The sequence below is a fragment of the Streptomyces sp. NPDC055400 genome, assembly GCF_053644375.1.
In genome coordinates this window covers 88,747-145,643 of sequence record NZ_JBSHLM010000016.1, presented here as the reverse complement: position 1 = coordinate 145,643, position 56,897 = coordinate 88,747, and the positions used below count along the sequence as shown (strand labels likewise).

48 protein-coding genes (1 of these 48 running past the window's edge) are annotated in these 56,897 nt (G+C 71.7%); 25 read left to right on the top strand and 23 right to left on the bottom strand.

What is annotated here, in order from left to right; all coding sequences use genetic code 11:
• Both ACWIGU_RS34730 and ACWIGU_RS34725 read right to left on the bottom strand, forming a co-directional pair.
• Positions 1-644, bottom strand: partial view of a hypothetical protein gene (locus ACWIGU_RS34730; RefSeq protein ID WP_454405651.1) — the 5' portion only. Its footprint begins 316 nt before the window's first position; only the first 644 of its 960 coding nucleotides appear in the window; it begins with the start codon at positions 642-644; its stop codon lies beyond the left edge, outside the window.
• Between the two features lie 235 nt (positions 645-879).
• Positions 880-2,547: an FAD-binding dehydrogenase gene (locus ACWIGU_RS34725; protein ID WP_454405650.1), complete on the bottom strand. Its 1,668-nt coding sequence runs from the start codon at positions 2,545-2,547 to the stop codon at positions 880-882.
• A 186-nt stretch (positions 2,548-2,733) separates the two neighbouring features.
• On the opposite strand from ACWIGU_RS34725, the gene ACWIGU_RS34720 reads away from it, so the two are divergent.
• From ACWIGU_RS34720 to ACWIGU_RS34705, 4 genes are all read left to right on the top strand, one after another.
• Positions 2,734-3,624: a DMT family transporter gene (locus ACWIGU_RS34720; RefSeq protein ID WP_356280332.1), complete on the top strand. Its 891-nt coding sequence runs from the start codon at positions 2,734-2,736 to the stop codon at positions 3,622-3,624.
• Positions 3,625-3,686: 62 nt separating this feature from the next.
• On the top strand, positions 3,687-4,274 hold the full coding sequence (locus ACWIGU_RS34715; RefSeq protein ID WP_454405649.1) for an NUDIX hydrolase: 588 nt from the start codon (positions 3,687-3,689) through the stop codon (positions 4,272-4,274).
• Positions 4,275-4,283: 9 nt separating this feature from the next.
• On the top strand, positions 4,284-4,676 hold the full coding sequence (locus ACWIGU_RS34710) for a YidH family protein (RefSeq protein WP_454405648.1): 393 nt from the start codon (positions 4,284-4,286) through the stop codon (positions 4,674-4,676).
• Positions 4,673-5,032: a DUF202 domain-containing protein gene (locus tag ACWIGU_RS34705; RefSeq protein WP_454405647.1), complete on the top strand. Its 360-nt coding sequence runs from the start codon at positions 4,673-4,675 to the stop codon at positions 5,030-5,032. Before ACWIGU_RS34710 ends, ACWIGU_RS34705 begins: the two co-directional genes overlap by 4 nt.
• Before the next feature lie 56 nt (positions 5,033-5,088).
• Here the strand turns inward: ACWIGU_RS34705 and ACWIGU_RS34700 are convergent, their stop codons facing one another.
• Positions 5,089-6,024: an NADP-dependent oxidoreductase gene (locus ACWIGU_RS34700; RefSeq protein WP_454405646.1), complete on the bottom strand. Its 936-nt coding sequence runs from the start codon at positions 6,022-6,024 to the stop codon at positions 5,089-5,091.
• An 85-nt stretch (positions 6,025-6,109) separates the two neighbouring features.
• Here ACWIGU_RS34700 and ACWIGU_RS34695 point away from each other — a divergent pair, with 85 nt between their 5' ends.
• The 3 genes from ACWIGU_RS34695 (at position 6,110) to ACWIGU_RS34685 (ending at position 8,843) form a co-directional block, all read left to right on the top strand.
• Positions 6,110-6,406 carry a hypothetical protein gene (locus ACWIGU_RS34695; RefSeq protein ID WP_454405645.1) on the top strand — a complete coding sequence of 99 codons (297 nt, stop codon included), beginning with the start codon at positions 6,110-6,112 and terminating at the stop codon, positions 6,404-6,406.
• A 175-nt stretch (positions 6,407-6,581) separates the two neighbouring features.
• Complete coding sequence (locus tag ACWIGU_RS34690) at positions 6,582-7,616, top strand: phosphotransferase family protein (protein ID WP_454405644.1); 1,035 nt, start codon at positions 6,582-6,584, stop codon at positions 7,614-7,616.
• Positions 7,617-7,622: 6 nt separating this feature from the next.
• On the top strand, positions 7,623-8,843 hold the full coding sequence (locus ACWIGU_RS34685) for an acyl-CoA dehydrogenase family protein (protein WP_454405643.1): 1,221 nt from the start codon (positions 7,623-7,625) through the stop codon (positions 8,841-8,843).
• A gap of 82 nt (positions 8,844-8,925) precedes the next feature.
• On the opposite strand, the gene ACWIGU_RS34680 is transcribed toward ACWIGU_RS34685, so the two are convergent.
• The 3 genes from ACWIGU_RS34680 to ACWIGU_RS34670 are packed head-to-tail and all read right to left on the bottom strand — an operon-like array spanning position 8,926 to position 11,977.
• Positions 8,926-9,519, bottom strand: coding sequence for a TetR/AcrR family transcriptional regulator (locus tag ACWIGU_RS34680; protein ID WP_356280404.1), 594 nt, complete (start codon positions 9,517-9,519; stop codon positions 8,926-8,928).
• 26 nt (positions 9,520-9,545) lie between these two features.
• Positions 9,546-11,213: a class I adenylate-forming enzyme family protein gene (locus tag ACWIGU_RS34675; RefSeq protein WP_454405642.1), complete on the bottom strand. Its 1,668-nt coding sequence runs from the start codon at positions 11,211-11,213 to the stop codon at positions 9,546-9,548.
• Complete coding sequence (locus tag ACWIGU_RS34670) at positions 11,210-11,977, bottom strand: SDR family oxidoreductase (protein ID WP_454405641.1); 768 nt, start codon at positions 11,975-11,977, stop codon at positions 11,210-11,212. Before ACWIGU_RS34670 ends, ACWIGU_RS34675 begins: the two co-directional genes overlap by 4 nt.
• A gap of 149 nt (positions 11,978-12,126) precedes the next feature.
• On the opposite strand from ACWIGU_RS34670, the gene ACWIGU_RS34665 reads away from it, so the two are divergent.
• On the top strand, positions 12,127-13,377 hold the full coding sequence (locus tag ACWIGU_RS34665; RefSeq protein WP_454405640.1) for an exo-beta-N-acetylmuramidase NamZ family protein: 1,251 nt from the start codon (positions 12,127-12,129) through the stop codon (positions 13,375-13,377).
• Positions 13,378-13,533: 156 nt separating this feature from the next.
• Positions 13,534-14,787, top strand: coding sequence for an MFS transporter (locus tag ACWIGU_RS34660; RefSeq protein WP_454405751.1), 1,254 nt, complete (start codon positions 13,534-13,536; stop codon positions 14,785-14,787).
• A gap of 44 nt (positions 14,788-14,831) precedes the next feature.
• Here the strand turns inward: ACWIGU_RS34660 and ACWIGU_RS34655 are convergent, their stop codons facing one another.
• Positions 14,832-17,687 carry a penicillin acylase family protein gene (locus ACWIGU_RS34655; protein ID WP_454405639.1) on the bottom strand — a complete coding sequence of 952 codons (2,856 nt, stop codon included), beginning with the start codon at positions 17,685-17,687 and terminating at the stop codon, positions 14,832-14,834.
• A gap of 256 nt (positions 17,688-17,943) precedes the next feature.
• On the opposite strand from ACWIGU_RS34655, the gene ACWIGU_RS34650 reads away from it, so the two are divergent.
• Positions 17,944-18,546, top strand: a complete 603-nt coding sequence (locus ACWIGU_RS34650) for a hypothetical protein (protein ID WP_454405638.1) — start codon at positions 17,944-17,946, stop codon at positions 18,544-18,546.
• An 84-nt stretch (positions 18,547-18,630) separates the two neighbouring features.
• Here ACWIGU_RS34650 and ACWIGU_RS34645 read toward each other — a convergent pair whose 3' ends face one another.
• Together ACWIGU_RS34645 and ACWIGU_RS34640 are read right to left on the bottom strand one after the other, a co-directional pair.
• Positions 18,631-19,485 carry an ABC transporter permease gene (locus ACWIGU_RS34645; protein WP_454405637.1) on the bottom strand — a complete coding sequence of 285 codons (855 nt, stop codon included), beginning with the start codon at positions 19,483-19,485 and terminating at the stop codon, positions 18,631-18,633.
• Positions 19,482-20,420 carry an ABC transporter ATP-binding protein gene (locus tag ACWIGU_RS34640; protein ID WP_454405636.1) on the bottom strand — a complete coding sequence of 313 codons (939 nt, stop codon included), beginning with the start codon at positions 20,418-20,420 and terminating at the stop codon, positions 19,482-19,484. Before ACWIGU_RS34640 ends, ACWIGU_RS34645 begins: the two co-directional genes overlap by 4 nt.
• A gap of 133 nt (positions 20,421-20,553) precedes the next feature.
• Between ACWIGU_RS34640 and ACWIGU_RS34635 the strand changes: the two genes are divergently transcribed.
• Positions 20,554-21,774 carry a sensor histidine kinase gene (locus ACWIGU_RS34635; RefSeq protein WP_454405635.1) on the top strand — a complete coding sequence of 407 codons (1,221 nt, stop codon included), beginning with the start codon at positions 20,554-20,556 and terminating at the stop codon, positions 21,772-21,774.
• Positions 21,771-22,433 (top strand): response regulator, encoded by a 663-nt coding sequence (locus tag ACWIGU_RS34630; RefSeq protein ID WP_454405634.1) that lies wholly within the window; start codon positions 21,771-21,773, stop codon positions 22,431-22,433. Before ACWIGU_RS34635 ends, ACWIGU_RS34630 begins: the two co-directional genes overlap by 4 nt.
• Before the next feature lie 11 nt (positions 22,434-22,444).
• Here the strand turns inward: ACWIGU_RS34630 and soxR are convergent, their stop codons facing one another.
• Positions 22,445-22,912: a redox-sensitive transcriptional activator SoxR gene (gene soxR, locus ACWIGU_RS34625; RefSeq protein WP_266566075.1), complete on the bottom strand. Its 468-nt coding sequence runs from the start codon at positions 22,910-22,912 to the stop codon at positions 22,445-22,447.
• Between the two features lie 124 nt (positions 22,913-23,036).
• On the opposite strand from soxR, the gene ACWIGU_RS34620 reads away from it, so the two are divergent.
• Positions 23,037-23,498, top strand: a complete 462-nt coding sequence (locus ACWIGU_RS34620) for a MaoC family dehydratase (RefSeq protein ID WP_454405633.1) — start codon at positions 23,037-23,039, stop codon at positions 23,496-23,498.
• A gap of 12 nt (positions 23,499-23,510) precedes the next feature.
• On the opposite strand, the gene ACWIGU_RS34615 is transcribed toward ACWIGU_RS34620, so the two are convergent.
• The 3 genes from ACWIGU_RS34615 to ACWIGU_RS34605 form a co-directional block, all read right to left on the bottom strand.
• Positions 23,511-24,149 (bottom strand): TetR/AcrR family transcriptional regulator, encoded by a 639-nt coding sequence (locus ACWIGU_RS34615; protein ID WP_266668800.1) that lies wholly within the window; start codon positions 24,147-24,149, stop codon positions 23,511-23,513.
• A gap of 74 nt (positions 24,150-24,223) precedes the next feature.
• The gene (locus ACWIGU_RS34610) at positions 24,224-24,514 is read right to left on the bottom strand and encodes a YiaA/YiaB family inner membrane protein (RefSeq protein ID WP_454405632.1); all 291 of its coding nucleotides are present in this window, start codon (positions 24,512-24,514) and stop codon (positions 24,224-24,226) included.
• Between the two features lie 61 nt (positions 24,515-24,575).
• Entirely contained in the window at positions 24,576-25,763 is a 1,188-nt protein-coding gene (locus tag ACWIGU_RS34605; protein ID WP_454405631.1) for an acyl-CoA dehydrogenase family protein, read from the bottom strand.
• Between the two features lie 79 nt (positions 25,764-25,842).
• Here ACWIGU_RS34605 and ACWIGU_RS34600 point away from each other — a divergent pair, with 79 nt between their 5' ends.
• From ACWIGU_RS34600 to ACWIGU_RS34590, 3 genes are all read left to right on the top strand, one after another.
• Positions 25,843-26,490: a TetR/AcrR family transcriptional regulator gene (locus tag ACWIGU_RS34600; RefSeq protein WP_356280268.1), complete on the top strand. Its 648-nt coding sequence runs from the start codon at positions 25,843-25,845 to the stop codon at positions 26,488-26,490.
• A gap of 43 nt (positions 26,491-26,533) precedes the next feature.
• On the top strand, positions 26,534-27,244 hold the full coding sequence (locus tag ACWIGU_RS34595; protein WP_454405630.1) for an ArsR/SmtB family transcription factor: 711 nt from the start codon (positions 26,534-26,536) through the stop codon (positions 27,242-27,244).
• Positions 27,245-27,355: 111 nt separating this feature from the next.
• Positions 27,356-28,411 carry an urea transporter gene (locus ACWIGU_RS34590; protein ID WP_454405629.1) on the top strand — a complete coding sequence of 352 codons (1,056 nt, stop codon included), beginning with the start codon at positions 27,356-27,358 and terminating at the stop codon, positions 28,409-28,411.
• Here the strand turns inward: ACWIGU_RS34590 and ACWIGU_RS34585 are convergent.
• The 3 genes from ACWIGU_RS34585 to ACWIGU_RS34575 form a co-directional block, all read right to left on the bottom strand.
• Complete coding sequence (locus tag ACWIGU_RS34585; protein WP_454405628.1) at positions 28,377-29,705, bottom strand: MFS transporter; 1,329 nt, start codon at positions 29,703-29,705, stop codon at positions 28,377-28,379. The genes ACWIGU_RS34590 and ACWIGU_RS34585 overlap by 35 nt on opposite strands.
• Before the next feature lie 197 nt (positions 29,706-29,902).
• On the bottom strand, positions 29,903-30,985 hold the full coding sequence (locus ACWIGU_RS34580) for a Zn-dependent alcohol dehydrogenase (protein WP_454405627.1): 1,083 nt from the start codon (positions 30,983-30,985) through the stop codon (positions 29,903-29,905).
• A gap of 26 nt (positions 30,986-31,011) precedes the next feature.
• Positions 31,012-32,400, bottom strand: coding sequence for an aldehyde dehydrogenase family protein (locus ACWIGU_RS34575; protein ID WP_454405626.1), 1,389 nt, complete (start codon positions 32,398-32,400; stop codon positions 31,012-31,014).
• A 268-nt stretch (positions 32,401-32,668) separates the two neighbouring features.
• Between ACWIGU_RS34575 and ACWIGU_RS34570 the strand changes: the two genes are divergently transcribed.
• The 3 genes from ACWIGU_RS34570 (at position 32,669) to ACWIGU_RS34560 (ending at position 41,545) form a co-directional block, all read left to right on the top strand.
• The gene (locus ACWIGU_RS34570; protein WP_454405625.1) at positions 32,669-35,257 is read left to right on the top strand and encodes a S8 family serine peptidase; all 2,589 of its coding nucleotides are present in this window, start codon (positions 32,669-32,671) and stop codon (positions 35,255-35,257) included.
• Positions 35,257-38,187, top strand: a complete 2,931-nt coding sequence (locus tag ACWIGU_RS34565) for an FG-GAP-like repeat-containing protein (protein ID WP_454405624.1) — start codon at positions 35,257-35,259, stop codon at positions 38,185-38,187. Before ACWIGU_RS34570 ends, ACWIGU_RS34565 begins: the two co-directional genes overlap by 1 nt.
• Before the next feature lie 88 nt (positions 38,188-38,275).
• Entirely contained in the window at positions 38,276-41,545 is a 3,270-nt protein-coding gene (locus tag ACWIGU_RS34560; protein ID WP_454405623.1) for an ATP-binding protein, read from the top strand.
• 177 nt (positions 41,546-41,722) lie between these two features.
• Here the strand turns inward: ACWIGU_RS34560 and ACWIGU_RS34555 are convergent, their stop codons facing one another.
• The 3 genes from ACWIGU_RS34555 to ACWIGU_RS34545 form a co-directional block, all read right to left on the bottom strand.
• Positions 41,723-42,991, bottom strand: a complete 1,269-nt coding sequence (locus ACWIGU_RS34555) for an MFS transporter (protein ID WP_454405622.1) — start codon at positions 42,989-42,991, stop codon at positions 41,723-41,725.
• A gap of 5 nt (positions 42,992-42,996) precedes the next feature.
• A complete protein-coding gene (locus tag ACWIGU_RS34550; RefSeq protein WP_454405620.1) occupies positions 42,997-44,427 on the bottom strand; it encodes a CitMHS family transporter in 1,431 nt (476 codons plus the stop codon).
• A gap of 207 nt (positions 44,428-44,634) precedes the next feature.
• Complete coding sequence (locus ACWIGU_RS34545) at positions 44,635-45,249, bottom strand: TetR family transcriptional regulator (RefSeq protein ID WP_454405619.1); 615 nt, start codon at positions 45,247-45,249, stop codon at positions 44,635-44,637.
• A 205-nt stretch (positions 45,250-45,454) separates the two neighbouring features.
• Between ACWIGU_RS34545 and hmgA the strand changes: the two genes are divergently transcribed.
• From hmgA to ACWIGU_RS34530, 3 genes are read left to right on the top strand one after another with little or no spacing between them, the layout of a single operon-like run.
• A complete protein-coding gene (gene hmgA / locus ACWIGU_RS34540; protein ID WP_454405618.1) occupies positions 45,455-46,780 on the top strand; it encodes a homogentisate 1,2-dioxygenase in 1,326 nt (441 codons plus the stop codon).
• Between the two features lie 41 nt (positions 46,781-46,821).
• Entirely contained in the window at positions 46,822-47,571 is a 750-nt protein-coding gene (locus ACWIGU_RS34535) for a GntR family transcriptional regulator (protein WP_454405617.1), read from the top strand.
• Between the two features lie 12 nt (positions 47,572-47,583).
• A complete protein-coding gene (locus tag ACWIGU_RS34530) occupies positions 47,584-48,843 on the top strand; it encodes a type ISP restriction/modification enzyme (protein WP_454405616.1) in 1,260 nt (419 codons plus the stop codon).
• 21 nt (positions 48,844-48,864) lie between these two features.
• Here ACWIGU_RS34530 and ACWIGU_RS34525 read toward each other — a convergent pair whose 3' ends face one another.
• On the bottom strand, positions 48,865-49,575 hold the full coding sequence (locus tag ACWIGU_RS34525) for a TetR/AcrR family transcriptional regulator (protein ID WP_454405615.1): 711 nt from the start codon (positions 49,573-49,575) through the stop codon (positions 48,865-48,867).
• A gap of 63 nt (positions 49,576-49,638) precedes the next feature.
• On the opposite strand from ACWIGU_RS34525, the gene ACWIGU_RS34520 reads away from it, so the two are divergent.
• Together ACWIGU_RS34520 and ACWIGU_RS34515 are read left to right on the top strand one after the other, a co-directional pair.
• A complete protein-coding gene (locus ACWIGU_RS34520) occupies positions 49,639-50,589 on the top strand; it encodes an ATP-binding cassette domain-containing protein (protein WP_454405614.1) in 951 nt (316 codons plus the stop codon).
• Between the two features lie 43 nt (positions 50,590-50,632).
• Positions 50,633-51,418, top strand: a complete 786-nt coding sequence (locus tag ACWIGU_RS34515; RefSeq protein ID WP_454405613.1) for an ABC transporter permease — start codon at positions 50,633-50,635, stop codon at positions 51,416-51,418.
• 17 nt (positions 51,419-51,435) lie between these two features.
• Here the strand turns inward: ACWIGU_RS34515 and ACWIGU_RS34510 are convergent, their stop codons facing one another.
• Positions 51,436-53,184 (bottom strand): amidohydrolase, encoded by a 1,749-nt coding sequence (locus ACWIGU_RS34510; protein ID WP_454405612.1) that lies wholly within the window; start codon positions 53,182-53,184, stop codon positions 51,436-51,438.
• Between the two features lie 510 nt (positions 53,185-53,694).
• Positions 53,695-53,967, bottom strand: a complete 273-nt coding sequence (locus tag ACWIGU_RS34505) for a hypothetical protein (RefSeq protein WP_356280207.1) — start codon at positions 53,965-53,967, stop codon at positions 53,695-53,697.
• A gap of 341 nt (positions 53,968-54,308) precedes the next feature.
• Between ACWIGU_RS34505 and ACWIGU_RS34500 the strand changes: the two genes are divergently transcribed.
• Complete coding sequence (locus ACWIGU_RS34500; RefSeq protein WP_454405750.1) at positions 54,309-55,856, top strand: protein kinase domain-containing protein; 1,548 nt, start codon at positions 54,309-54,311, stop codon at positions 55,854-55,856.
• A gap of 32 nt (positions 55,857-55,888) precedes the next feature.
• Here ACWIGU_RS34500 and ACWIGU_RS34495 read toward each other — a convergent pair whose 3' ends face one another.
• On the bottom strand, positions 55,889-56,686 hold the full coding sequence (locus tag ACWIGU_RS34495; RefSeq protein WP_454405611.1) for an SGNH/GDSL hydrolase family protein: 798 nt from the start codon (positions 56,684-56,686) through the stop codon (positions 55,889-55,891).
• Between the last annotated feature and the right edge of the window lie 211 nt (positions 56,687-56,897).

The window sequence follows — 56,897 nt, the reverse complement described above, 5'->3', positions numbered from 1 at the left end:
AGGACGCGGTAGCGCTCAGCGTGCGCGACGACGGGGAGGACGGCCAGCGGTGACCGGGGTCCGGCCTGTTCGGCGGCCCAGGACGCGAAGTCGTAGACCTCGTGGAGCGGGTCCTGGCCCGCGTCGGGGCGGCGTTCGGCGAGCCTGGCGACCATCAGGTGGTGGGCGTGGTGGTGCTCGGGGTGGCGGTGGCGGATCTCGTCGAAGATGCGGACCACGTCCTCCTCGCGGCCCATGTCCCGTTCCAGGAGCAGGAGTCCGAGCCAGGGAGTGGGGTCGGCGGGCGCGAGGGCTGCGGCGGCGCGGCAGGCGTCGCGGGCCTTTTCGGGTCGTGACTTGCCGGTACGGGCGCGCTGCACCGCGGCGAGGGCGAGCAGGACGGCGGCGTCGGCCGACTCGGGTTCGGCGAGCCGCCAGTCACTGACCCAGGCGGTGGTCGTGGGCTCCTCGGCGAGGACGACGACGCGATGGCCGCGGCGGTCCCAGTCGTCGCCGGTGGCCGAGATCAGTTCCCTGACCTCGGTCCAGCGCCCCTGAGCGAGGGCCGCGCGGGCGGCCACGAGGCCGCTGTCGTCGAGCGCGGAGTCGAACGGGGCAGCGGCACGCTTGCGGGCACGCCCGAGTGGTGGTGGGGGTGGGGGCACCGCGGGAAGTCCTCTACGACGCGGCTTGCTTGAGGTGATCACGCACAGCAAAGCGGTACGGGGTGCTCCGAGTCAAGAGCAGACCAAGGAGCGGTCTTCACCAACTCGTTTCACAATCCCCGGAGTTCGCCCTCGCGATCCGCTAATCCCCTTTCTCACCTGGGCTGTTGAGCTGGTGACACGAGACAGCACCCCGGACCGCAGAGAAGCGTCCAGGGTGCCGTCAAGGCGAGATTCAGCCGGTCGCTAGGGCCGCGGCGCGGCCCGCCGTGCGGCCCGAGAAGAGGCAGCCGCCGAGGAAGGTCCCTTCGAGGGAGCGGTAGCCGTGCACGCCCCCGCCGCCGAACCCGGCCGCCTCCCCCGCCGCGTACACACCCGGCAGGGGCTCACCGCCGTCGGTCAGGACGCGCGAGGACAGGTCGGTCTCCAGGCCGCCGAGCGACTTGCGGGTGAGGATGTTGAGGCGCACCGCGACCAGCGGGCCCGCCTTCGGGTCGAGGATGCGGTGCGGGGCCGCGGTGCGGATGAGGCGGTCGCCGAGGAACTTGCGGGTGCCGCGGATGGCGGTCACCTGGAGGTCCTTGGTGAAGGGGTTGACGATCTCGCGGTCGCGGGCGACGAGGGTGCGGCGCAGCGCGTCCTCGTCGATCAGCGGACCCGACGACTTCTCGGCAAGGGCGTTCATGCCGCGCACGAGGGCGGGGAGGTCCTTCTCGATGACGAAGTCGGCGCCGTGGTCCATGAAGGCCCTGACGGGCGCCGGTACGTCGGCGCGGGCCCGGTCGATGACGCCGCGCACGGACTTCCCGGTGAGGTCGGGGTTCTGCTCGGAGCCGCTGAGGGTGAACTCCTTGCCGATGATGCGCTGGTTGAGCACGAACCACGTGTAGCCGTACCCGGTCTTCATGATGTGGTCGAGGGTGCCGAGGGTGTCGAAGCCGGGGAAGAGCGGCACGGGCAGGCGCTCGCCGCGCGCGTCGAGCCAGAGCGAGGACGGGCCCGGCAGGATGCGGATGCCGTGCTTGTCCCAGATGGGGTTCCAGTTCTCGATGCCCTCGGTGTAGTGCCACATGCGGTCGCCGTTGATGAGGTGCGCGCCCGCGTCCTGCGTTATCCCGAGCATCAGGCCGTCGACGTGCGCGGGCACGCCGGAGAGCATCTTCTCGGGCGGGGTGCCGAGGCGCTCGGGCCAGTTGGCGCGGACCAGGTCGTGGTTCCCGCCGATGCCGCCGGAGGTGACGAGCACCGCCTGCGCCTTGAGCTCGAAGGAGCCCGTGACCGTACGGCTGCTGCCCTGGCCGCGCTCGATGGACGACGGTTCGAGGATCTCGCCGCTGACGGTGTCGACGGCGCCGGCGCTGCGGGACAGGCCGGTCACCCGGTGCCGGAACTTCAGCTGTACGAGACCGCGCGCCACGCCCTCCCTGACGCGGCGCTCGAAGGGGGCGACGAGGCCGGGGCCGGTCCCCCAGGTGATGTGGAAGCGGGGCACCGAGTTCCCGTGCCCGTTCGCGTCGTAGCCGCCTCGCTCCGCCCAGCCGACCACGGGGAAGAAGCGGACGCCCTGCCGGTGCAGCCAGGACCGCTTCTCGCCCGCGGCGAAGTCGACATACGCCTCGGCCCACTTGCGCGGCCAGTGGTCCTCGGCACGGTCGAAGCCGGCGGTGCCCATCCAGTCCTGGAGCGCGAGAGCGTGGCTGTCCTTGATCCGCAGGCGGCGCTGCTCGGGCGAGTCGACGAAGAAGAGACCGCCGAAGGACCAGTGCGCCTGACCACCGATGGACTGCTCCGGCTCCTGGTCCAGAAGGATCACCTTGCGGCCCGCGTCCACGAGTTCCGCCACCGCCGCGAGCCCGGCGAGGCCCGCCCCGATCACGATCACGTCCGCGTCGTACGTCGTCATTGGGGTCCGTCCCTCTCGAAAGTTACCGGTGGGTCAGATCTTGGGCACGGGGGTCGGCGGCGTCAACCTCGCCGACCGGGTCACTCGCGGGGCAGCCGGTGCCGCGGGGCGCTATCGTCGGCCATACACCCGTGCAACGACCCGCCCACGGCCGATCTTGATACCTGCATTCTCGAGGTGCGCAGCGTGTCGGTTCTCGTACTCGTCCTCGCCGTCTCCGCGGCCTTCTGTCTGGGCATCGGATTCGTGCTCCAGCAGAACGCGGCGCAGCACGCCCCGCTGAGCGACTTCCTGTCGCCGCGGCTGCTCCTCGACCTCGTCCGGGTGCCCCGCTGGCTGTTCGGCATAGGTTTCATGGTGTGCGGCATGGTGCTCGGCGCGATCGCGCTGGGCAACGGGGAGATCTCCCTCGTCGAGCCACTGCTCGCGACCAACCTCCTGTTCGCGCTCGCCCTCTCGCGCCACCAGACCCGCCAGCCGCTGGGCAAACAGGGCTGGGCGGGCCTGGCCCTGCTCGCGGGCGGGGTGACGGCCTTCATCGTGGCGGGCGAGCCACGCAGCGGGGACGCGGTCACCGACCCGCTGCGACGCTGGCTGATCATCGGCGTGATGGTGGGCGGCGCGCTGCTGCTCACGGCGTACGCGAAGAAGTCACGGATGAGCGCGGCCCCGGTCCTCCTCGGCGTGGCGGCCGGGCTCCTCTACGGGGTGCAGGACGCGCTGACGCGGATGAGCGGGCAGCTGTTCTCGTCGGGCGGCTGGGCCGGGTTGTTCACCAGCTGGCAGCCGTACGGGGTGCTGGTGCTGGGCGTCACGGGCCTGATCCTGGTGCAGAGCGCCTTCGAGATGGCGCCGCTGCGGATGTCGCTGCCCGCGCTGACGGCGGCGCAGCCGCTCGCGGGCATCGCGTGCGGGGTCGGCTTCATGGGCGACCAACTGCGCATGGATGCCGGGGCGCTCGCCTGGCAGGCGACCGGGCTCACGGCGATCGTTTCGGGGATCGTGCTGCTCGGGATGCATCCGGCGATGCCGACCGCGGGCCCTCGGGAGGGGGACCGGGCGGGGGTCGGGGTCTGAGCTGCCGGGCTCCGAGCTGCCGGGGTCTGCCGGGGTCTTCCGGGTTCTGATGTCATGGGCACATGACCCCTCCCACCGATCCCACGAACGCCGCTGATGCCGCTGCCGCCCCGGATCCGGCGGCGGAGGTGCTCGACATCGTCGACGAACACGACCGGGTGGTCGGACAGGCACCGCGCGGCGAGGCCTATGCACGCGGACTGCGCCACCGGTGCGTGTTCATCCAGGCCAGGGACGCCGCCGGCCGGATCTTCGTGCACCGCCGCACCCCGACGAAGCTGGTGTTCCCGTCCCTCTACGACATGTTCGTCGGCGGCGTCGTGGGCGCCGGCGAGTCCTACGACGACGCTGCCCTGCGCGAGGCGGAGGAGGAACTCGGCGTGTCCGGGCTGCCGCGCCCCGAGCCGCTGTTCAAGTTCCTGTACGACGGCGGGGCGGGCCGCACCTGGTGGTCGTACCTGTACGAAGTGCGCTGCGAGCTGCCGGTGGACCCGCAGGCCGAGGAGGTCGCCTGGCACGGCTTCCTCACCGACGAGGAGCTGGAGCGGCGGCTCCCCGAGTGGCCGTGGGTGCCGGACGGGCTCGACGCGTACGAGCGGCTGCGGGCCTACCGCACAGGGGTCGCGGGCCTGCCCGGACCGCCCGGATAAGGTCACCCCGTGATCGAATTTGTGCGCGGTGTCCGCCTCTGGTTCGCGCCCGAGCGGGTACGGGAGGACGGCGAGACACCCGACTACCGCTTCTCCCTGGCCAACGAGCGCACGTTCCTGGCCTGGCTGCGCACGGCGCTCGCGCTGATCGGCGGCGGGTTCGCCGTGGACCAGTTCCTGCCGGACCTGCGCTGGGCCTGGCGGGCCGGGCTCGCGCTCGCGCTGCTCGCGGCGGGCGCCCTGTGCTCCCTGCGCGCGGTCAGCCACTGGGTGCGCTGCGAGCGGGCGATGCGGCGGGGCGAGGACCTGCCCGTCTCGCGGTTCCCGGCGCTGTTGAGCGTGGTCGTGGCGCTGGTGGCCGTCGCGATGGTGGTGGTCGTGCTGGCCGGGTGGGCGGGGTGAGCGGCCCGTCCGAAGCGCCCTGCGACGGACCGGGCGACGGAGAAGCGGCCGGGCGCGATCCGGGGCTCCAGCCGGCGCGGACGCGGCTCGCCTGGCGGCGGACGACGCTGTCCTGCACCGTGGCCGCGATCCTCGCCGCCAGGACGACACTGAGCGGCGGCGCGGACACCCTCGGCGTGCTGGGCGCTGCCCTGTGCTTCCTGGCGTGGCTGGGGTTCCTGGCGGTGGCGCACCGCCGGATCCGCGAGCTGGCGCTGCACGAGGCAGGGCCGCCCGTACTGACCGGGCGCGCGGCCGTGGTGGCGGTGGCCTGCTCGGTGGCGCTGGCCGCGTTCGCGGCGGCGCTGGTGGTGTGACGGCGGCCTGCGCCGCTCCCTGCCCCCGCTGGTCAGCTGGTCAGTGGGTCAGTCGGTCAGTCGGTCCACGGCACGGTGACCACGATCTTGCCCCTGGTGCGGCCCTCGGCGCTCAGCCGCTGGGCGTCGGCGGCCCGCTCCAGCGGGAACGTCTCGTCGACGTGCACCGTGACCACGTCCTGTTCCGCGAGGTCCGCGAGGCGCGCGAGGTCGGCGGCGTCGGGGCGCACGAAGGCGTAGTGGCCGCCCAGGTCGACGACCGAGGCGTCGGCGATGGACGCGAGCCGGCCGCCCGGCGCGAGCAGGTCCGCGGACACCTTCAGGGCCTCCCCGCCCACCGTGTCGAACACGGCGTCCATGCCCTCCGGAGCGAGCGCCCGCACGCGCTCGGCGAGGCCGTCCCCGTACGTGATCGGTTCGGCGCCCAGCTCCCGCAGGAAGTCGTGGTTGCGTTCGCTCGCCGTGCCGATGACGCGGGCGCCGAGGTGGCGGCCCAGCTGGACCGCGATCGACCCGACGCCGCCGGCCGCCGCGTGGACGAGCACCACATCGCCCTCCTGCACGGCGAGGGCGCCGGTCAGGACCTGGTAGGCGGTGAGCCCGGCGAGCGGCAGCCCGGCCGCCTCCTCGTAGGTGAGGTTCCGGGGCTTGCGGGCCAGGGTGCGCACGGGCGCGGCGACGTACTCGGCGAAGGTCCCGCGGGAGAGGAAGTCCTCGCGTACGTACCCGATCACCTCGTCGCCGGTGACGAACTCGGTGACGGCGGAACCGGGCTGGACCACGACGCCGGACACGTCCCAGCCGGGGATCACGGGGAAGACGGCGTCGAGCACCGGGTCGAGGTAGCCCTCGCGGGCCTTCCAGTCGACGGGGTTCACCGCTGCCGCCCTGACCTTCACCAGGACGGCGTCGGGCCCGACCTTCGGGTCGCCCACCTCCCCGTATTCGAGTACCTCGGGACCGCCGTAGCCGCTGTAGCTGATCGCCTTCATCCGACGTACTCCTCGCGAAAGGCACAGGAACAGCACAAGGGTTCCATAGCTTAATGATCCGGGCATTTCCGACTAACCTGACTCCATGACCACTCTCCACCGGGAACACCCCGTCCACGAGCACACCCACGGCGAGGGCTGCGGCCACGCGGCGGTCCCGCACGGCGACCACATCGACTACGCACACGAGGGGCATCTGCACGCGGAGCACAACGGCCACTGGGACGAGTGCGAGCCCGGCGCTCACACCACGCACCAGGGGCACGAGCACCAGCACGGCCAGAACTGCGGACATCAGGCCGTCACGCACGGCGATCACGTCGACTACGTCCACGACGGGCACCGGCACGCACAGCACGACGGCCACTGGGACGACCACTGACGGTCCGCGGGCCGCACGGGGTGCGGACGACGTTCTCGCCGGACGCACCCGCACCGCCCGGCCGCGGGCAGTAGCGTACGAGATGGATCACATTCAGCCCCCGCCCTGGACGACATACCGACCGGTCGGCATCATGTGACGCGACACCGCTTCACTCTGCCTCCGGAGGACATCGATGAGCGCCGGCCACCCCCCAGGTCTTGACCTCGACCAGCTGCGCGGCCACCTCGACCGGGAGCGCCCGGGGCTCGTGGCCGGTCCGCTGTCCGGGCGTCTCGTCGAGGGCGGCCGGTCGAACCTCACGTACATCGTCGGCGACGGCTCGTCGACCTGGGTGGTCCGCCGCCCGCCACTGGGCCATGTACTCGCCACCGCGCACGACATGAAGCGCGAGCACCGGGTGATCAGCGCCCTGCACCCGACGTCCGTACCGGTGCCCGAGGCGCTGCTCATGTGCGAGGACGACAGCGTGCTCGGCGCGCCGTTCTACGTGATGGAGTACGTGGCGGGCACGCCGTACCGCACGGCCGGCCAGCTCGCACAGCTGGGCCCCGAGCGCACCCGCGCCGCCGTGCTCGCCCTCGTGGACACCCTCGTCGACCTGCACGCCGTGGACCCCGCCGCGGTCGGCCTCGCGGACTTCGGGCGTCCCGAGGGGTTCCTCGACCGGCAGCTGCGGCGCTGGGGCAAGCAGCTCGACGCGTCCAGGAACCGTGAACTGGCCGGCGTCGACGAGCTGCACGCGGCACTCGGCCGCTCGCTGCCCGCCTCGCCCGCGCCCACCGTCGTGCACGGCGACTACCGCCTCGACAACGTCCTGATCAACGAGGACGCCGACGGCGTCGACCGGATCAAGGCCGTCCTCGACTGGGAGATGTCCACGCTCGGCGACCCGCTCACCGACCTGGGCCTGCTGGTGATGTACAGCGCGAAGCTGGACATGCCCGACTCCCCCGTCTCCACGACCGCCGCGGCCGCCGGGCACCCCGACCCCGCCGAGATCGTCGAGCGGTACGCCGCGCGCTCGGGGCGCGACGTCTCCGCCGTCTCCTGGTACACGGCCTTCGCGTGGTTCAAGCTCGCCGTGATCCTCGAAGGCATCCACTACCGCTACACCCTCGGCCAGACCGTCGGGGCAGGCTTCGACCGCATCGGCGAACTCGTGCCCGTGTTCATCGACCACGGCCTGACGACCCTTCAGAAGGGCTGACCCGCAATGGACTTCGCATTCGACGCGCGCACCGAGGAACTGCGCGCGAAACTCCTCGCCTTCATGGACGAGCACGTGTACCCGGCCGAGGCCGTCGCGCACGAGCAGCGCGCACGGCTCGCCTCCCCGTGGGACACTCCGGCCGTCGTCGAGGAGCTGAAGGCCGAGGCAAGGCGGCAGGGCCTGTGGAACCTCTTCCTGCCTGACGCCGAGTACGGCGCCGGGCTGACCAACCTCCAGTACGCGCCGCTGGCCGAGATCACCGGCCGCAGCCCGCAGTTGGCGCCCACGGCCCTCAACTGCGCGGCCCCCGACACGGGCAACATGGAGGTGCTGAGCCAGTTCGGCGACGAGCGCCAGAAGAAGCAGTGGCTGGAGCCGCTGCTCGCCGGTGAGATCCGCTCGGCGTTCGCGATGACCGAGCCCGAGGTGGCCTCCTCGGACGCCACGAACATCACCACGCTCATCGAGCGCTCCGCCGACGGCTCCGAGTACGTCATCACCGGCCGCAAGTGGTACATCTCCGGGGCGATGAACCCGGACTGCAAGATCTTCATCGTGATGGGCAAGACGGACCCCGACGGCGCCGACATCCGCCGCCAGCAGTCCATGGTGCTCGTCCCCCGCGACACCCCCGGCCTCGAAATCCGGCGCGCCATGCAGGTGTACGGGTACGAGGACCACTACCACGGCGGTCACGCCGAGGTCGTCTTCGACCAGGTCCGCGTGCCCGCGAGCAACCTGATCGGCGAGGAGGGCGGCGGCTTCGCCATCGCCCAGGCGCGGCTCGGCCCGGGCCGTATCCACCACTGCATGCGGCTGATCGGCATGGCCGAGCGGGCCATCGAGCTGATGTGCAAGCGGGCCGTGGCCCGTACGGCGTTCGGCAAGCCGCTGGCCCAGCAGGGCGTCGTGCAGGAGTGGATCGCGGACGCGCGGGTCGCGGTGGAGCAGCTGCGTCTCCTCGTCCTGAAGACTGCCTGGCTGATGGACACCGTCGGCAACAAGGGCGCCCACACGGAGATCCAGTCCATCAAGATCGCGACGCCGCGCACGGTCGTCGGCATCATCGACCAGGCCGTCCAGCTGCACGGAGCGGGCGGCGTCAGCCAGGACTTCCCGCTGGCCGAGCTGTGGGCGGGAGCGCGCACCCTGCGCCTCGCGGACGGCCCCGACGAGGTCCACCAGCGCTCGCTGGCCCGGCGCGAGCTGAAGAAGTACCTGTGACGCGGTGACCCCGTGACGTCGAAGGGCCCCCGCACTCGGCTCGAGTGCGGGGGCCCTCGGCGTGTTTCCGTCGTGAGCGGCGTCAGGGGCGCAGTGCGCGCAGCAGCAGGTCCGCCAGGTGGTCCGCGACTTCCTGCGGGGCGAGCGGGCCGCCCGGGCGGTACCAGGTGGAGAGGTGGTGCACGGAGCCGAAGTGGTAGTCGACCACCAGGTCGGCGGGCGTGGCCGTGGAGAACACGCCGGCCTGCTGGCCCTCCTCGATGAGGGCCCTGAACCGCTCGTGGTAGCGCCGCCGCTCGGCCCGGACCTGCTTGTTCTTCTCCGGGCTGAGGTGGTGCATGGAGCGGAAGAAGATCGACGCGTCGTCGAGGTTCTCGATGGTCGTGACGACCACGTCGGCGGCGGCGTCCCGCACCCGCTGCTCCACGGGGGCGTCGGCGTCCGCGAACGCGTCGAGGCGCTCCTGCTGAACGCGGAGCACGCGCGCGTACACCTCGTGCAGCAGGTCGTCCTTCGAACCGAAGTAGTGGTACAGCGCGCCCTTGGTGACGCCGGCCGCCTCGACGATCTCCTGGACCGAGGTGCGGTCGTAACCGCGCTCGGCGAAGAGCCGGGTGGCGGCGGCGAGCAGCCTCTGAGGGACGGGCGTGCCGTCTCCGTCCGACGTCCTGGGCACTGCCGCCACCTGCCTTTCTCCTGCGATCAGCTGTTCTGTGTACGGGAACGCAGTTCCCGCCGGAGGATCTTCCCACTTGTCGTCTTCGGCAGCTCGGGCAGGATCTCCACTTCGCGCGGGTACTTGTACGCGGCGAGCCGCTCCTTGCAGTAGGCGGACAGGTCGTCGGGGCCCACCGAGGCGCCCGGGCGCAGGCTCACGTACGCCCTGACCGTCTCCCCGCGATAGGGGTCGGGGACGCCCACGACGGCGGCCTCGCGCACGGCCTCGTGGGTGTAGAGGACGTCCTCCACCTCGCGGGGCCAGACCTTGAAACCGGAGGCGTTGATCATGTCCTTCTTGCGGTCGACGACGTAGAGCCAGCCGTCGGCGTCCATGAAGCCGATGTCCCCGGTGCGCAGTTCGCCGTCCGGGAAGGACTCGGCGGTGGCGTCGGGGCGCTTCCAGTAGCCGGGCACGACCTGGGGGCCGCGGACGGCTATCTCGCCCTGCTCGCCGAAGGGCACCTCCTGGCCGAGGTCGTCCACGATCCGGACGACGCTCTCGGGTCCCGGGACGCCGACGGCGAGGGTGCCGGAGACGGGGTCGACGGGGGCTTCCTTGCCGGGCGGCACGGAGGCGCAGGGGGCGGTGCACTCGGTGAGGCCGTAGCCGTTGTGGATGTAGGGGCCGAAGCCGGCCCGGAACTTCTCCACGAGGGCGGGCGGCACCGGCGCGCCGCCGGACGAGATCGAGTGGAAGGACGCGAAGTGCTCACGGGTCGCGGCCGGGTGCGCGGCGAGCGCCATGAACGCGGTGGAGGGACCCACGGTGTATGCGGGCCGGTGCTCGGCGAACGCATCCAGGACGACCCCGGCCTCGAAGCGGTACGCGAGGACGAGGGTGCCCGAGTTCGCGAAGGAGGAGACCAGCTCGCAGACCATGCCGGTGATGTGGAAGAGCGGCGCGAGCCCGAAGTACGTGCCGCCTTCGGGGATGCCGAGTCCGGTCCGCTGGCGCTCGGCGTTGTACGTGATGTTGCGGTGCAGGTTCGTGGCGCCCTTGGGCGTGCCACTGGTGCCGGAGGTGTAGCTGATGAGCGCGATGTCGTCCGGGCGCGGGTCGCGGCCCTCAGGCGCCGCGTTGCCCTGGCGGGCGACTGTCAGGAGGTCGTCGGCGTCCTCGGCCTGCGGCTCGACGCGTTCGAACTTCAGGACGCGCTCGTCGCCCCGCGTCTGGAGGTCCAGCTCGCAGGCGGTGAGCACGATCCGTACCGGAGAGTCCGCGGCGGTCTCGCGCAGGTACGTCTTCCAGGCCCGGTCCGAGCAGATCAGGGCGGTGACGTCGGCGTCGTGCAGGACGTGGGTGACCTCGCCCGACTTGTACATCGGGTTGACCGGGACGACGGTGGCGCCCGCCTTGTAGGCGGCGAGGAGGCCGATCACGAAGTGCGGCGAGTTCTGCAGCATGAGGGCGGCGCGGTCGCCGCGTCCGAGACCGCGCGCGGCGAGGTGCCCGGCGACGGAGTCGCTGAGCTCGTCCAGCTCCCGGTAGCTGAGGCGGCCGTCGAAGTAGGCGACGGCGGTGCGGTCGGGAGCGGTGCGGACCGCGGCGCGGAAGGCGTGCAGCACGGAGTCGGCCGGGGTGACCGGGGCCCGCTGTGCCTCGGAGAGCCGGCCGAGCCATGGCTTGGCCGCGTAGATGGAGGAGTTCACTTCTGTGCGGCCTCCCACTTCTGCTGGATGTGGTTCATGTTCGACAGCCAGCGGTCGGGCGTCGCGGCCCTGGCCTCGTAGTAACCGGCGACCTCGGGGTGCGGGAGGATCAGGAAGCGGTCCTCCTCCATGCCCGCGAAGAGCGCGTCGGCGACGTCCTCGGGCTCGATCGCGGTCGGCGCGAGGACGAGCTCCCCGGCCGATCCGGAGGCGGTGAGCATGTCCGTACGCACGCCCTGCGGGCAGATCGCGTGGACCTTGAGCCCGCGATGGCGGTAGGTGAGGGAGAGCCACTCGGCGAAGGCGTACGCGCCGTGCTTGGTGACGCTGTAGGGCGCGGCGCCGACCATCGTGAGCAGTCCGGCCGCGGAGACGGTGGAGACGAAGCGGCCGCTGCCGCGCTCCAGCCAGCCGGGCAGCAGGGCCCGCGCGGCGCGGACGTGGGCCATCACGTTGACGTCCCAGGCGTCGGCCCAGATCTGCTCGCCGGCGTCCTCGGTGCCGCCGGAGGCGAGCCCCGCGTTGGCGCAGTAGACGTCCACGGTGCCGTCCAGGGCGTCCAGCGCCTCGGGCACGATCTCGGAGGCGTCGCCCGGCACCGCTGTGGCGCCGATCTCGTCCGCGACCGCCTTGGCCTTCCCCGCGTCCAGGTCGTTCACGACGACGCGCGCTCCGGAGGCGGCGAAGCGGCGGGCGATCGCCGCTCCGATGCCGCCCCCCGCGCCGGTGACGACGACCCCCGTGCCGTGCAGGCTGTCCACCATCGGTCTCCCTTGACTCGACTTTCCGTCACAGACTAAGCAGTCGGTCAGCTCAACGGAAGAGGTGTCGGCGGTCTGCTTCGTTCCGCGGGGGCGCGGCGCACGCTAGCGTGCGTGCACATGCCACCTTCCGCGATCACGGAGGTCACCACATGAACGTGTCCAGACGGAGCCTGCTCGCCGCCACCACCGCCTCCGCGGTGGCCGCCACGGCGGGCGCGGCGTCCCCCGCGCTCGCCGCGGCGAAGGACGGCGGCCGGCTCCGCACCGGTTTCGAGCGCCTCGCGGACGACGGATACCGGATCCTCGCCGGGCAGAAGGTCGGCTTCGTGACCAACCCGACCGGGGTCACGCGCGACGTCAAGCACATCGTCGACGTGATGCACGCCGACGAACGGGTGAAGCTGACCGCGGTGTTCGGGCCCGAGCACGGCTTCCGCGGCACGGCGCAGGCCGGCGGCTCGGAGGGGCGCTACGACGACCCGGCGACCGGACTGCCGGTCTACGACACCTACTTGAAGAGCGGGCAGACGCTGGCGGACATCTTCACCGCGTCCGGTGTCGACACGGTGGTCTTCGACATCCAGGACGCGGGCGCACGCTTCTACACGTACATCTGGACGCTCTACGACTGCATGGAGGCCGCGCAGCTCGCGGGCAAGAAGTTCGTGGTGCTCGACCGCCCGAACCCGGTGACCGGCCGGAACGCCTACGGGCCCGTCCTGCACAAGGAGTTCGCCACGTTCGTCGGCCGGCGCGAGATCTCCCAGGCCCACGGGATGACGGTCACGGAGCTGGCGCGCCTGTTCAACGGGGAGTACCTGGCGAAGCCCGTCGAGCTGGAGACGGTCCGGATGACGGGCTGGAAGCGGCGCGACTTCTACGACGGGTCGGGGCTGCCGTGGGTGCCGCCGAGCCCGAACATGCCGACGCCCGACACCGCGCTGGTCTACTCGGGCACCTGCCTGTTCGAGGGCACGAACCTCTCCGAGGGCCGCGGCACGACCCGCCCCTTCGAACTGCTCGGCGCCGAGGACGTCGACGGGCGCTGGGCGGCCGCCGCCAATGAACTCCGCCTGCCCGGCGTGGACTTCCGCGAGGCCTACTTCGCGCCGACGTTCTCCAAGTTCCAGGGCAAGACGATCGGCGGCGTGCAGATCCACGTCAGGGACCGGGCCGCGTACGACCCCGTACGCACCGGCATCGCGCTCCTGGTGACGGCGAAGAAGTCCTGGAGCGGCTTCGCGTGGCGCCCGGACAACTGGATCGACAAGCTCACCGGGTCCACCCAGGTGCGGACGATGATCGACGCCGGGGCGTCCACGGACGACGTGGTCGCGGCCTGGCAGGGCGAACTGGCGGCGTTCAGGGCGGTGCGCGGCCGGTACCTGGCGTACAAGTAGGGCGCGGCCCCTGACGTCTCGCGATACGGGACGACCCGTTTCGCTTATTGACTGCCATGTACACGTACAACCACAGTGCAGTACGTGCTCAAAGACGACTCCACCAGGCAGAACACGGTCACCGGCGCGGATTCTGACGGGGAAAGACCCGAGAGCCTGCGCCGCGTGGCCGTCGCCAGTTTCATCGGGACCGCGATCGAGTTCTACGACTTCTACGTCTACGGAACGGCCGCCGCCCTCGTCCTCAACGAGGCGTTCTTCCCGAATCTCTCCTCCCTCAACGCGACCCTCGCGTCCTTCTCGACGTACGCGGTGGCCTTCGCGGCCCGCCCCGTCGGCTCACTCCTGTTCGGCCACTTCGGCGACCGCGTCGGCCGCAAGTCCGTCCTCGTCGCCTCGCTGCTCCTGATGGGCCTGTCGACGGCGTGCGTCGGCCTGCTGCCCGGGTACGGCACCTTGGGCGTGTGGGCTCCGCTGCTGCTCGTGCTGCTGCGCTTCCTCCAGGGCGTGGGCCTCGGTGGCGAGTGGGGCGGGGCGGCGCGCCTCGCCGTGGAACACGCGCCGCGCGGCAAGCGCGGTCTCTTCGCCGCGTTCCCCCAGCTCGGCCCTTCCGTCGGCTTCTTCGCGGCGACCGGCATCTTCTGGATCCTGTCGGCCACACTCGACGACGAGGCGTTCCACTCCTGGGGCTGGCGCGTGCCGTTCCTGCTCTCCTTCCTGCTGGTCGCCGTCGGCCTCTTCGTGCGGCTGAAGATCAGCGAGACCCCGGTGTTCGCGAAGGTGATGAAGGAGCAGGAGGCGAGCAAGGCCCCCGCGCTGGAGGTCTTCAAGCGCCACCCCCGCGAGATCCTGCTCGGCGCGGGCGGCATGGTGGTCGCGTACGGGCTCTTCTACACGGCCACCACGTACTGCCTCGCCTACGGCACCACGACCCTCGGCGTCCCGCGCAACACGATGCTCGCGGTCTCGCTCGTCGCCTGCCTGTTCCTCGCGGCGGGCACCTGGCTGGCCGCGACCCGTTCCGACGCGGGCGGGCGCCGCAGGCTGGTGCTCGCCGGCGCCGCACTCGCGGTGGTCTGGGGTCTGGTCCTCTTCCCGCTCATGGACACCGAGCAGCCCGTGCTGATCGCGCTCGCCCTGGGCGGGGCGCTGTTCTGCATGGGTGTCGTGTACGGGCCGATGGGCGCGTATCTGCCGGAGCTGTTCGGGGTGCGCGTGCGCTACTCCGGGGCGTCGTTCGCGTACAACCTGGGCGGGGTGCTCGGCGGCGCGGTGGCGCCGCTCGTGGCGACGCGGCTCCAGGGCGAGTTCGGCTCGTCCTCGGTGGGCTGGTACGTCAGCGCGATGGCCGTCGTCTCCCTGCTCTGCGTCCTCGCCCTCCCGGAGACACGGGAGCGCGAACTCGGCTGACCTTCCATGGGGCACGCGCGCGCGTGCCCCATGGATGCGGTCGGCTACGGCCGGTGTGAGGGAAATTCGACGACCTGCTGGTACGTCGGGCGGTTCTGCCACTGGATCCCGCGGTGCGTGATGCCGCCGAGTGCCCGGTGGATGATCGTGTCCGAGCACCACTGGTCGCCGGCCTTGCACGCGTCGTCGCCGGGGTAGACCTCGGCGGCGGGCTTGGCAGCCGCCTGCGTGAGCGTGGTGAGCAGGACGTCGCGGCAGGCGTCGAGCTTGCCACCGCCGCAGTAGGCGGCGCCGAGCCTGCCCTTCACCGGCTGTCCGAGGACCGTGCGCAGGTCCTTGTCGACGTAGCCCCACCAGCCGTACTGGAACGCCGATCCCGCGTGCGCGCCGGTGGGGCCGTGGCCCGCGGACGGCGACTCGTCGACGGTCAGCCGGCCGGTGAGCGCCCCGTACAGGTCACCCCCGAGACCGGGTTCGAACTCGGCCTTCACCAGGAGCGGCCACCAGGCGTCCATGATGCGTACGGCATCCGGGTGCGCGTAGGTGTGCGAGCCGGCCGCGGTCTGGTTTCGCTGGGCTCCCGCCTTGCGCCAGGCCTCCAGCTGCTGCACGGCCTTGTTCAGGGCCGGGTCGTCGACGGGTTTGCTGCGGACGACCTCGAGGATCTCGGGCAGCACCTGCTCGCCCCGCAGATCCGTGAGGGCGGCCTCCTCCATGGCCTGGGTGAGCGAGGCCCTGGTGACCCCGCCGTCGGCGACGAGCCGCTTCACGCGCCCGTCGAGCAGATCGGCGCGGTGCACGGCGCCGAGGCTGAAGTTGGCGGCACCGAACCCCTTGGCCTGCTTGTTGTTCCAGGAGACGTAGTAGTCCTGGTCGACGGAGTTCGGGTGCTCGGACGGCGGCGCGTACGCGGCCGTGTTGTCCTTCGGGTCGAAGTCCCGCCACTCGTAGGCCTTTTCGGCCTTCACCGGGAAGGAGGCGTCGACGTCGTCGGCGCGCACCGGGTTGGCGCCGCTGTTGTAGTACGCGATGTCGCGCGAGTCGGCGTAGAACCAGTTGAAGGCGTAGCTGATGTGCTGCGCCGCCTTCTCGAAGGTCGCGGCGTCCTTCACGTACGACGGGTCGTTCAGCATCTGGAAGCCGATGATGGAGTCGGCCTCGTGCCGGTACGTCGAACGCAGTGAGGTGTACGCGACGGGCTTGCCGTCGACCGTCGCGCGGTGCGTGACGATGCCGTACTTCGTGCGCAGGACCTGCATCCGGTAGGAGCCGGCCGCCGTGGAGTCGGCGAGGGTCGGCTTCCAGGCGTTCTTCTTCTCCAGCTTCTCCATGGGCGTGCAGGTGCCGCGGTACAGGTAATCGGTGGACTGCTTGGTGGGGGTGCCGCCGCCCGGCTCGCACAGCTCCAGGGCGTACGTGTCCGTGATGTCCTGGCCCGCCGAGGTCGCCGACCAGGCGTAGTCCTGGCCGCGGCCGAGCTGGATGTACATGCCGACGCCCGCGAACGAGACGCCGCGCGCGCTGATGCCCGGACCCTGGAGCTCCTGCATCATCAGCAGTTGCGGGGCGAAGTACCCGGTCTGCGGGCCGAACACGGCGACCGGATGGCCGGACGCGGTGTGCTTGCCGGAGACGAGGAGGGCGTTGGACATGCCCTTCTTCGAGTCGGAGTTGCGGAACGTGTCTGCGGGCAGCACGCCCTTGTCGTACATGCCCTGGAGCGGCTTGAGCTTCGCCGGTGCCTTGACGGGGGTCCTGCGCCCCGCCTCGGCCGGCTTGGCCGAGCCCTCGCGGTCGTAGACGAGCGGTTCGCTCTCGACGGTGCCCTTGTCGGGCAGCGCCTGCCCCCGCGGGTTCTTCGGCTTGGCCCCGTACGGGAAGCTCGTGCCGTCGTGGATGGTCGTCACGGCCTCGGGGTCGTCGCGCCCGCGGAAGGACTCCCAGACCTCGGTGCCCCGCTCGACGCCGTACTTCTGCTGCGCCGACAGGAGCGAGAGGGCCTGGCCGACCTCTCCCCCGCCGCCGCCCCCGAAGAGGCCGCCGACGACCGAGGCCAGCGCGATCATGTCGGTCACCTTGAACGGCTGGATCTCGCCCACGTTCGTGATCGCGTCGATCTTGCCGGTCAGGACGTACTCGCCGGGGAAGTAGCGGCCGTTCTTCGACTTCTCGCGATAGGCGTTGAGCCCGTCGATATAGGCCTGCGCGTCGTCCATGGCCTGCTTGCCGCGCTCGCCCTGCGTGGTCCTGATGTACTCGACCTGCTTCTCCAGGTCCTGCTCGGTGTACGGGGCCTGCGGCCAGAACTCCTGCTCGAGTCCCTGGTTCGCGAGGGCGCCGCCCGCGAACGACGTGAGCTCCCCGCGGCCGATGTGCCGGAACAGGTCGATCAGCCAGAGCCGGTCCTGACCTGCGGCGTAGCCGGCGCCGAACTCTGTTCCGTAACGCGTGGAACCTTTGACGTGGGGTACACCGTTCTTCTTGTCACGGGTGATCGTCACATCGTCGCGGGGGCGCGTGACGGAACCGACCTGACCATCGGGGACCCCGAAGGAGGAGTCGTTGAAGAACTGGGTGAGGGTGTCGTCCGTCAGGGACGGATACCCGGCGGAGAGCGCGTCGTAGGGGCCGAGTTGATCGTCGGCGTGGGCGGGCTGGGTGCCGAAGACGCGGTGGCCGAGAATCTCGGCCAGCGTGGCGCTGCCGTTCGCACCGGGCGGCAGGATGTCCGCGCACCGGCCGGCGCAGTAGTCGGGCGCCGGTGGCGGCTCCGCGGCGGACGCCCCGCCGGCCGGGGACAGCAGTCCCGCCGTGAGGACGAACACCGCTGTGGCGGCCGTGCGCTTGAGAGTTCTGCGGAGGCTTCTGTGCTGGGTGGTTCGTGGGGTGCGCCGTCGCATGCCTGATCCTCCCGACGATGGTGCGCCGGAGGTTACCGGCGGTAGACGCCCGGCTGAAGATGAACATGCGTCACTTTTTCGGAATCGCCACACGAGACCCCCTGGGACGTACCGGCCCCAGGAGGTACCGCTGATGGAGCCCATCGGAAATCGGATGGAGCGACATGGATCCGAATCGAGTGTCGATACGTCTATTCGGCGACGTCCGTTCGACGACGACGCCGAAGTACATGTACGTGTGACGGAGGTGCAGGCGATGGCCGGATTCCGAAGTCTGGCGAGACAAACGCGCGACCCGCGCAACGATCTGGCACTGCGGCGGTACTCGCTGCGCAAGTGCCTGGAGCGGTTTGCCCCTTACGGGCACCGTGCGACCTGGGACCACCTGTGCTCGCGGGCCGGGTTCGACCCCGAGGACCGCTCCCCCGAGCCGGCGCGGCTGACGGCCGCGCTCGACGAGCTCGAGGAGGCGCGGGCTGTCTGGCTCGCGTACGAAACCAAGTTCGCGGAGCGCCGCCGCAAGGAGAAGCACGACGGGCTGCGCAGGCCGGGCACGGTCGACGACTGGCACCGGCTGACCTGGGGCGGCTTCGGCGTCGCTTGGTGCGACGACCCGATGGTCCACCCCCGCGAACCCCTCGCGGAGGTCCTGAACCGGCTGATCGCGGCCCTGGAGCGCGAGCCCGGCACGGCCTGTCCCGTCTGCACCGGCACGTCACTCCTGTGGAAGCACGACCTGGCGCACGAACCGTCGTCAGGACCGGTCTGCACCCACTGCGGCATCGTGGTGCCGCGCCCCGTCCTCACCCCCGCGTCCCTGGCCGGAGCCTGGCGGGCGCGGGTCCTTGTCTCGGCGTGAGCGCATCGGCACGGGCACGACGGGGGTGCCGCCCCTGAGCCGCACCCCCGGTCCACTCGCGCGCCTCGTCGCGGGTGGATGCGGTCACACGTCCCGGCGCCGCACGACGAGCAGCGCCAGGGCGAGCGTGACCAGCGGCCAGAGGGCGTACACGGTCCAACTCCCGGCGATCGTGGCCCCGTTGTACGCCTCCACCGGCGTTCCGTAGATCTGGGCCAGGCGCTGCCACGCGTTGCGCACCATCGCGTTGGCGAAGGCGGCGGACAGCGGCTTGCGGGACGAGAAGAACACCGGCAGCAGGAGCAGGACGAAGGAGCCCGCGACCACGGTGGTGGCACTGTGCCGGATCAGGACGCCCAGGCCGAGGCCGACCAGGGCGCACACCGGGGCGAGCAGGGCGGACGCCGCGACGGCCCGCAGTGCGCTGGGGTCGCTGATCGGGACGGCGGCGTCCCGTCCGCTGAGGATGGCCTGGGCGACGAAGAACGAACAGAGGGCGACGAGCGCACCGACCACGGTCCACAGGGCGGCCTGCACGACGGCCTTGGCGAGGACCACGGCGCCGCGCGCGGGGACAGCCACGGTGGTGGTGCGGATGAGGCCGCTGCCGTACTCGCTGACCGTGGCGATCGCGCCGACGGCCACGGCGGCGAGCATCACCGTCAGATACGCCTCGGCCGGAAAGGCGTCGCCCAGCGAGAACGGGTGCTCCCGCTGCGCGAGGGCGCTGTAGGACGGGAAGTTGTTGTAGTCGGCGAGGGCGCGTGCCGCGGCGACGCCGGTCGCGACCAGTGTGACCAGGACGATCAACCAAGGCGTGGAGCGCAGCGACCGTACCTTGATCCACTCGGCGGCGACGAGGTCGGCGAAGCGGGCGGGCGGTTCGTCCACGACCGCCGTGATCGTGGTGGGCCCGGTGCGGGAAGTCGTGCTCGTCATCGGGGCTGACCCGCCTTTCCTGCGTCTCCCGACAGGTATTCGACGCTGCCGGCGGTGAGTTCCATGAACGCCTCCTCCAGCGAGGCCGTCCGGTCGGTCAGCTCGTGCAGCATGATCCGGTGCTCGAAGGCGAGCGCTCCGATCCGCTCGGCGGGCAGCCCGGTCACGGCGATCCTGGCCACTCCCGGCGGGCCGTGCGGCGCGACGGACGCGCCGGCCGCCGCGAGGACGGCCGTCAGCTCACCGGCCTGCGGCGTCGCGACCAGCACGCTGAAGCGGGTGCTGCGGCCCGCGAACTCCCGTACGGACTCGGCGGCGATGAGACGGCCCTGCCCGATCACGACGAGCTGGTCCGCGGTGCTCTCCATCTCCGTCATGAGGTGGCTGGAGAGGAAGACGGTGCGTCCCTCGGCGGCCAGGCGGCGGAAGAGGCCGCGGACCCAGAGCACGCCCTCCGGATCCATGCCGTTGATCGGCTCGTCGAACATCAGGACAGGAGGGTCGCCGAGCAGGGCCGCCGCGATGCCGAGCCGTTGCTTCATGCCGAGCGAGAACCCGCCGATGCGGCGCCCGGCCGCCTCGGTCAGGCCCACCTCGGCCAGCACCTCGGCGACGCGGCCGGCCGGGATCCGGTTGCTGCGCGCCAGGGCGGCCAGGTGCGCGGTGGCGCTGCGCCCGCCGTGGACCTGCTGCGCGTCGAGCAGGGCACCGACGTGGCGCAGGCCGCGCGGGTGGGTGCGGAAGGGGACACCGCCGACGGTGGAGGTCCCGGCGGTGGGCGCGTCCAGGCCGAGGAGCATCCGCATGGTGGTCGTCTTGCCCGCGCCGTTGGGGCCGAGGAAGCCGGTGACCTGTCCCGGCCGCACGGTGAAGGAGAGATGGTCGACGGCGGTCTTGTCGCCGTACCGCTTGGTGAGTTCGCTGACTTCGATCACGAGGGCAACGGTGCCGGTGCGGATGTGGGGCGCGCATCGGCCCGTCGGCGGCCCTCCCCAGGGACGGGATGCACCCGTGGGATGCAGCCCGTGGGCTCATGCCGGGCGCGGGCCGCGCACCTACGATCCCTGTGTGGACGCCACCTCGCTACCCCCGCCGCCCAAGCGCACGTTCGGGCGCTCCCGCTCCGTCCTGACCTGGATCGGCGCGGTCCTGTATCCGTTCATGGCGCTGCTCCCCGCGGTCCACGCGGACCGGCGGGCGCCCGGCATCCTCCCGGCCTGCGGATCGGCGCTCGCGGCGGTCCTGCTCGTCGGCGTGATCCGGCGCAGGCCCATGGCGGCCCTGGTCATGACGCTGCTCGTCACCGCCCTCGTGCCGCCGGTGGCCAAGGACCACGGCCCTGTGTGGTTCGTGCCGTTCGTCACGGTCGACATCCTGCTCGGGTACGTCGTCGCGACCCGCACCCCGCGGGCGTCGGTGGTCGCCGTCTGCCTCACGTTCCTCACGCAGTGCCTGACGATCCTCGGCTTCACGCACGGGCCCGACAACCTCGTCGTGATCGGGACGATCGCCCTCCTGGCGCTGGTCACCGCCTGCGTCGTGGGCCTCCTCGGCAGCGAGCGCCGCCGGTACGCGCATGAGCTGCGGGCGCACGAGGTCGCCGAGGCGATCACGGCCGAACGGCTGCGGATCGCCCGCGAGTTGCACGACCAGGTCGCGCACAGCATCGGCATCATCGCGATCCAGGCCGGAGTCGGCAGCCGGGTCATCGAGACGCAGCCGCTGGAGGCGCGGGCCGCCCTGAGCGCCATCGAGGCCACGAGCAGGGAGACCCTGTCGGGGCTGCGGCGCACGCTCGTCGCGCTGCGCAGGTCGGGCCCTTCGACGGAGTCGGGGGCGGCGCCGTACGGACCCGCGCCGGGCCTCGGTGACCTGGAGCGCCTCACGGCCACGACCACGGACGCGGGCGTCGAGGCCGACCTGCGCTGGAGCGGGCAGCGGCGTCAACTGCCGCCCGACATCGACCTGTCGGCGTACCGGATCGTGCAGGAGGCGCTGACGAACGTGGTGCGGCACTCGGGCGCCGGACGGTGCCGGGTGACCGTTGGGTTCGGGGAGGATGAGCTGTCCGTGGAGATCGTCGACGAGGGGCGTGGGATGCGGGGCGCGGGGACGGGCGTGGGGTTCGGGATCACCGGGATGCGGGAGCGGGTGGCGCTGCTGCACGGGGAGTTCAGCGCGGGGCCGCGGCCGGAGGGCGGATTCCGGGTGGCGGCACGGCTGCCGCTTCCGGAGCCGGTGGCCGCACCGGCGGAGGGCACCGCCGCGGCCGGGGCGGACGCCCGATGACCGTGCGCGTAGTGCTCGCCGACGACCAGCCGCTCGTACGCTCCGGGCTGCGCGTCCTCATCGCCGACACCCCCGACCTGGAGGTCGTCGGGGAGGCCGCGAACGGCGAGGAGGCGGTACGGCTGGCGAAGGAGGTCGGCCCCGATGTGGTCGTGATGGACATCCGGATGCCGGGCATGAACGGGATCGAGGCCACGAGCCTGGTCACGTCGGGCCCGGGGGCGACCCGTGTGCTCGTCCTGACCACCTTCGACGAGGACGACCACGTCTACGGCGCGCTGCGCGCCGGCGCGAGCGGCTTCGCGGTCAAGGACATGGCGCTCGACGACATCCTCGCCGCGATCCGGGTCGTCGCCGCCGGGGACGCGCTGATCGCGCCGGGGATCACGCGCCGCCTCATCGCGGACTTCGTGGGGCGCCCCGAGCCGTCGCCCGCCCGCGCGCCGCGCCCGGTCGAGGGCATCACCGAGCGGGAGCGCGAGGTCCTGACACTGGTGGGGCTCGGCCGGTCGAACAGCGAGATCGCGGACGAGCTCTACATCACGGTGGCCACGGCCAAGTCGCACGTGGCACGCCTGTTCACCAAGCTGGGCGCCCGGGACCGGGTCCAACTGGTCATCATCGCCTACGAGTCGGGGCTGGTCTCGGCCCCCCGCTGAGCGGCAGCCCCTCAGGCGCCCTCCCGGTTCTCCTTCATCAGGCGGGAGCCGGTGAGGCGCTCGCCGAACACGTCGTCCGGGTTGGAGAGCACACAGTTCTCCAGGGACAGACAGCCGCAGCCGATGCAGTCGGTCAGATGGTCACGCAGCCGCCCCAGCTGGGTGATGCGCTGGTCCAGTTCGGAGCGCCAGGCCTCGGAGAGGTGCGCCCAGTCCTCGCGGGTCGGGGTGCGCCCCTCGGGCAGCTCGGACAGCGCGTCGCGGATCGTGGCGAGCGGGATGCCGACGCGCTGCGCGGCGCGGATGAACGCGACTCGGCGCAGGGTGTCGCGCTGGTAGCGGCGCTGATTGCCCGTCGTGCGGCGGCTGCTGATCAGGCCCTTGGCCTCGTAGAAGTGCAGGGCCGAGACGGCGGCTCCGCTGCGCGCCGACAGCTGACCGACGGTGAGTTCGTGGATCTTCACTGGAATCTGGGGCACTGTGCCGAGCCTACTGGGCGGACCCTCCCGTCGTTGACAGAGGTCGCCCGCCCTAGCATGCTGAGCAAGCGCTTAGACAATGCCTTAGAGATCCGCACATGGTGCACACATGGGAGGCCAGGACATGGCAGAGCCGAGGGTTTTCGCGACGGTCGACGAGCTGCGCGCGGCGGTGGGCGAGCAGCTGGGGTACAGCGACTGGGTCGAGATCGAGCAGAAGCGGATCGACCAGTTCGCGGACGCCACGGGTGACCACCAGTGGATCCACGTCGACCCCGAGCGCGCCAAGGACGGGCCGTTCGGCACGACGATCGCGCACGGTTATCTGACCCTGTCGCTGCTCCCCCTCTTCGGACCGCAGCTGATCAAGGTCGACGGCATGAAGATGGGCGTGAACTACGGGACGAACAAGGTCCGCTTCCCCGCCCCGGTGCCGGTCGGCTCCCGGCTGCGCGCCACCGCGAAGATCACCGGCGTCGACGACGTGTCCGGCGGCGTCCAGGTCTCGGTCGCCTTCACCGTGGAGCGCGACGGCGGCGACAAGCCGGTGTGTGTCGCCGAGTCGGTGTCCCGCTACTACCTCTGAGCCCCGCCGGGGTCAGGACACCCGGGCCCCCACCATCCGCAGGACGAGGTCGGCGTACAGCGCGCCGACCTCGTCGGGCGTCCGGCGGCCCTCCGTGTTGAACCAGCGCGCCACGTCGATGCAGAGCGACAGCACGGCCAGCGTGGTGCCCGGGACGTCCGGGACGTCGAACTCCCCCGCCTTCACACCGTCGTTGATGATCTCGCGCACGGTCGCGTCACTCTCGCGGCGCAGGGCCACGATCTCGGGCCGGTGCTCCTCACCCAGCGAGTCCAGCTCGTACTGCACGACGCGCGCCGTCAGATGGCGTGCCGCGTGCCAGCGGACGAAGGACCGTACGGCCTCGGAGAGCCGCTCGGAGGCGGTGCCCTCCTCGGCGGCCGCGTCCTTGAGGATCTCCAGGGCCTTCTCGTGGCCGATGCGGCTGATGCGGAGGAGCAGGTCCTCCTTGGTCCGGTAGTGGATGTAGAGCGCGGCCGGGCTCATGCCGGCCCGGCTCGCGATGTCCCTGGTGGTGGTCGCGTGGTAACCGCGCTCCGCGAACGCCTGGACGGCGGCGATCAGCAGCCGCCTGGCCGCGTCCGGGGTGACCTCGGCCCAGGACATGTCGTCCGTGGCAGCCTCGTTCTGGCCGTGCCGCTCCGCGCTCATCGCTCGCTCACATCCTCCCGTGGACAGGACGAACACCATACCCCTAGAGGTGAGCGAGCGCTTAGTTCTCTCTGTCAGGCGGCGGGCTTGAAGGGGTCGTGCTCGGCGAGGATCTTGTCGATACGGGCCTGGTCGATACGGCTGACGACCTGATCGACCTCCTGACGGTCCCGGATGACCTTGGCGAGCGTGAACGAGGAGGTCGTCAGATAGAGGACGGCGATGGCGAGGAAGCCGCGCACCCAGCCGCTGGCGTCGATGCGGTAGATGCCGACGGCGGTCGCCAGGAGCGCGAGCGCGAAGGAGGCGACGGCCTGTCCGTAGAAGGCGTTGGTGGTCCTGTGCTTGACCGGTGTGTCACTCATGGGCGACAGCATGGAGCGGACGGGGGCGCACCCCCATCCGCTCGCGTACTCAGAAACGTACTCAGAAGGCCGATACGCCGGTGAGCGCGCGGCCGATGATGAGCTTCTGGATCTGGCTGGTGCCCTCGTAGAGGGTCATGACGCGGGCGTCGCGCAGGAGTTTGCCGACCGGGTACTCGTCGATGTAGCCGTAGCCGCCGAAGACCTGGAGGGCGTTGTTCGCGCAGCGCACCGCGGCCTCGGAGGCGAAGAGCTTGGCCTGGGAGGCGGCGGTCGCGAAGTCCTCGCCGCGGTCGATGAGGTCGGCGACGCGCCAGGTCAGCAGGCGCGCGGCGTCCACGTCGACAGAGATGTCGCTGATCAGCTCCTGCACCAGCTGGTACGAGGCGATGGACTTGCCGAACTGCTCGCGCTCCGCCGCGTATCCCACGGCGGCGTCGAGCGCGGCCTGCGCGATGCCGACGCAGCCCGCGGCCACCGACATGCGCCCCTTGGCGAGCGCCGACATGGCGACGGAGAAGCCCTTGCCCTCCGGGCCGAGCATCGCGGAGGCGGGCACGCGGACGTCCTCGAGGACCAGCTCGGCGGTGGCCTGGCCGCGCAGGCCGAGCTTGCCGTGGATGGTGCGGCGGGTGAGGCCGGGGGTGTCCGTGGGGACGAGGAAGGCGGTGACGCCCTTGTGTCCGGGGACGTCGGTGGAGCGGGCGAAGAGGAGGACGACGTCGGCCCAGGTGCCGTTCGTGATGAACATCTTGGAGCCGTTGATCACGTACTCTCCCCCACTCTCGGCTCCGCTCGAGCGGGAGGGGCCCCCATCGTCGCGGACGGCCCGGGTGGTGAGGCTGCCGGCGTCGGAGCCGGTGCCGGGCTCGGTGAGCCCGAAGCAGCCGAGGGCCTCGCCGGCCGTGAGCCGCGGCAGCCACTCCCGCTTCTGCTCCTCGGTCCCGTACGACTGGATCGTCTTGGTGACCAGGCCGAGCGAGACGGAGACGATGCCGCGCACGGACGAGTCCCCGCGCCCCAGCTCCTCCGTGACCAGGCAGTACGCGAGGTGGTCGCCGCCCGAGCCGCCGTACTCCTCGTCGATGGTCAGGCCGAGGAAGCCGACGTCGCCGAGCTTCTTGACGATGCCGCGGTCGACCTCTTCGGCGCGGTCCCAGCCGACGACGTTCGGGGTGATCTCGCGCGCCACGAAGTCCCTGGCGAGCTGCCTTGCGGCCGCCTGCTCCTCGCTGAGCTCCAGATTCATGGACCACACCTCAGGCATAAGTGAATGAGCACTAAATTAGCACTGCTAGTTTTTGGCTGACAGCCCTACTATGTGCCGCATGGCCCGACCGCGCAAGCCCCTCCTGAGCAGAGACCGCATCGTCACGGCGGCGCTCTCTCTCGTCGACGCCGAGGGCCTCGCGGCCGTCTCCACGCGGCGGCTCGCCGCCGAGCTGGGCGTGAGCGGCCCCTCGCTGTACAACCACTTCCGCACCAAGGACCAGATCCTTGAAGCGGTCGCCGACGCGGTGAGCGCGCAGGTCGACCTGTCGATGTTCGACGCCGCGGACGGGCGCGACTGGCGCACGTCCCTGCACGACTGGGCGGTGTCCTACCGGGCGGCCCTGCTCGCGCACCCCAACATCGTCCCGGTGCTCGCCCAGGGGCCCGGGCGCAGGCCCGCGGGGCTCCGGCTCGCCGACGCCGTGTTCGGCTCGATGGTGGACGCGGGCTGGCCCCCGGCGCAGGCCACGTCGATCGGCGCGCTCATGCGGTACTTCGTGACGGGCTCCGCGCTCGGCTCCTTCGCCGGGGGCTTCGTCGACGACGAGACGGCGTACGACCCCGCCGACTACCCCCACCTCGGCCAGGCCCACCTGCTCGCCGACCGCCAGGAGCTGATCGACGAGCGGGCCTTCGAGACGGGCCTGCGGGCGCTTCTCGACGGGCTGGCGCAGCAGTACGAGCAGGTCGCGGCGCTGCACTGACGTTTCGGCCGTCACCGAACCGTGCCGGGCGCATGCTTGACCCATGAAGTCCAGGGAACCGGGGGCACCGCGCCTCGCCGCGCTCGCCGCACTGATGGCCGACGAGACCCGCGCGGCCTGTCTGCTCGCCCTGCTCGACGGGCGGGCGTGGACCGCCGGTGAGCTCGCGCGGCACTCGGGGGTGGCCGCCTCGACCGCGAGCGAGCATCTGGGCAAGCTCGTCGCGGGCGGCCTGCTCGCCGAGGAGCGGCAGGGGCGCCACCGCTATGTGCGGCTCGCGGACGCGCGCGTGGCCCAGCTCGTGGAGGAACTCGCGGCGTACGCAGCGCCGGACGGCGGGGAGCGGCCGCGAACGCTTCGGGCGGTGAGCGCGCGGGACGCGATGGCTCGCGGGCGGACCTGTTACGACCATCTCGCGGGACGCCTCGGCATCGCCCTCACGGACGCGCTCGTCCGGCGCGGGGATCTGCGCACGGACACGGGATTCGCGCTGACCTCACAAGGGGTGGACCTGTTCGCCGCGTTGGGGATCGGTCTTGAGCGGTCGGGGCGCCGGCCCCTGGCGCGGGCGTGCCTGGACTGGACCGAGCGCCGGCCGCATCTCGCGGGGACGGCGGGCGCGGCGCTGTGCAGCCACGCGTTCGACGCGGGCTGGGTCGTGCGGATCGGGTCCGAGCGGGCCGTGAAGGTCACGCCGGACGGGGAGCGGGTGTTCGGGGACGCCCTGGGGATCGAGGCGGCGGCGCTCCGCTAACCGGGAGGGGGCTTCCTGCCGCGATAGGACCCTTCTTCCGGACTTCGGGGGATGTCGGTAAAGTGCGTCCGTTCTGCTCGGCGAAACAGGGACGTAACACGGGGGCACGGGATGTGGCAGGCCAAGAACGGCCCAACTCCTGGCGAATCAGCCCTTAACTGGGGTGCGGGTTGTAGGCAATTCGGCGTTCAGGTCCTGCGGGGGCAGGCTCAGGTCGTCTTTCTGTCCAGTGCCCCGGCCGGTGCGCTCCTCGCCGTGGCGCTGTTCGCTGCGGGGTGGGGGTACGGGCTCTACGCGATCGCGGGAACGGCGCTCGGCACGGCCACCTCGCGGCTGCTGGGCGCGGACCGCGAGCGCGTCTCGACGGGCCTCGAAGGGTTCAACGCCTGTCTGACGGCGCTGTGTTTCGCGGTGTTCCTGGGCGCCGGCCATCTGTCGACCGCGCTGCTCGCCGCCGCCGGCTGCGTCGTCGTCACCGTCGTCACCGCGGCCGTCGTCAATCTGCTCGGCGTGTGGAACCTGCCGTCGCTGACGCTCCCCTACTGCCTCCTCGCGAGCGCGATGACCATCGCGGCACCGGGGTTCGAGCGGATCTGGCACCACGGCGACGGCCTCGCCGCCCTCACGAGCGCGGCGACCGGGACGGCTTCGCTCGGCTTCTCCGATCTGTGGCACGGGTTCTTCACGGGCTTCGCCGAGATCTTCTTCATGCCGCAGTGGTACGTCGGCGCGCTGATCCTCACCGCGCTCCTCGTCGCGAGCCGCAGAGCCGCCGCCGTGGCGGGCCTGGGCAGCCTCGTCGGGAACCTCTCCGCGTGGGCGCTCGGCGCTCCCGCCGCCCAGATCGCCGACGGGATCATGGGCTACAACGCGATCCTCGTGGCGCTGGCCCTGTGCGGGGTGTTCCTGGAAGCGGGTCCGCGCACTCTCGCGTACGCGGTGGTGGGCGCGTTCACCGCGACGGCCTCGACGCCGGCCATGGCGGCGGTGTTCGCACCGTCCGGCGGGCACACGTTCACCTGGCCGTTCCTCCTGACGACGTTCGCCTTCCTGGCGGCGGCCCGGTCCTTCCCCGGGCTGCGGCCATCGGCCCCGGCACCCGCGGTGCCGGAGCCGATGGCGGCGGGGGCGCTCAGCGCGCCGCCGCCCGCCCCGCAAGCACCTTGATGGAGATCAGGGCGATCACGCCGAGCCCGATGATGTAGCCGGAGACGGCCATCGACGTGCCGGTCGCCTCCAGGAGCAGCACCATCACGAACGGCGCGAGTCCGCCGCCGAACACGGCGGCGATCTGGTAGCCCAGCGAGGCTCCCGTGTAGCGCATCTCAGCGGTGAACAGCTCGGCGAACAGCGCGGCCTGCGGCCCGTACATGATGCTCAGGAAGCAGCTGGTGACGAAGGTGCCGACGGCCAGCCAGAGCAGCGAGCCCGTGTCGATGAGCAGGAACATCGGCACGGCCCACACGACGAGGCCCGCCGCGCCGAGTGCGTAGATCCGCAGCCGTCCGATGCGGTCGGAGAGGGCCGCCGACGCGGGGATCAGGGCGAGCTGGGTGAGGCTGATGCAGAGCGAGACGGTGAGGACGGCCTCGCGCTCCATGCCGAGCTCACGGGTCGTGTAGTCGAGGACTCCCGTGATGATGATGTAGAAGGTCGCGGTGTTCACGGCGAAGGAGCCGCCCGCGAGGAAGACCGTGCCGAGGTGTTCGCGCAGGATTCTGCGCAGCGGGGAGCGGGAGCGCTCCGCCTCCGCCTTCGCCAGTTCCGCTTCCGCGGCCTTGAACTCCGGGGTCTCCTCGACCTTCGCGTGGATGTACCAGGCAAGGGCCAGGACGAGCAGGCCCACCAGGAACGGGAGCCGCCAGCCCCACGCGGTGAAGGCGCTGTCGCTGGTGAGGGCGCCGGCGACGAGGAACACGGTGTTGGCGGTCACCACGCCGATGGGGACGCCGAGTTGGACGAGGCTGCCGTAGAGCCCGCGCTTGCCCTCGGGGGCGTACTCGGTGGCCATCAGCATCGCGCCGCCCCACTGGGCGCCGACGGCGAGGCCCTGCACGACCCGCAGGGCGACGAGGAGGATCGGCGCGGCCACGCCGATCGTGTCGTACGTGGGGAGCAGGCCGATGCCCGTGGTGGCGAGGCCCATCAGGGTCAGGGCGAGGACCAGCATGGGCTTGCGGCCGCGCTTGTCGCCGAGCTGGCCTGCGATGACACCGCCGAGCGGGCGGGCCAGGAACCCGACGGCGAAGGTCGCGAAGGCGGCGAGCACGCCGGCCGACGAGCTGCCGGAGGGGAAGTAGAGGTCGCCGAGCACGAGGGCGGCTGCGATGCCGAAGACGAAGTAGTCGTACCACTCGACGGCCGAGGCGAGCGCGGCGGCGGTGGCGACCTTTCGTCGGGCACGGGTCTCGGCTTCGGAGGAAGCGGTGGCTGCGGGGCGAGCGGATGGTGCCGTGTCCATGCGTGCACACTCCGGTGACTGCGGGGAGGGGACGGTCCGCGGCGCCGCGGTGCCGGGAACATACTGACCGGACGGTACGCGGGTCAACGGGTTGCGCAGCAGGAGTTTTTGCCTGGACATGGGCAAGCACGGGCCCCGTGCGGGCAGCCCTGTGGCCCCGGCCGCGCGGGGCGTCCGGGGTCACGGGAATCGCTGGTCTAGAAGACGACCAGCGCCCGTCCTCCCTTGCCCGCGACCATGTTGTCGAAGGCGGCGGGGATCCCGTCGAGGGCGATGTGTTCGGTGACGAGCGCGCTCAGGTCGAGGCGGCCCGCGCGGATGTGCTCGGCCAGGACCGGGAGGTCCTTCGCCGGGTCGGAGTTGCCGTAGACGCAGCCGGAGAGCGTGCGGCCGAAGTGGAAGAGCTCCAGGGCGTTGAAGGTGACCTGCTGGTCCTTGCCGCCGATGCCGACGACCGTGGTGCGGCCGCCGCGCCGCGTGGACTCCCACGCGGTACGGATGGTCACGGCGCGGCCCACGCACTCGACCGCGACGTCCACGCCCTGCTTGCCGGTGAGGCCGCGGATCTCGCGTGCGGTGGTCTCACAGGCCACGACGTAGTCGGTGGCGCCGGCCTTGCGGGCCAGCTCCTCCTTCTCCGGGGAGACGTCCACCGCGATGATCTTCGAGGCGCCGGCGATGCGGGCCGCCTGGAGCGTGGCGAGGCCGACCCCGCCGACGCCGAACACGGCGACCGTCTCGCCCTCGCGGACCCGCGCCGAGTGGTGCACGGCGCCGTATCCGGTCAGCACGGCGCAGCCGAGGAGGGCCGCGTCGGTGAGGGGCACGCCCTCGGGGGCGCGCAGGACGCAGTTCGCGGCGACCACCGTCTCCTCGGCGAACGCGGCGACGTTCAGGCCGGGGTGGAGATCGCCGCCGTCGTCGGAGCGGTGGGCGTACACGGAGCCCGCGCCGGTGAGGGCGTCGGCGCACAGCCACACCTCGCCGAGCGAGCAGGCGTGGCACTTTCCGCACGCGGGCGCCCAGTTGAGGACGACGCCGTCGCCGGGTGCGACATGGGTGACGCCCTCGCCGGCGGAGACGACCGTGCCGGCGCCCTCGTGGCCGAGCACGGCAGGGACGGGCACGCGCATCGTGCCGTTGGTCAGGGACAGGTCGGAGTGGCAGACCCCGGCGGCGGCGAGCCTGATGCGGACCTGGCCGGGGCCGGGTTCGGGCAGGTCGATCTCCGTGATCTCCAGGGGAGAGCCGACGGCGGGCAGTACAGCGGCGCGGACCATGGTGTTCGTGACTCCCTGAACTCGGCTCAGAACTGAAGGGACTTGGTCTGGAGGTACTCGCTCATGCCGTGCGAGCCAAGCTCACGACCTACCCCCGACTGCTTGTAACCGCCGAACGGGGCAAGGGGGTTGAAGCGTCCGCCGTTGATGTCGACCTGGCCGGTGTCCATGCGCCGCGCGAACGCGACCGCCTCGGCGTCGTCGGCCGCCCAGACGGCGCCCGCGAGGCCGTACACCGTTCCGTTGGCGATGCGCAGGGCGTCGCCCTCGTCCTCGTAGCGGATGATCGAGACGACCGGGCCGAAGATCTCCTCCTGGGCGATGGTCATCTCGGGGGTGACGTCGGCGAAGACGGTCGGGCTGACGAAATAGCCCTGTTCGCGCGGGGCGTCGGGGCCGCCGGCGACGAGGCGGGCGCCCTCGGCGACGCCCTTCTCGATGTAGCCGCGCACCCGCGTGTGCTGCTTGGCGTTGACGAGCGGGCCGATGCGGTCGCCGTACTTGGCGGCGGCCTCGGCGGCGAGGGCGACCGCCTCGTCGTACTGGGAGGTGTGGACGAGCATGCGGGTCCAGGCGCTGCACGTCTGGCCGGAGTTGCCCATGACGTTCGCGATGCCGACGCCGACGGCCTTGGCGAGGTCGGCACTCGGCAGGATGACGTTGGCGGACTTGCCGCCGAGTTCGAGGGCGACGCGCTTGACGGCCGCGCCCGCGGTGGCGCCGATCTGCTTGCCGATGGCGGTGGATCCGGTGAAGGAGACCAGGTCGACGCCCGGGTGCTCGGCGAGTGCCTGGCCCGCGACGGGGCCGAGGCCGGTGACGAGGTTGAACACGCCCGCGGGGATGCCCGCTTCGTGGACGGCCTCGGCGAAGAGCTGGGCGGTCAGCGGGGTGTCCTCGGCGGGCTTGAGCACGACGGTGCAGCCAGCCGCGAGCGCGGGGGCGACCTTGGCGACGATCTGGTGGAGCGGATAGTTCCAGGGCGTGATCGCGCCGACGACGCCGACCGGCTCGGCGTAGACGGTTGAGTTGCCGACCTTCTCCTCGAAGGCGTACGAGGCGGCGAGTTCGGCGTACGAGCCGGCCACCAGGATCGGCACGCCCGCGTGCACCATCTGCGAGAACTGCAGGGGCGCGCCGAGTTCGGCGGTGACCGTCTCGGCGATCTCGTCCTTGCGGGCGACGAGGACGTCGCGCAGGGCGCCGATCCTCGCGGCGCGTTCGGCGGGCGGGGTCGCGGCCCAGGCCGGGAACGCCTCGTGGGCGGCGAACACGGCGGCGTCGACGTCCTCGGCGACACCGGCCGGGACATGGGCGATGACCTGCTCGTCGGCCGGGTTGACCACCGCGATCGTGTCCGTGCCGGCGGCGACCCGCCACTCGCCGCCGATGTACATCCCGTCGTGGGCCTTCATGGCTCTCCTCCCGGTACCGCGTGTGCGCTGCTGGCCGTCCTGCGCCCCAAACTAGCGGCGTTAGTTTTTGGGCGCCAGGGGCCACTTCCATGGCTCCCGTCACGGTGCCACGCCCAGCGCGCGAAGTCCGCCTCGTCCAGGCCGGTAATGCGCCAGTAACGGCCCCCTCCTAGCGTCCCGGACCAGCCCGCCCCGCCGCCCGTACCTCCCTCTCGTGGGTACGGGCGGCGGGCGGGCTCCCCCGTACCAGTCCTGGAGGAGCGCTCCTATGCACCTGCCCCGATCCCCCCGGCGCAGATCCTTCCCCAAGTTCTCGACTTCGCTCGAACAGGGGAGACCCCATTCATGGGCAGTGGCCGCGATCACGGCGGCCGCCGTCCTGATCGGCCCGGCCCCCGCCTTCGCACAGTCCGACGCGGCAGCGAAGGGCACCGCCCCGAAGAGCACCGCCAAGGTCGACTCCGCCGTTCTCGACACCGTCGGGAAGGGCAAGGAAGCGACCTTCTTCGTCGTCCTCAAGAAGCAGGCGGACCTGTCCGAAGCGCAGGGCAGGAAGTCGCACGAGGCCAAGGCGAAGGCGGCGTTCGCCGCGCTGCGCGCCGAGGCGAAGGACAGTCAGCAGCCCCTGCGGTCCTACCTGGACAAGGAGAAGGTCGGCTACGAGTCCTTCTGGATCGCCAACGCGCTCAAGGTGACCGGCGACGAGCGGCTCGTCCAGGACCTGGCGAAGCGCGCCGACGTGGCGAGCATCGTCAAGGAGCAGAAGTACCAGCTGGACGCCACCGAGAGCCAGGTGTCCGACGCGGCCACCGACGCCGACCCTGTCACCCCCGAGTGGGGCGTCAAGGACATCAAGGCCGATCAGGTCTGGGACCAGTACGACGACCGGGGCGAGGGCGTCGTCATCGCCAACGTCGACTCGGGCGTCCAGTACGACCACCCGGCGCTGAAGGCCGCCTACCGCGGCAACAACGGCGACGGTTCCTTCACGCACGACTACAACTGGTACGACCCGACCGGCCAGTGCCCCACATCGGCGCCCTGTGACAACAACGGCCACGGCACCCACACGATGGGCACCATGGTCGGCGCGGGCGGCGTCGGTGTCGCGCCCGGCGCCAAGTGGATCGCCGCCAAGGGCTGCGAGTCCAGCTCCTGTTCGGACTCCTCGCTGCTCGCGGCCGGTCAGTGGATCCTCGCGCCGACCGACCACAACGGCCAGAACCCGCGCCCCGACCTCGCCCCCGACATCGTGAACAACTCCTGGGGCGGCGGCGACACGACCTTCTACCAGGACATCGTCGAGGCGTGGAACGCGGCGGGCATCTTCGAGGCGTTCGCCTCCGGCAACGACGGTGACGGCGTGACCTGCTCGACCGGCCACGCGCCGGGCTCGCAGGCACCGGCGTACGGCGTCGGCGCCTACGACGTCGACGGCAAGATCGCGTCCTTCTCCGGCTTCGGGCCCTCCCGGCTCGACGGCTCGATGAAGCCGAACATCTCGGCCCCGGGCGTCAACGTCCGCTCCACCTGGCCGGGCAACACCTACAAGGCGATCTCCGGTACGTCGATGGCGACCCCGCACGTCGCGGGCGCCGTGGCCCTGCTCTGGTCGTCGGCCCCCTCCCTCATCGGCAACATCGACGAGACCCGCAAGATCCTCAACGAGGGCGCCGTCGACGTCGACGACACACACTGCGGCGGCACCCCCGGCGCGAACAACGTATGGGGCGAGGGCAAGCTCGACATCTTCGCCTCCGTCGACAAGGCCCCGCACACGGCGGCCGTCGTCACCGGCAAGGTCACCGACAAGGCGACGGGCTCCGCGCTGTCCGGCGTCACCGTGAAGGCATCGGGGGCCACCTCGACCCGTACCGTGACGACCGCGGCCGACGGCTCCTACCGGCTGACGCTTCCGGCGGGCACCTACGACTTCGCCCTCGGGGGCTACGGCTACGCGGACGGCGCCAGGTCGGGCGTCACCGTCACCACAGGCGAGCAGGCCACCGAGGACTTCGCCCTGAGCGCGGTCGCCTCGCACGCCGTGTCCGGCACCGTCCTCGACGTCACCGGCAAGCCGCTCGCCAAGGCCACCGTCCAGGTCGCGGGCACGCCCGTCGCCTCCGTCACCACGGACGCCACCGGCCACTTCACCCTGCCGAAGGTCGCCGAGGGCTCGTACACGCTGACCGCCGCGCCCGCCGCACCCGTCCTGTGCAACGGCACGTACAACGGCAAGCTGACCGTGGACAGCGACGAGACGCTCACCGCCCGCGTGCCCGCCCGATCCGACAGCGCCGGCAACAGCTGCACCCCCGCCACGTACTCCTGGATCGCCGGCAGCAGCAAGGTCGCGCTCAGCGGAGACGAGGACGCCAGGACGATCGCGCTGCCCTTCCCGGTGAAGCTGTACGGCGTCTCCTACTCCAGCGCGAGCGTGACCACGAACGGCCTGATCAACTTCATGGAGCCGCGGCTCGGCGACTACGAGAACGTCGCACTTCCGTCCGCGGACAAGCCGAACGGCACCGTCGCCGCCTTCTGGGACGACCTGACCCTGGACAAGAAGTCGAGCGTGCAGACCTCCACCACCGGTACGGCCGGCAGTCGGAAGTTCGCCGTCGTCTGGAACAACGCCACCTTCGCGAACGGCAGTTCGGGCCGTGTCTCCTTCGAGGCCGTCTTCGACGAGGCCACCGGCGCCGTCACCCTCCAGTACCTCGCCGTGCCGGGCGGCGGCGCCAGCGCCACCGTCGGCATCGAGAACCAGGCCGGCACCGACGCCCTCCAGTACTCCTTCGACGAGCCGGTCCTCACGGACAAGGCCGCCATCCGCATCGCACAGGGGACCAAGTGATGAGAAGCAACTCCCGGCGGGCGCTGCGGCTCGCCTCCGCGCTGGTCGCGGCCGGTCTGGCGCTGAGCGCCGCGCCGCCCGCCCTCGCGGCCGACGACGACGGTTCCCTGCTGACGCTGACGGACAGCCAGGCCGAGAAGCTCGCGGACCACGCCCGGCTCGACCCCTACGCGGACGCCGACCGCGAGACGGTCGACCCGCAGGGCGCGACCAAGGACTCCGGCGCCTCCGCCACGGACGGGCAGGGCTCCGGCTCCCACCTCGACGAAGGCACCGGCACCGACGGCGCCGTCACCATCTCCCCCAAGTCCGCGCTGGAAGGCGTGCGCGGCCTCGCCGCCACCGCCCCCGCCGGGGGCAAGGGCGGCGACTACTTCACCCTGCACAGCCTCGGCAGCGTCCAGCGCAGCAAGGCCGACGGCACCGCCCTGTGGCGCCGCGACAACGCCTCGCTGTACGCGGACTGGGGCGTCAAGAACTCCCGGCCCTGGCAGACCGAGCCGTACCCGGCGCGCATCGTCATGGGCTACAACGCGGTCAGCCCCTTCACACCGGCCTCCGACCAGGGGTACGTGACCGGCGACCTGACCGGCGACGGCGTGGACGACGTGGTGTTCTCGGCGAGCGTCGGCGTGAACCCGTACCGCCCCTTCACCTCGCCCGGCTCCACCCTCGCCAACGGCACCTTCGTCACCGTCCTCGACGGGAAGACCGGCAAGACGCTGTGGTCGAAGCTGTACGCGTACGCCTACAACGTGAAGCTGGTCGGCAGGACGCTCGTCGTCACGGACGCGCCGTACTACAACCTCAACTCCCCGGCCGCCGCGACCGCCACGGTCTCCGGCATCCGCTTCTCGTACGCCGACGGGGCGCTGAAGCCCACCGACACGTGGACGTACGACACGGGAGTGCGCACCGGCACCGCGTGGGGCGCCCTGGAGGACCTCGGCGGCGGCCTGGTCGCCGCGTCGTACAACCAGCGCAGGACCGCCACGACGGCCGGGCGCGGGCGCACCCTCGTGCTCGACACCGCCGACGGCAAGGTCAAGTGGCAGACGGACAGCCCTCTTTACTCGCGCCAGCTGCACCTGGACACCGCGCGCGGCCGGCTCGTGGCCCTGGAGCAGTCCGACCCGAACGTCGGCGTGAAGTACGAGATCGACTCCTACTCCCTGGCCGACGGCAAGCGGACCACGCTCGACACCCGGGTCAACGCGCTGCCCACCGACATGACGATCGGTGACCTGCGCGGCGACCGGAAGCCCGAGTACGTGGTCAGCGAGTCCACACTCGACCCGTACCTGTACATCAACGCCAACACCGTCCGCGTAGTAGACGGTTCGGACCCGTCCTCCCTGCAGTGGTCCTCCACCGTCAAGCGTGCCGCCGACAACGGCCACGACGGGCCGAGCGCGTGGAGCCTCGACGTGGTCGACGGCAGCCTCGTGACGGCCGCCCAGGACGACACGGGCATGAACTCCGCGGAGAACCCCGGGGGCGGGCAGTACGCCTCGCTCACCGTGTTCTCCGGCAGCGGCGACCTGCGCTGGAGGGAGAAGGGCGTCGGCGCCTCGCCGATGTTCGCCCAGGTCTACCGCGACGCCGACGGTCAGCACATCCGCACGGTCGACCAGAACCAGAACCTGCGCACCTACGGGTTCGGCAACGGCAAGCAGCAGGGCGTGCTGCCCTTCCAGGGCGATCTGTCGTCCTCGGCATCGGCCGACCTCGACGGCGACAAGAAGAACGACCTGGTCGTCGGCGGCAAGTCCAACGGCGTGTGGGCCTACTCGGGTCCCTCGCTGACCGCGGGCAAGCCGAAGCTCCTGTGGAAGGCCACCGTGCCGGGCCAGGTGCACCGGATCGAGAAGGGCGACGTCAACGGCGACGGCGTCGACGACTTCGCGGTGGCCGCGGACACGGCGGTCGCGGTCCTCGACGGCCGCACCGGCAAGGTCCTGGAACGCATCGACGGGAACGGGCAGTTCGTCCGCTCCGTGACGGTCGCCGACCTGGACGGCGACCACCGAGACGACGTCCTCGTGCCGACGGACAGGCTGCGGGCGTACCGCGGCAGCGACGGATCGGCGCTGTGGACGTACGCGGCGCCGGACAGCGCGGGAAGCGTCGTGTTCGGCGACCCCGCGGTGGGCGAGGGCCGGGTGTACGCGCAGTACACCAGCAGCGACTCCCTCGAGAAGGACTCGCCCGCGGTCGACGGCGTCGCACTCGACGCCGCGAAGGGCACCGTCCGCTGGACCGCCTCCCCGAAGGCCCCGGCCGAGGCGGTCGACGGCAAGCTGTACGGGGCCGTCCTGAAGAACGGCGTCTTCACGTCGTCGAAGATCCCGTACGCCGACGGGCACGCGGTCGTCTACACGTGGATGACGGCGACCTCCACGACCGCCTCAGGCACTCCTGACGCGACCAGCCTGACCAACATCGTTGAGATCCGCGACAGCCGCACGGGCGAGGTCCTGCACCAGGGCCTGGCGGGCGGCGCCTGGACGCTCGGGAACTACTTCACCGGTCCGGAGGGGCTGAACCTGGCGGGGACCGCCGCGTTCCGCACCTACGCGGCCGGCGGCCAGGACTACTCGATGTTCACGCTGGCCACCACGGAGACCGGAGGCTTCCTGACCGGACCCGGCGGGAGGCGGCTCCTCGTCGCGGGCACGGATGCGGGCGCCGACCTCTACGACCCGGCCGTGCTCACCGCGGGCCGCAACTACCCCGGTGGGGTGGGCCGCGTGACGCTCATGGGCGCCAGGGAGTACTTCTCCGGCGACCTGGACGGTGACGGCGTCGACGAGCTCGTGAACCTCGGCTTCGACGAGACGGGCTTCGACCGGACGACCGAGCTGCTCGGCGGCCGGTACCTGAACCAGTTCACCGCCCTCTCCCAGATGACGGTGAACACGCTCTCCTGACGGGCAGCGCCTAGTTCCTCCAGGCCCCCCCGGCGTCGGCTCGGGGGGCCTGTGGCGTGCCCGGAGGGGGGAGTTAAAGTGCGCCCTTATGGGCGCGGAAGAGACGTACCACGGCACGCAGCCCGCTCCCCCACTGCTGCGCCTGCACCTTTTCGGCGGGTTCCGGGCGACTCGCGACGGCGGTCCCGCGCTCGCCGAGCGCTGGCCGCGCCCCAGTGCCCGCGCCCTCGTCAAACTCCTCGCGGTCTCCCCCGGCCACAGCCTGCACCGCGAACAGGCCATGGACATCTGCTGGCCCGACGCCGACCAGTCGTCCGCGCTCGGCAGCCTGCGCGTCGCCCTGCACGCCGCACGGCGCGCGCTGGAACCGGAACTCGCCCCGCGCGCCGCCTCCTCGTACCTCACCGCCGACGGGGCGCTCCTGCGGCTCGCTCCGGACGCCGTCTGGATCGACGCCGACCACGCGGAACGCCTGGCGGACCAGGCGCTCGCGGCGGGCTCGTCCCCACAACTCGCCGCCGCTCTCGAAGCGTTCACCGGCGAGCTGCTGCCCGAGGACCGGTACGCGCCCTGGGCCGAGGCCCGGCGCGAGCAACTGGCCGTGGTGTCCGAGCGGGTGCGGATCGCCCTCGCCGATGCGCTCCTCGACGAGGGTGCCCCGGAGGAGGCGGCCGCGGTCGCCCGGCGGGCCCTGGACGAGAACCCCGCCGACGAGCGCGCCCATCAGATCCTGATCGGCGCCTATCTGCGCCAGGGCCTGCGCCGCCAGGCCGTCCGCCAGTTCCACGCCTGCCGGGAGTCCCTGGACGCCGAACTCGGCGTGCGGCCGGGGCCCGAGACCGAGCGGCTCCATCTGCTCGCCCTCGACAGCGGCAGCTCCGCGGCCCCGGCGGCCCGGCCCGCGGGCGGCTTCGCCCCGCCGGCCGCCCTTCGCGGCCCGGCACCCACGCCCCTGCGCGGGCGCGAGGCGGCGCTCGGCCTGCTCCTCTCGCCCGACGCGCCACCCGTCCAACTCGTCGGCGGCGAGGCGGGACTCGGCAAGACGCGCCTGGTGACCGAGGCCGCGCGGCGGGCCGCGGGCGAGGGCGCGGCGGTGCTGTGGGGCGCGGGGCACGACGCGGAGGGGCACACGCCGTTCGGGGCTTTCGTCGAGGCGCTCGACGGATGGCTCGCGGACCGGCCGCCCGCCGAACGGGCCCGCGCCGGCGCCGAGTACCCCGAACTGGCCTCGCTGCTCCCGTCGCTCGGCCAGGCCGGCGGCGGCGCGGAACGCAGTCCCGAGGAGGAGCGGGAGCGGCTGTTCCGCGCGGCGGCCGGGCTGCTCGGCGACCTCGCGGGAACGGCGCCCGTGCTGGTCGTCCTCGACGATCTGCACGCGGCCGACACGGGCTCGTTCCAGCTCCTCGGGCATCTGGCACGGCGGGCCAGGACGGCCCGCGGCCCCCTGCGCTTCGTGGTGACGTACCGCGCGGAAGAGCTGACCGAGAACGATCCGCGCCGCGCGGGTCTCGACTCACTCGTACGCCAACGGCTCGCGCGCCACGTGGACCTGGGCCGCCTGGGCCGCGACGACTGCCTGACGCTCGCCGCCGACGCGCTGGGCCTGCCGGCCGGCGCCGACGTGCCCGGAAGGGTGTGGGACCTGTCGCTCGGCAACCCGCTGTTCGCCCTCGAACTGGCGCGGGCCTTCGGTGACGGACGCCGGGGCCTCGGCACGGACGGGAGCGACGCGGAGCCTCGAACACCTTCGGGAGTACAGCAGTTGGTGGCCGCACGGCTCGCCGGGCTCGGGCCCGCCGCCCGACGCGTCGTGGAGGCCGTGGCGGTGGCCGGCGGGGACGCCGCGCTCGCCGAGGTGCTCGACGTCGCGAGCGCGGGGCTGCACCCGCTGCTCTCCGTGGCCGAGGCGACGTCCGGCGCCGACGCGGCCGTCGCGGCCTCGGTCCTCGCCGAACGGGACGTCGTCGCCGACGGGCGCACCGTGTCCGGTCTCACCTTCCGCCATCCCCTCGTACGCCTCACCTGCTACGAGCGCCTCTCGGCCGCCCGCCGCCGCCTCCTCCACTCGGCGTACGCGGAGGCCGTGCTGCGGCGCAGGCCCGATGCCGTGGACACGCTCGCCGCGCATCTGACCCGCGCCGACGACCCGCGCGCCACCGGCTATCTCCGGCAGGCCGCCGAGCGGGCCGCCGCCCTGTGCGCGAACGACACCGCGGACCATTACTACGCCCAGCTCACCGACCGTCTCGACGCGTTCGCCGCCGAGTCGGCGCGGGCCAGGATCGACCGGGCGGCCGTGCTGCGCCGCATGGCGCGGTACGAGGACGCGGCGCGGGTGCTGCGCGAGGCTCTCGACGACCTGACGCGCCGCGGCGACGCGGACGGGCGCGTCCTGGCCTCGGCCCGGCTCGCCGAGGTCCTCGCGAAGACCCGCTCCACGGAGGAGGGGCTCGCCCTCCTCGACGCGGCGCCGCCCGCCGCGGGAACGGCGCCCGAGGCGGCCACCGCGCACCATCTCGCCCGCTCGATCCTGTACTTCGTCACCGGGCGCTACCCGGAGGCCGTCACCGCGGGAGAAGCGGCGCACGCGGCGGCGCTGCGCGTGACGGGTCCCGAGCAGCGCGGCCTGCTCGCGCGCTCGCTCGCCACACAGGCCACGTCGCTGGCCCTCGCCGGGCGCTTCGCGCAGGCCAGGCCCGTCGCGGACCGTGCGCTGCCGCACGCGGAGGCGTACGGGGATCCGCAGTTGCTCGGCTCGGTCCTGTCCGTCCTGCGGGAGCACGCGCGCCGGTCGGGGCGACTGCGGGAGGCCGTGACGACGGGCGAGCGTGCCCTCGCGCTGGCCGAGCGCTCCGGCGACCCGACGGCGGCGGCCTTCGAGCGGGCCAATCTCGCCGAACTCCATCTGCTCCTGGAGGAGTACGACGCGGCGCACGACCTCGCGCAGGACGCGGTACGCGAGTCGGAGCCGCACACGGGCTGGTGCGCGCCGTATGCGCTGGCCGCGCTCGCACGGGTACGGATGAGGTCGGGTGACGCGGAGTCCTGCGCCGCCCTCCTGGACCGCGCGGGCCGGACCGCCGACGCGCAGGGCGACCGGCAGGCCCAGCAGGAAGTACGGCTGGCCCGGGCCGAGTTGGGTGTGCGCCGGGGCCGTCCCGAGGAGGCGCTGACCCTGCTGGCGGGCACGACGGACGCGGGCCACCTCCCGGCCTGGGCCCACCTGGAGGCGGGCCGCCCCGCCCAGGCGGCAACGCTCGCCGAGGCCGAAGCGACCCGCGCCCAACAGGCAGGCGAACGCCTGGCGGAGGCGGAGGCCAGGGCCATATTCGGCCGGGCCAAGGCCGCGCTGAGCTAGGCCCTTTCAGCCCCTGCGGCGCCCGCTGTCCAGCCCTTCCGGCTCCGCAACCATTCAGCCCCTCCGGCGCTTGAGGAGCGGGCCCGGGGCCGAGCCCAGGTTCAGCAGACGGCCGGTCCGGGCCGTACCAACCCCCACCAACCAGCCCCGCCTTCAGCCCTCCGACGCCCCGCCCATTCAGCCCCTCCGGCGTTTGAGGAGCTGAATCCGGGGCGGAGTCCCGGTTCGGGAAGGGGCGGGCTTGGGGAAGAGCCCCCGCCCGGAGGACCCCCCACCCCCGCTCCGCATCCCAACCCCCGCCGCCCCCACAAGAAGTACGCCCAGCATCAAGAACGGCGCCGCGACACCAGCAACCCCCGCCACGAGCCCGGCGGCGGCCGGCGCCGCGACCTGCCCCAGCCGGTTGCCGGTGAGCCGCAGCGCGAGCGCCGTCGACCGGGCCTCATCAGGCGCGGCCTGGACGACCGTGGTCATCGACAGCGGCTGCCCGACGCCCAGGCAGAACCCGAGCACGGCAAGCATCAGGGCGAGCGCCCACACCGGCACAGGCAGCGCCATCCCCGCACACATCACCCCGCCGACCAGACAGGTGGTCGCGAGGAGCGCCGCACGGCCGAGGCGCCGCAGCATCGGCGTCATGACAAGCCGGCAGGCGATCGTGGCGGCCGCCCGCAGGCTCAGCAGCAGACCGACGACGGAGGGCGCGATCCCCCGGTGCTCGCCGACGACCGGCAGATACGCCGTGAGGATGTCCGTCGCGGACAGGACCGCGAGGGAGATGAAGATGCCGCCGGGCACACCCCGGGTACGCAGGATCCGGCCGACCGGCACGCGCGGCCCGGCAGGTGCGGCCGCACCCGTCGTCGTACGGGGGTGCTCGATGCGCCACAGCGAGGTGAAGGAGGCCGCGGCGACGGCGGCCGCGACGAGCAGCGCGAGCGCACTCGTCGCCCCCAGGTCGGGCCCGCCGATGAGCGCGCCCGCGGCGATCGGCCCGATGAGCTGACCGAGGGAGGCGCCGATCGTGAAGTGACCGAAGTTGCGGTCCTGTTCGGCCGGAGCCGACTGCCGGGCGACGATCGACTGCGCGCCGATCACGAACGACAGGTGGCCGAGGCCCATCACTCCGCTCCACGCGGCCATCGCGGCAAGGGAGTCGGCCGTGCCGCTGAGCGCGCAGCCGCCGGCGATGAGGACGACGCCGACGGGCAGCAGCGGCGCACACCGGCCGTGGTCGGTGCGCCGGCCGAGCGGTACGGCCGCGAACAGGGGGAGGAGCGCGTACACGCCCGCGATCACACCGATCGCACGCTCGTCCGCGCCGAGCGCGAGAGCCCGGTAGGAGACGGCGGGCCGCGCCATCGACACCGCCCCCTGCGCGAAGCTGAAGGCGATGACGAGGCGGAGCAGCCAGCTTCTCCTGCCGGGCTCTGCAGTGAGACTCATCGGGGTCAGAGGATCCCGAAGAGGAATCCGGCGCCGAGGATCACTAGCGCGGTGAGCGCGGCCCATTTGACCGTGAATTTCGTGTGGTCGCCGAACTCGACCTTGGCCATGCCGACGAGGACGAAGACGGCGGGGACGAGCGGGCTCGACATGTGCAGCGGCTGGCCGATGAGGGAGGCTCGGGCGATCTCGAGGGTGGAGACGCCGTGCGCGTTACCGGCCTCGGCGAGGACGGGCAGGATGCCGAAGTAGAAGCCGTCGTTCGACATGAAGTACGTGAACGGGATGGACAGGACGCCGGTGACGAGCGCCATGTGCGGGCCCATCCAGTCGGGGATTCCGCCGACGACCCACTTGGCCATGTGGTCGACCATGCCGGTGCCCTGGAGGACGCCGGTGAAGACGGCGGCGGCGAAGACCATGCCGGAGACGTTCAGGACGTTCTCGGCGTGGGCGGCGATGCGGGCCCTCTGGTCGGGCATGTGCGGGAAGTTCACCGTGAGGGCGAGCGCGGCGCCCAGGATGAACAGGACCGGGATCGGCAGCCACTCCATGATCATCGCGGTGAGCAGCGTGACCGTCATGAGCGCGTTGAACCAGTAGAGCTTGGGGCGCAGGGTGGCGCGGTTCGGGTCGAGGGCCGCGAAGGTCTCGCCGTCCTCGTTCTCGTACGAGGGCGCGTCGGAGCCGGAACCGGAGCCGCCGGAGGCCTTCTTGCCGGAACCGGAGCCGGAACCCGTACCGCCGGAGGCGCCGGCGCCCACGAGCACCTTCTCGTCGGACGTCTCGGTGACGGTCTCGGTGACCTCGTCGAGGGAGAGGTAGCCGAGGCGCTTGCGCTCGCGGCGGCCCAGGACATAGGCGAGGGCGAAGACGAAGAGCAGGCCGACGGCGAGCGCCGGGATCATCGGCACGAAGATGTCGCTGGCGTCGAGCTTCAGCGCGGTCGCGGCGCGGGCGGTGGGGCCGCCCCAGGGCAGCGTGTTCATGACGCCGTTCGCGGTCGCGGCGACACCGGTCATCACGATCAGGCTCATCTTGAGGCGCTTGTACAGCGGGTACATCGCCGAGACGGTGATCATGAAGGTGGTGGAGCCGTCGCCGTCGAGGGAGACGATCGCCGCGAGCACGGCGGTGCCGACGACGATGCGGACCGGGTCTGCCTTCGCGAACTTCAGGATGCCGCGCACGATCGGGTCGAAGAGACCGACGTCGATCATCAGACCGAAGTAGACGATGGCGAACATCAGCATCGCCGCTGTGGGCGCGAGGTCACCGATGCCCGTGACGACGTAGTCGCCGAGCTTGGCCCCCTTGCCCACGAAGACGCAGAAGAGAGCCGGAATGAGCACGAGCGCCGCGATCGGCGACACCTTCTTCATCATGATCAGCACCAGGAAGGTGGCAATCATGCCGAAGCCGAGGATGGTCAACATGTGGATACCTAACGTTCGCCCTTGAACTTCCACCGGGGCCTTGCAGTCAGCGAGACGTTAGGGCGCGCACATCAGCGTTAACAAGATGTTGACGTGCGAGCAATAAGCGCAAAACTCCAGGTCACAGGGTTGGTCGGCGATCGAGGGTGTCGGCGGGGACGATTTCGGTGCTCCCGGTACCCGCCGCCGGCGGGGCCGGCCCCCGGATCAGTCCAGCACCCGCGCCAGATAAGCCCGCAGAAGCTCCCGCGTCTCCGCGATGACTTTCTCGTCGCCTGCCGGGTCGAGCCGGAACGCGAGGCGGACCAGGGCGTCCGCCGATTCCACGGCGACGAGGAACGTGCGCCGCAGGGTGTCGTCGGGCGTGCGGTCGAGGTGAACGGCGAGCAGGTCGGTGAGGCGGTCCGTGAGGCGGTGGTTGGGCCCGGCGTCGGCGCCGACGGGGATCTGGTTGCCGAAGTCGACGAGGGAGAAGCCGGGGGCGGTGCGCTTCATGGCGAGGTACTCGTCGAGGACGGCGTCCATCGCGGCGCGCCAGTCGCCCGCGGAGATCCCGGCGAGGCGCCGGGCGATCCGCTCGGCGTAGCGCTCCAGGTTGCGTTCGGCGAGGGCGTCGACGAGGGCGCGTTTGTTGCCGAAGAAGCGGTAGACGGAGCCGATGGGCACTCCGGCGCGACCGGCCACGGCCCGGGTGCTGAGCTCGTCGTAGCCGCCTTCGTCGAGCAGCTGCGCGCAGGAGTCGAGTATGCGGCTGAGGCGTTCGGCGCTGCGCTGCTGGACGGGGGCGCGGCGCATGGAGGCGGTGTGGGGTACGGGGTCCACGGCTGTCACCCGCCCCCGGTTCCGGCGCTCACGAGCGCCCCGCGGTGCGCGGCGGCGTACAGGGCCGCCCCCGTCCACGGCAGTCCCGGCGTCGTCCACGGCATGCCCCGGAGAGTAGAGGACTGTTCAGCTTCGCGGAGAGCTCTTGCGCAAGGAAAAAGGGAATCCTACGGTTGAGCATAGGAATCATGGACGAGGGAGCGACATGCGTGACGCGAGGAAGACCGCCGAGGGGCTTGCCTACCTCTCGGGCTTCGGCAACGAGCACAGCTCGGAGGCGGTGCCCGGCGCTCTGCCCCACGGACGCAACTCGCCGCAGCGCGCCCCGCTCGGTCTGTACGCGGAGCAGTTGAGCGGCGCCGCGTTCACCGAGCCGAGGGCGCACAACCGGCGTTCGTGGCTGTACCGGATCCGTCCGTCGGCCGCGCACCCGGCGTTCGTACGGGCGGACAACGGCGCGCTGCGCTCCGCCCCGTTCACCGAGTCCGTCCCCGACCCGAACCGGCTGCGCTGGAACCCGCTGCCCGAGCCGGCCCCCGGCACGGACTTCCTGGCGGGTCTGTGGACGCTCGGCGGGAACGGCGACGCGGCCCAGCGCACCGGTATGGCCGTGCACCTCTACCACGCCAACTCCTCCATGACGGACCGGGTGTTCAGCGACGCGGACGGCGAGCTCCTGATCGTCCCGGAGCGCGGCGGGCTGCTGCTGCGCACCGAGTTCGGCCTGCTGCACGTGGACCCCGGCCATGTCGCGCTGATCCCGCGCGGGGTCCGTTTCCGCGTCGAACTCCTCGACGGCGATGCCCGCGGCTACGTCTGCGAGAACTACGGCTCCCCCTTCCGGCTGCCCGACCTGGGCCCGATCGGCGCCAACGGCCTGGCGAACGCCCGGGACTTCATGGTCCCCGTCGCCGCGTACGAGGACACCGAAGGGCCGGTGGAGGTGGTGAACAAGTTCTGCGGAAACCTCTGGCGCGCCACGTACGGCCACTCGCCGCTCGATGTCGTCGCCTGGCACGGCAACCATGTTCCGTACGTCTATGACCTGCGCCGTTTCAATGTCATCGGGTCGATCAGCTACGACCACCCGGATCCTTCGATCTTCACGGTCCTCACCTCGCCGAGCGACACCCCGGGGCTCGCGGGTGTGGACTTCGTGGTGTTCGCGCCGCGCTGGCTGGTCGGCGAGGACACGTTCCGGCCGCCGTACTTCCACCGGAACGTGATGAGCGAGTACATGGGCCTGATCGAGGGCGCCTACGACGCCAAGGCGGCCGGCAAGGGGGGCTTTGTGCCGGGCGGTGGTTCGCTGCACAACATGATGTCGGCCCACGGCCCGGACCGTGAGACCTTCGACAAGGCGTCGGCGGCCGAGCTCAGGCCGCAGAAGGTCGACGACGGGCTCGCCTTCATGTTCGAGACCAGGTGGCCGGTGACCGCGACCGCCCAGGCGGCGCAGGCCGATCACCTCCAGCGCGGCTACGACGACGTGTGGAGCGGCCTCGAACGGCACTTCAGGCCGTCGCCCTGAGCCCGTTGCACTGAACGCGCCCGACCGATACGGATAGCCCCGTGACCTCTTTCGCCCCGGACTCGATCGTCCTGAACCGCAAGCTGCCGCTCTGGTATCAGGTGTCGCAGTCCCTGCGCGCCTCCATACTCGGGCGCTCCCCCGACGACCCGCTGCGCCTGCCCACCGAGGAACAGCTCGCGGGGCACTACGGGGTGAGCGTCCTGACCATGCGGCAGGCGCTCAAGGAGCTGGAGGACGAGGGGCTCATCACCCGGCACCGCAGGCGCGGCACCTTCATCGAACCGGCCGCACTGCGGGGGGCGCCGGTGCGCCTCCTCGGTTCGGTCGACGCCATCGTGGCCCAGCAGTCCGGCATGACGACCGAACTGCTCGACCACGGCACGGTGCCGGTGCCCGGCGCGCTCGCCGAGCACTTCCCGGGGGCCGAGACCGTGGCGACGTACCACCGGCTGCGCTGCGACGAGAAGACCGGCGAGCCGACGAACCACGCACGCAACTACATCAGGGCCGACCTCGCCGGCCGCGTCGACCTGGCCGACCTGGTGCGCTGGCCGATGACGAAGGTCCTGCGCGACGTCGTCGGCGTGCGCATCAGCCGGATCACCGACACCGTCGAGGCCCGGCTCGCGGACCCGGAGACGGCCCGGCTCCTCCAAGTCCCGCTGCTCAGCCCGATCCTGCACTACACGGGCATCACCTACGACGAGGACGGCCGGCCGCTGGACGTCGCCGTCATCCACTACCGCGGCGACCGGTTCTCGTTCACGGTCACCCTCGACGCGCACTGACCGCGTCGTACGATGCCGAACGTGACGCCCGACAGCCCCGAAAGCCTTGTTGACGCGCCGCTGCTCGCGGACCTGATGCCGTGGTCCGTCGCGCCCCTGCGCCTCGGCCGCGCCTGGCCGCTGGCCCCGGACCCCGCTTCCCTGAAGGCCCGTTGGTCCGCGTTCGTGAAGGCCGGGGAGGCGGAGCGCGAGAGACTGCTCGAACCGAGCCGGGCGCGCACCCTGCGCACGGCCCTCGCCCAGCTCCCCGGCCGGCGCACCGCGACGGACGACCTGACCCACGCCGACGGCCCCTGCCCCGAACCCGTCCGGGTGCTGCACGCCCCCTTCGACGAGCAGTGGCTGATACCGGACCACCGGCTGATCGACGCGGCCCGCCCGGAGCTGTGGCGGGTGGCCGACGAGAGCCAGCTGTTCGTCGTCGAGCAGGGGTTCGTGCCCGGGGCGGGCGGACCGGCGGTGCTCGCCTGCGCGATCCTGCCCGAGGGCCGCTCCCCCGCAGGACGCCCCGGCCGTATCCGCCCGCTGTACCGGCGCCCTGGGGGCCTCGAACCGAATGTCACGCCCGGTCTGCTCACGGAGCTGTCCGGCCGCTTCGGGCACGAGGTCGGGGCGCGTGACCTGCTCGCCTGGACCCTCGCCGCGGCGCGGCCCTCCCCGCAGGGGCCGCGGGTCCCGCTCCCGGACGACGCCGGACTCTGGGCCTTCGGCACGGCCCTCGGCGAGCGGATCCTGTGGCTGCTGCGCCGCGGCGCCGACGGCGACCGGCCCAGACTTCCCGGCGGCCGCCGCCCGTACGTGCGCGCCCGGCTCCCCGACCATCCCCAAGCTCTCAACTCCGTTCGAGCAGGGGAGACCCCATTCGCCGAGCTGCTCTACGACCGCGAGGAGCAGGCCCTGCTCATCGGCGACGGCCGCATCTCCCCGGTGCCCGCCGAGGCCTGGGACTTCGAGGTGAGCGGGGTACGGGTGATCGAGCAGTGGTTCGCCCGCAGGACCACGGCCCCCGAGCCGGGGACGCTGGCCGGGATCCGCCCCGGCGCCTGGCCGCAGCCGTGGACGTCGGAGCTCCTGGAGATCGTCACGGTCCTGGCGCTGCTCACCGAACTGCGCGCGCAGCAAGAGGAGTTGACGGCGGACTCCACCGCGTTCATCACCGCGGCGGATCTGCACAAGGCTCGCGTCCTGCCCCCGGCGCCGGCCACGCGCAGGCCGGCCTCGGTCCTCGACCATCACGAGGAGGGCCCGGGCGGCCAGTTCGCGCTCCTCTGAGACTCGGCGCTTCCCTCGCGTTCAGGAGGAAACGAACCCGTCGAGCGTGCGCCCGAGGGCCCGCTCGAAGGCCTCCTCCATGTCGACGGGCCCGGCGCTCTGGGCGAACGCGGCGGCCAGGTGCGGATACTCGCCGGTCGAGATCCGGCTCACCAGGTAGGCGGTCCGCGCGGCGTACTCCTGCTCCTCGGACCAGGGCAGCGAACGGGTCCGCTCGGCGGAGGCGATCTCGTTGGCGACGTAGAAGGTCACGACGCCGGTGAGGGACGCGACGAGTTCCATCTTCGTCCCGGCCGGCAGGTCGACCGGTTCGAGACAGGCCATGCAGTACTCCAGGTACCGCAGCGCGTTCGGGCTGAAGCCGTACACGGGTGACATGAGCCGGGGCATCCACGGGTGCCGGATCATCAGGGCGCGGGCCTGCCGGGCGAGGGCGAGCAGGTCGGCGCGCCAGTCGCCGGTCGGCTCGGTCAGGTCGTACTCGGCGCTCACCGCGTCGACCATCAGCTCGTACAGGTCGTCCTTCCTCGGCACGTAGTTGTAGAGCGACATCGTCCCGAGGCCCAGCTCGCCCGCGACCCGCCGCATCGACACGGCGTCGATCCCGTCCGCGTCCGCGACGCGCACGGCGGCGGCCGCGATGTCACCCCTTCCGTAGGCGGGTTTCGGGCCACGTCCCGCGCGCTCGGGGCGCGCCCAGATCACCTCGGGTTCGGCCGCTCGGCCCGTCATCGGTCATCACCTCGTCCACCATCGTAGTTACGTACACCGTACGTAGTGCGCTACGGTGGCTCCATGACTTCTACGTACGCTGTACTTAGTGAAGGTCTGGAGAAGCGTTACGGCTCAGGGGACCAGGTGGTCCACGCCCTGCGGGGCCTCGATCTCGCCGTCGAGGAGGGCACGGTCTGCGGGCTGCTCGGGCCCAACGGCGCGGGCAAGACGACGGCCGTACGGGTGCTCACCACCCTGCTGCGGCCCGACGCGGGGTCCGCGCGGGTCGCGGGCCACGACGTCCTGACCGAGTCCGCGGCCGTACGCCGCCGGATCGGCGTCACCGGGCAGTACGCGTCGGTCGACGGCGACCTCACCGGGCGCGAGAACCTGCGCCTGTTCGCCCGTCTCCTGCGGCTGCCGCACACCCGCGCCGACGAACTGCTCGACCGCTTCGGCCTCACCGCGGCGGCCGGCCGCACGGCCCGTACGTACTCCGGCGGCATGCGGCGCCGCCTCGACCTCGCGGCGAGCCTGCTCACCCGGCCCGCCGTGCTCTTCCTCGACGAGCCGACGACCGGCCTCGACCCGCACAGCCGGAACGGCATCTGGGAAGCGGTCCGCGAGCTGACCGGCCAGGGCACGACCGTCCTGCTCACCACGCAGTACCTGGAGGAGGCCGACCAGCTCGCCGACTCCGTGGTCCTGATCGACGGGGGCCGCGCCGCCCACCGGGGCACCCCCGCCGAACTCAAGGCGCAGACCGGCCGTTACGCGGAAGTGGTGGTCGCCGAGGACGCGGCCCTGCACGCCGCGGCCGTCGTCCTCGACCAGCTCACCGGCGCCGAGCCGACCCTCGACCCGGACCGCAGAGCGGTCGGCGTCGTCACCCTCGACCGGACCCTCACCCTCCCCCGCATCGTCCGCGAACTGGACGCGTCCGGCGTCCCGGTCGTGGATGCGACCCTGCGCCCGCCGACCCTGGACGAGGCGTTCCTGCGCCTCACCGGCGGCCGGGAACTCGTCGCATGACCGCACCGCTCACCGGCCCCGACTCCCTCCCGGAGGAGACCTGATGACCACCGCGCTCCTGTACGACGGCACGGCGATGCTCGGCCGGCACCTCCAGCGGATCCGGCACGCGCCGGCGATCCTCGTGATGACGCAGACGATGCCGATCGTCTTCCTGCTCTTCTTCGGATACGTCTTCGGCAGCGCCCTGGCGATGCCCGGCGCGGACTACCGCGCCTTCCTGGTGCCGGGCATGCTCGTCGCGACCGCGGCGAACGGGATCATGACGGGGATGTTCACGGCGGCCCAGGACTCGCACCGGGGCGTCATGGACCGCTTCCGCACACTGCCGATGACCCGCGCGGCCGTCCCCCTCGGGCAGGCGGCGGCCGATGTCGTGACGACGGCGGCCGGTCTCGTGCCCCTGCTCCTCGTGGGCCTCGCGATGGGCTGGCGGATCGAGGGCGGCACACTCGAAGCGGCGGGCGCCTTCGGCCTGTTGCTGCTGTTCCGCTTCGCCACGACGTGGGCCGGCATCCTGCTCGGGCTCCTGTCGCGCAGCGAGGAGGCGGCGGGCCAGCTCGGCGGCGCGACGTTCATGCTTCCGCTGCTGTCGAACGCGTACATCCCGACGGCGGGCTTCCCCGGCTGGGTGCGGATGCTCGCCGAGTGGAACCCGATCAGCGCGGTCGCCACGGCCGTACGCGACCTGTTCGGCAACGCCCCCGTGCCCGGCGGCTCCTCGTGGCCGGTGGCGCACCCGGTGGCCGGCTCACTCGCCTGGTGCGCGGTGCTGCTCGCGGTGTGCGTGCCGCTCGCCGTCCGCCGGTACACCACCGGCGGACGCTGAGCGAACTGCGGGCAGGTCTACTTCTGCGGGGCCAGCTCGGGTCCGAGCGAGGAGAACTTCTCGCTCGAGACGACCCGCTGGGGCGGCCAGGTGATGTTGTTCGGCGGCCACTTCTGCCCGGTCTTCTTCAGGAACCAGGCCGGCGGCTCGTACATCGGCGGCTCATAGCCGTCCGGCAGGGCCGTCTTCCACTCGACGCCCTTGGTGCGCTCCTTGAACTCGTCCTTGAGGGCCTTGAGCCGCTCGGGCTGCGTGATCAGGTCGACCGCCGTCGCCGCCAGGTACTTCGCGGCGGCGATCACCGCGGCCTGACCGGGCGCCGCGGCGGCGCACGCCGCGGTGGACCAGGTGTGGAACTTGCCGCCGATCGGGGCGAGCGCGGCGCCCATCGACACGGTCGGCACGTTCCAGCTGATGTCGGCGACGTCCGTCGAACCGCCGCCCAGGAAGACGGGGTTGGGCGGGGTCAGTTCGGCGACCTTGTCGTGCATGCCGACCTCCGCGAGCCCCAGGGACTTCTGCAGGTCCTTCGCCAGCTGGTGCGCCTCGGCGGTGAACGCGGGCGGGCCGATCTGCCGCATGTTGTCGTACAGCAGTTCCGCGGCCGCCTTGTTGGGCAGCTGGTTCCAGCAGGCGGAGGTGATGCGGTGCTGCACCTTCGTCTGCGAGGCCTTGGCCGCGGCCTCGGAGATCGCGATCACCTTGTCCAGCAGCACCTGGACACGGGCCGTGCTGCCCTCGCGCACGTAGTAGGAGATCTCGGCGATCTCCGGGGTCACGTTCGGGATGTCGCCGCCGTTGTTGATGACCCAGTGCAGGCGCGCGGCCGGAGCCATGTTCTCCTCGCGCAGGAACTCCGACATCGTCGCCATCATCACGGCGGCGTCCAGCGCCGACTTGTTGCCGAGCGGGGTGCCGCCGTGGCCCGCGACGCCGAGGAACGTGAAGGTGACCGCGGTCATGGCGTTGCTGGTGCCCCAGCCGGTGGCGTTGGCGGTGGAGGGGTGCCAGTCGAGGAACGCGTCGAGCCCGTCGTACACACCCCTGCTGACCGCGTACGTCTTGCCGATCAGCGCCTCCTCGGCCGTCGAGCCGAAGAACTTCACCGTGACCGGCAGCTTGTGCTTCGTCGCGGCCTGCGCGACCGCGGCCGCGGCTGCCGCCGCCGCGGTACCGAGCGCACTGTGCCCACAGCCGTGGCCGGGCCCGTAGCTCGGGGAGAAGGGGTCGTGGATGTACTCGCGCGGATCGTGATGGCCGACGCCCTTGTTCTGGGAGAGCCCGGGCAGCGCGTCGTACTCGCCGCTGAAGCCGAGGACCGGGCCGCCGCTGCCGTACGAGAACGTCGCCGTGAACGCCGTCGGGAAGCCGGCCGTGCCGAACTTGACGTCGAATCCCGCCTTTTCGAGGAATCCGGCCTCGGCGACCGAGGAGTTCCACTCGCGCAGCGAAAGCTCCGCGTGCTCCCAGATCTCCTCGTTCAGGCCCGTGATGCGGGAGGAGTTGGAGGTGATCCAGCCGAGGGCGGAGGACTTGGCGGGGCTGTCCTCGGCGAGGCCCTCGGGCGCCTTGTACGCACCGGCCTCCTCGACGATGGAGTCGGCCGCCGCGGCCATCGCCGGGTCGGCCTCGGCGGTCATGGCGGCGGTCACTCCGGCCGCGCCGAGCAGTTGCATGATGCGGCGCCTGCTGAGCTGCGGGCCGGCGGCGGTCTGGGCCGTCCCGTGCTCATGCTCGTGCTCATGCTGGTCGTGCAGGTCACACACGCGCGTACCTCCGGGGGTGAGGTTTCCGTGTACAGGCCAAACGATCAGGATCAGGCGCAACATTGGCCCCGGAACATTGCCCCGTCAACATCCGTGCATGACAAACCTGTTACGCACCGGACATGGGCAACTGCGTGCGGCGACGTCCGCGGGGGCCGTCAACAGGCCCCGGAACGGCGGGAAACCGACCGCGCGGAGGGCACGCGTGAGAGGAAGGAGAGGCACGGCGGCCCAAGGCCGACGGAGAGGCATGGCGCACCGGGAGGGGGAGGGTGCGGCTCACATGCCGTGTCGACGCGCGTCGGCGCCGTTTCAGCGCCGTTTCAGTGCCGGGCGGCCCGATGGGGCGAGCGGTGCTGGGGTGACAGGAGATATCTGTCCCGCGCCAGGCGAGCAGGCCTGGGCGACGCCGCATGCCGTGGGGATGACGGTCGCGGAGATCGCGGCGCCGTGCCGGTACGGCATGGTCGCCTGAGCGCGGGACCGGGCTGTGCCGGTGATGACCGCCTGTCAGCGGCGGCCGCCGAACAGCGAGCGGCGCAGTCGCCGCAGTGGTGCGAAGAGCGAGACCCGGCTCACTCGCGCGCCCCTGCTGCTGCGCTCGTGCGCGACGTCACGCGAGGTGAGCTCACGCATCAGCGACGTCGCCTCGGCCGCTTCGCGCTGCGGGACGGCGGGACCGCCCAGCACCGAGAGATGGCGGTCGAGACGCGTGCTGGTCGCGCTGCTCCCGCAGGTGATCGCAGGCACACGTGGCCTGCTGCGCACTGTTATCTGTTCCATGTCACTCCCCACCCGTACGAGGGCACCCGGCCCGGGCAGGTTAACCCTATCGCCCCGCGGTGACACTCGTGTATCCCGGTCGCAGGATTCACCTCCCCTATAAGGAGGTTGACGATTACTCACCGAATCCAACTGATTCCAGGGCGAGTTGGACATGGCGGGCATGAAGGGGCGCGTCCGGAACGTGGGCGATCTCACGGACACTGGGCTAGCTTTGTGGAGAATCGCACCGCTACGGATGGGGGTCGCCCGTGAGCGAGAATCCGGGCAGTCGAGGGGCCGGAGAAGCGCGTGTGATCGCGGGGCGGTACCGGCTGCTGAGCCCCCTGGGCGAGGGCGGCATGGGCACCGTCTGGCGCGCCCGCGACGAGGTCCTCGGCCGCGAGGTCGCCGTCAAGGAGGTACGCGCCCCGGCCGGGCTCCCGGTGGGCGAGGTCGACCGGATGTACGCGCGCCTGGAGCGGGAGGCCTGGGCCGCGGCCCGCATCTCGCACCGGAACGTGGTCACCGTCTACGACGTGGCGACGGAGGACGGCCGCCCCTGGATCGTGATGGAACTGGTGCGCGGGCTCTCCCTCTTCGACCTCCTGGACGCCGAGGGCCCGCTGCCCCCGCGGCGCGCCGCGCACATCGGGGCCGAGGTGGTCGCCGCGCTGCGTGCCGCGCACGAGGCGGGCGTTCTGCACCGGGACGTGAAGCCGGGCAACGTACTGATCGCGAACGACGGGCGCATCGTCCTGACGGACTTCGGCATCGCCATGGTCGAGGGCACGTCGGCGATCACGATGACGGGCGAGGTGATCGGCTCTCCCGAATTCCTCTCCCCGGAACGGGCGTTGGGGCGCACGCCGGGACCCGAGTCCGATCTGTGGTCGCTCGGGGTCCTGCTGTACGCGGCCGTCGAGGGACAGTCGCCGTTCCGGCAGGAGACGCCGCTGAGCACGCTGCGGGCGGTCGTGGACGAGGAACTGCCGCCCGCCCACCGCGCGGGCCCGCTGGCCCCCGTCATCGAGGGGCTGCTGCGCAAGGATCCGGCCGAGCGGACGTCGGCGGCCGACGCCGAGCGCGATCTGCGGCAGGTGGGCGCGGGCGGCACGCCCCGCGCGGGCACGGCCGCGGCGTCCCCGGAGTCGGCGCCGACGCAGACGTCATGGCAGGGGACGCCGCCGGCACCGGTTCCGGCCGGATTCGGCTCGGGGCACGGCACGACGGTCTCCCCGGATCCGGCCACGACGCATCCGGAGCGCCCTCGTCGCTCCGTCGCCGTCCTGCTGGCCGGTGTCGTGGCGCTGCTTCTGGCGCTCGGTGGGCTCACCTACGCGCTGATGAACCAGGGTGAAGGGAGCGACAACTCCGGCGGGGGCGGCGGGAGTTCCAGCGGGAGTACCTCCGGCGCGTCGCGCAGCCCCTCGGACGATGATTCGAAGGGTGGCGGTGGCGGCTCGCCGAGCGGGGACGACGGCAGCGGCAAGGGGGGCGGAGGAGAGCACTCGACGCCGCCGCAGCAATCCGTGCGGGTCAGCGTCTCGGCGGTGCGCGGGAGTTACAGCGGCAGCTGTCCGCCGCCGGGAGGCGAGGCTCCGGCCTTCAGGGCGACGTTCACGGTGGGCCGCGTGCCCGTCGAAGTCCAGTACCGCTGGGTGACGGAGAGCGGCGAGTCGAGCGACCCGGGGTGGAAGACGCTCAGCTTCGCGTCCGGCGGCCCGAAGACCAGGTCGGTCGACCATGTCGAGACGGGCTACACGGACGGGGCCACGCTCCACAACCAAATCAGCGTGGAGGTGCGCGACCCCGTCCGTGCCACGTCGAACTCGGTGGCGTACGCGGTGACGTGCAAGACGGAGTCCCCTACGGGCGGGACCTCCCCCTCGCCTTCACCGTCGTACTAGGTACGCGGACGTACGCAGAAGTACAGGTGGTACTAGGCGGCCGCGCTGAACACGGGGAGGTAGCCGCCGGACTGGCCGGCCGCGGTGGGGTGGTAGGACACGCTGGGGTCGAGCCAGTTGACGCTGTGCAGCCAGGCGCTGCCGGAGCAGATCTCGTGACCGGTGAAGGTCGAGGTCACGTCGCCGAACGTGAAGCCGTGGTCGGCGGCCCGCTTGGCGGTGGTGGAGTTGATCAGGTCGGCCGCGCCGTTGATCGCGGCGCGCTCGGTCTCGGTCAGGCCCGCGATGCAGGAGCCGTTGAGCTGGTAGAAGCGCGGGTATCCGAGGACGACGACATGGGCGGCCGGTGCCCTCGCGGTGATCGCGGAGTACACCGAGTCGAGCTGGCCGGGCAGCGTGTTCTGGACGTACGCCTTGGCCTCGTTGACGCGGGCGACACAGGTCGACTCGGACTGCAGGACGCAGGTGGTCATGACGTCCGCGAAGCCCGCGTCGTTGCCGCCGATCGACAGCGAGACGAGGCCGGTGCCGGAGTTGAGCGGGCCCATCTGTCCGGAGAGAACATCACCGGTACGGGCGCCGGAGCAGGCGGTGAAGCTGAAGCTCGAGGGTGAGTGGGAGGCCGCCCAGAGTGCGGGATAGGCCTTCGTGCTGCGCTTGCAGGAGCCGCTGGAGCTGTCGTAGCTGCCGGCACCCACGCCGGACGAATACGAGTCGCCGAGGGCCACATAGCCCGTGGCCGCTGCCTGGGCCGCGCTCGCCCCGGTGAGGGCGACGCCGGCCGCGAAGAGGATTGAGGTCACGTACGCCGTAATTCGGAAACGTCTCATGAAAACCTCCGTAAGCAGGATCTCTGCCACAACTGTGGTAGCACGCCCCACAGTTCACGGGAAGTGTCCATGTCAACCTTTTCTCGTACGCCACACGAGAGTTCGTCCGTTGTTCGATTGCAGGTACATGTCAGGCTTATGACATACCCTCAACTCCCTTGAGCTACGCCCGTAGACCAACCGGTCCCAACTACCCCCGTGTGAACGTGGG

Excerpts from the sequence above, each read along its gene's own strand:
- ACWIGU_RS34725 (WP_454405650.1), bottom strand. The coding sequence starts at position 2,547 with ATGACGACGTACGACGCGGACGTGATCGTGATCGGGGCGGGCCTCGCC.
- ACWIGU_RS34715 (WP_454405649.1), top strand. The coding sequence starts at position 3,687 with ATGACCCCTCCCACCGATCCCACGAACGCCGCTGATGCCGCTGCCGCC.
- ACWIGU_RS34700 (WP_454405646.1), bottom strand. The coding sequence starts at position 6,024 with ATGAAGGCGATCAGCTACAGCGGCTACGGCGGTCCCGAGGTACTCGAA.
- ACWIGU_RS34695 (WP_454405645.1), top strand. The coding sequence starts at position 6,110 with ATGACCACTCTCCACCGGGAACACCCCGTCCACGAGCACACCCACGGC.
- ACWIGU_RS34690 (WP_454405644.1), top strand. The coding sequence starts at position 6,582 with ATGAGCGCCGGCCACCCCCCAGGTCTTGACCTCGACCAGCTGCGCGGC.
- ACWIGU_RS34685 (WP_454405643.1), top strand. The coding sequence starts at position 7,623 with ATGGACTTCGCATTCGACGCGCGCACCGAGGAACTGCGCGCGAAACTC.
- ACWIGU_RS34670 (WP_454405641.1), bottom strand. The coding sequence starts at position 11,977 with ATGGTGGACAGCCTGCACGGCACGGGGGTCGTCGTCACCGGCGCGGGG.
- ACWIGU_RS34665 (WP_454405640.1), top strand. The coding sequence starts at position 12,127 with ATGAACGTGTCCAGACGGAGCCTGCTCGCCGCCACCACCGCCTCCGCG.
- ACWIGU_RS34655 (WP_454405639.1), bottom strand. The coding sequence starts at position 17,687 with ATGCGACGGCGCACCCCACGAACCACCCAGCACAGAAGCCTCCGCAGA.
- ACWIGU_RS34650 (WP_454405638.1), top strand. The coding sequence starts at position 17,944 with ATGGCCGGATTCCGAAGTCTGGCGAGACAAACGCGCGACCCGCGCAAC.
- ACWIGU_RS34645 (WP_454405637.1), bottom strand. The coding sequence starts at position 19,485 with ATGACGAGCACGACTTCCCGCACCGGGCCCACCACGATCACGGCGGTC.
- ACWIGU_RS34630 (WP_454405634.1), top strand. The coding sequence starts at position 21,771 with ATGACCGTGCGCGTAGTGCTCGCCGACGACCAGCCGCTCGTACGCTCC.
- ACWIGU_RS34620 (WP_454405633.1), top strand. The coding sequence starts at position 23,037 with ATGGCAGAGCCGAGGGTTTTCGCGACGGTCGACGAGCTGCGCGCGGCG.
- ACWIGU_RS34615 (WP_266668800.1), bottom strand. The coding sequence starts at position 24,149 with ATGAGCGCGGAGCGGCACGGCCAGAACGAGGCTGCCACGGACGACATG.
- ACWIGU_RS34610 (WP_454405632.1), bottom strand. The coding sequence starts at position 24,514 with ATGAGTGACACACCGGTCAAGCACAGGACCACCAACGCCTTCTACGGA.
- ACWIGU_RS34605 (WP_454405631.1), bottom strand. The coding sequence starts at position 25,763 with ATGAATCTGGAGCTCAGCGAGGAGCAGGCGGCCGCAAGGCAGCTCGCC.
- ACWIGU_RS34600 (WP_356280268.1), top strand. The coding sequence starts at position 25,843 with ATGGCCCGACCGCGCAAGCCCCTCCTGAGCAGAGACCGCATCGTCACG.
- ACWIGU_RS34595 (WP_454405630.1), top strand. The coding sequence starts at position 26,534 with ATGAAGTCCAGGGAACCGGGGGCACCGCGCCTCGCCGCGCTCGCCGCA.
- ACWIGU_RS34590 (WP_454405629.1), top strand. The coding sequence starts at position 27,356 with ATGTGGCAGGCCAAGAACGGCCCAACTCCTGGCGAATCAGCCCTTAAC.
- ACWIGU_RS34585 (WP_454405628.1), bottom strand. The coding sequence starts at position 29,705 with ATGGACACGGCACCATCCGCTCGCCCCGCAGCCACCGCTTCCTCCGAA.
- ACWIGU_RS34580 (WP_454405627.1), bottom strand. The coding sequence starts at position 30,985 with ATGGTCCGCGCCGCTGTACTGCCCGCCGTCGGCTCTCCCCTGGAGATC.
- ACWIGU_RS34575 (WP_454405626.1), bottom strand. The coding sequence starts at position 32,400 with ATGAAGGCCCACGACGGGATGTACATCGGCGGCGAGTGGCGGGTCGCC.
- ACWIGU_RS34570 (WP_454405625.1), top strand. The coding sequence starts at position 32,669 with ATGCACCTGCCCCGATCCCCCCGGCGCAGATCCTTCCCCAAGTTCTCG.
- ACWIGU_RS34565 (WP_454405624.1), top strand. The coding sequence starts at position 35,257 with ATGAGAAGCAACTCCCGGCGGGCGCTGCGGCTCGCCTCCGCGCTGGTC.
- ACWIGU_RS34560 (WP_454405623.1), top strand. The coding sequence starts at position 38,276 with ATGGGCGCGGAAGAGACGTACCACGGCACGCAGCCCGCTCCCCCACTG.
- ACWIGU_RS34555 (WP_454405622.1), bottom strand. The coding sequence starts at position 42,991 with ATGAGTCTCACTGCAGAGCCCGGCAGGAGAAGCTGGCTGCTCCGCCTC.
- ACWIGU_RS34550 (WP_454405620.1), bottom strand. The coding sequence starts at position 44,427 with ATGTTGACCATCCTCGGCTTCGGCATGATTGCCACCTTCCTGGTGCTG.
- hmgA (WP_454405618.1), top strand. The coding sequence starts at position 45,455 with ATGCGTGACGCGAGGAAGACCGCCGAGGGGCTTGCCTACCTCTCGGGC.
- ACWIGU_RS34530 (WP_454405616.1), top strand. The coding sequence starts at position 47,584 with ATGCCGAACGTGACGCCCGACAGCCCCGAAAGCCTTGTTGACGCGCCG.
- ACWIGU_RS34525 (WP_454405615.1), bottom strand. The coding sequence starts at position 49,575 with ATGACGGGCCGAGCGGCCGAACCCGAGGTGATCTGGGCGCGCCCCGAG.
- ACWIGU_RS34520 (WP_454405614.1), top strand. The coding sequence starts at position 49,639 with ATGACTTCTACGTACGCTGTACTTAGTGAAGGTCTGGAGAAGCGTTAC.
- ACWIGU_RS34515 (WP_454405613.1), top strand. The coding sequence starts at position 50,633 with ATGACCACCGCGCTCCTGTACGACGGCACGGCGATGCTCGGCCGGCAC.
- ACWIGU_RS34505 (WP_356280207.1), bottom strand. The coding sequence starts at position 53,967 with ATGGAACAGATAACAGTGCGCAGCAGGCCACGTGTGCCTGCGATCACC.
- ACWIGU_RS34500 (WP_454405750.1), top strand. The coding sequence starts at position 54,309 with ATGGGCACCGTCTGGCGCGCCCGCGACGAGGTCCTCGGCCGCGAGGTC.
- ACWIGU_RS34495 (WP_454405611.1), bottom strand. The coding sequence starts at position 56,686 with ATGAGACGTTTCCGAATTACGGCGTACGTGACCTCAATCCTCTTCGCG.